This is a genomic window from Paenibacillus sp. SRL342, from assembly GCF_984798905.1.
Genome location: NZ_OZ481790.1, coordinates 3,573,951 through 3,631,621, shown reverse-complemented (window position 1 = coordinate 3,631,621; position 57,671 = coordinate 3,573,951). Strand labels below are relative to the sequence as shown.

At 44.5% G+C, this 57,671-nt stretch carries 50 protein-coding genes (1 of these 50 only partly in view); 19 read left to right on the top strand and 31 right to left on the bottom strand.

All coding sequences use genetic code 11. The annotated features are described in order from the left end of the window. A protein-coding gene (locus AC4E8D_RS15950) for a MarR family winged helix-turn-helix transcriptional regulator (RefSeq protein ID WP_101313823.1) crosses the window boundary here: on the top strand, window positions 1-188 show its final stretch. Its footprint begins 256 nt before the window's first position; the window shows 188 of its 444 coding nt (coding positions 257-444); its start codon lies off the left edge, out of view; it ends in the stop codon at window positions 186-188. A gap of 294 nt (window positions 189-482) precedes the next feature. Here AC4E8D_RS15950 and AC4E8D_RS15945 read toward each other — a convergent pair whose 3' ends face one another. The 4 genes from AC4E8D_RS15945 to AC4E8D_RS15930 form a co-directional block, all read right to left on the bottom strand. Next, window positions 483-761: a hypothetical protein gene (locus AC4E8D_RS15945; RefSeq protein WP_221821175.1), complete on the bottom strand. Its 279-nt coding sequence runs from the start codon at window positions 759-761 to the stop codon at window positions 483-485. 250 nt (window positions 762-1,011) lie between these two features. Continuing rightward, window positions 1,012-2,250, bottom strand: a complete 1,239-nt coding sequence (locus tag AC4E8D_RS15940; RefSeq protein WP_490204922.1) for a DUF418 domain-containing protein — start codon at window positions 2,248-2,250, stop codon at window positions 1,012-1,014. A gap of 169 nt (window positions 2,251-2,419) precedes the next feature. Continuing rightward, window positions 2,420-3,160, bottom strand: coding sequence for a type I methionyl aminopeptidase (map, locus tag AC4E8D_RS15935; RefSeq protein ID WP_490204921.1), 741 nt, complete (start codon window positions 3,158-3,160; stop codon window positions 2,420-2,422). Between the two features lie 159 nt (window positions 3,161-3,319). Further along, entirely contained in the window at window positions 3,320-4,282 is a 963-nt protein-coding gene (locus AC4E8D_RS15930) for a helix-turn-helix transcriptional regulator (RefSeq protein ID WP_221821172.1), read from the bottom strand. 129 nt (window positions 4,283-4,411) lie between these two features. On the opposite strand from AC4E8D_RS15930, the gene AC4E8D_RS15925 reads away from it, so the two are divergent. Beyond that, entirely contained in the window at window positions 4,412-5,470 is a 1,059-nt protein-coding gene (locus AC4E8D_RS15925) for a GerAB/ArcD/ProY family transporter (RefSeq protein ID WP_490204920.1), read from the top strand. A gap of 170 nt (window positions 5,471-5,640) precedes the next feature. On the opposite strand, the gene AC4E8D_RS15920 is transcribed toward AC4E8D_RS15925, so the two are convergent. After that, entirely contained in the window at window positions 5,641-6,540 is a 900-nt protein-coding gene (locus tag AC4E8D_RS15920) for a sugar-binding transcriptional regulator (protein ID WP_490204919.1), read from the bottom strand. A gap of 257 nt (window positions 6,541-6,797) precedes the next feature. Between AC4E8D_RS15920 and AC4E8D_RS15915 the strand changes: the two genes are divergently transcribed. The 6 genes from AC4E8D_RS15915 to AC4E8D_RS15890 are packed head-to-tail and all read left to right on the top strand — an operon-like array spanning window position 6,798 to window position 13,102. Next, window positions 6,798-7,532, top strand: a complete 735-nt coding sequence (locus AC4E8D_RS15915; protein WP_076210898.1) for an MBL fold metallo-hydrolase — start codon at window positions 6,798-6,800, stop codon at window positions 7,530-7,532. Between the two features lie 27 nt (window positions 7,533-7,559). Next, a complete protein-coding gene (locus tag AC4E8D_RS15910) occupies window positions 7,560-8,426 on the top strand; it encodes a Cof-type HAD-IIB family hydrolase (RefSeq protein WP_490204918.1) in 867 nt (288 codons plus the stop codon). 33 nt (window positions 8,427-8,459) lie between these two features. Next, complete coding sequence (locus tag AC4E8D_RS15905; RefSeq protein WP_490204917.1) at window positions 8,460-9,500, top strand: ABC transporter substrate-binding protein; 1,041 nt, start codon at window positions 8,460-8,462, stop codon at window positions 9,498-9,500. A gap of 17 nt (window positions 9,501-9,517) precedes the next feature. Then, window positions 9,518-11,272, top strand: a complete 1,755-nt coding sequence (locus tag AC4E8D_RS15900) for an ABC transporter permease (RefSeq protein ID WP_490204916.1) — start codon at window positions 9,518-9,520, stop codon at window positions 11,270-11,272. Continuing rightward, entirely contained in the window at window positions 11,269-12,318 is a 1,050-nt protein-coding gene (locus AC4E8D_RS15895) for an ABC transporter ATP-binding protein (RefSeq protein ID WP_221821167.1), read from the top strand. The genes AC4E8D_RS15900 and AC4E8D_RS15895 overlap by 4 nt, the downstream gene beginning before the upstream one ends. Window positions 12,319-12,322: 4 nt before the next feature. Beyond that, complete coding sequence (locus AC4E8D_RS15890; protein ID WP_490204915.1) at window positions 12,323-13,102, top strand: Cof-type HAD-IIB family hydrolase; 780 nt, start codon at window positions 12,323-12,325, stop codon at window positions 13,100-13,102. A 210-nt stretch (window positions 13,103-13,312) separates the two neighbouring features. Here the strand turns inward: AC4E8D_RS15890 and AC4E8D_RS15885 are convergent, their stop codons facing one another. After that, the gene (locus AC4E8D_RS15885; protein WP_490204914.1) at window positions 13,313-14,581 is read right to left on the bottom strand and encodes a cytosine deaminase; all 1,269 of its coding nucleotides are present in this window, start codon (window positions 14,579-14,581) and stop codon (window positions 13,313-13,315) included. Beyond that, window positions 14,550-15,827, bottom strand: coding sequence for a cytosine permease (codB, locus tag AC4E8D_RS15880; protein WP_490204913.1), 1,278 nt, complete (start codon window positions 15,825-15,827; stop codon window positions 14,550-14,552). The genes AC4E8D_RS15885 and codB overlap by 32 nt, the downstream gene beginning before the upstream one ends. A 609-nt stretch (window positions 15,828-16,436) precedes the next feature. Here codB and AC4E8D_RS15875 point away from each other — a divergent pair. Next, window positions 16,437-17,279 (top strand): ABC transporter substrate-binding protein, encoded by an 843-nt coding sequence (locus AC4E8D_RS15875; protein ID WP_490204912.1) that lies wholly within the window; start codon window positions 16,437-16,439, stop codon window positions 17,277-17,279. Window positions 17,280-17,451: 172 nt separating this feature from the next. After that, window positions 17,452-19,176 carry a helix-turn-helix domain-containing protein gene (locus tag AC4E8D_RS15870; protein WP_490204911.1) on the top strand — a complete coding sequence of 575 codons (1,725 nt, stop codon included), beginning with the start codon at window positions 17,452-17,454 and terminating at the stop codon, window positions 19,174-19,176. A gap of 35 nt (window positions 19,177-19,211) precedes the next feature. On the opposite strand, the gene AC4E8D_RS15865 is transcribed toward AC4E8D_RS15870, so the two are convergent. The 3 genes from AC4E8D_RS15865 to AC4E8D_RS15855 all read right to left on the bottom strand — a co-directional run bounded on the left by AC4E8D_RS15865 (window position 19,212) and on the right by AC4E8D_RS15855 (window position 21,848). Continuing rightward, the gene (locus tag AC4E8D_RS15865) at window positions 19,212-19,862 is read right to left on the bottom strand and encodes a hypothetical protein (RefSeq protein ID WP_490204910.1); all 651 of its coding nucleotides are present in this window, start codon (window positions 19,860-19,862) and stop codon (window positions 19,212-19,214) included. A 194-nt stretch (window positions 19,863-20,056) separates the two neighbouring features. Then, window positions 20,057-21,088, bottom strand: a complete 1,032-nt coding sequence (locus AC4E8D_RS15860) for a ketopantoate reductase family protein (RefSeq protein ID WP_490206455.1) — start codon at window positions 21,086-21,088, stop codon at window positions 20,057-20,059. Between the two features lie 13 nt (window positions 21,089-21,101). Beyond that, entirely contained in the window at window positions 21,102-21,848 is a 747-nt protein-coding gene (locus AC4E8D_RS15855; protein WP_221821159.1) for an acetoacetate decarboxylase, read from the bottom strand. A gap of 151 nt (window positions 21,849-21,999) precedes the next feature. On the opposite strand from AC4E8D_RS15855, the gene AC4E8D_RS15850 reads away from it, so the two are divergent. Beyond that, window positions 22,000-22,887 (top strand): LysR family transcriptional regulator, encoded by an 888-nt coding sequence (locus tag AC4E8D_RS15850; RefSeq protein WP_221821158.1) that lies wholly within the window; start codon window positions 22,000-22,002, stop codon window positions 22,885-22,887. Between the two features lie 87 nt (window positions 22,888-22,974). On the opposite strand, the gene AC4E8D_RS15845 is transcribed toward AC4E8D_RS15850, so the two are convergent. Then, window positions 22,975-24,381 (bottom strand): family 4 glycosyl hydrolase, encoded by a 1,407-nt coding sequence (locus tag AC4E8D_RS15845; RefSeq protein WP_221821157.1) that lies wholly within the window; start codon window positions 24,379-24,381, stop codon window positions 22,975-22,977. Window positions 24,382-24,557: 176 nt separating this feature from the next. On the opposite strand from AC4E8D_RS15845, the gene AC4E8D_RS15840 reads away from it, so the two are divergent. Then, window positions 24,558-25,409 carry an AraC family transcriptional regulator gene (locus tag AC4E8D_RS15840; protein ID WP_221821156.1) on the top strand — a complete coding sequence of 284 codons (852 nt, stop codon included), beginning with the start codon at window positions 24,558-24,560 and terminating at the stop codon, window positions 25,407-25,409. A 98-nt stretch (window positions 25,410-25,507) separates the two neighbouring features. Here the strand turns inward: AC4E8D_RS15840 and AC4E8D_RS15835 are convergent, their stop codons facing one another. The 5 genes from AC4E8D_RS15835 to AC4E8D_RS15815 all read right to left on the bottom strand — a co-directional run bounded on the left by AC4E8D_RS15835 (window position 25,508) and on the right by AC4E8D_RS15815 (window position 32,424). Next, entirely contained in the window at window positions 25,508-26,632 is a 1,125-nt protein-coding gene (locus tag AC4E8D_RS15835) for a phosphotransferase enzyme family protein (protein WP_490206454.1), read from the bottom strand. A gap of 173 nt (window positions 26,633-26,805) precedes the next feature. Beyond that, window positions 26,806-28,272, bottom strand: a complete 1,467-nt coding sequence (locus tag AC4E8D_RS15830) for a glycoside hydrolase family 1 protein (RefSeq protein WP_307412689.1) — start codon at window positions 28,270-28,272, stop codon at window positions 26,806-26,808. A gap of 42 nt (window positions 28,273-28,314) precedes the next feature. Continuing rightward, window positions 28,315-30,252, bottom strand: coding sequence for a beta-glucoside-specific PTS transporter subunit IIABC (locus tag AC4E8D_RS15825; RefSeq protein ID WP_339308520.1), 1,938 nt, complete (start codon window positions 30,250-30,252; stop codon window positions 28,315-28,317). A gap of 158 nt (window positions 30,253-30,410) precedes the next feature. Then, window positions 30,411-31,259, bottom strand: coding sequence for a BglG family transcription antiterminator LicT (gene licT, locus AC4E8D_RS15820; RefSeq protein ID WP_237175330.1), 849 nt, complete (start codon window positions 31,257-31,259; stop codon window positions 30,411-30,413). A 232-nt stretch (window positions 31,260-31,491) separates the two neighbouring features. After that, window positions 31,492-32,424 carry an ArsR/SmtB family transcription factor gene (locus AC4E8D_RS15815; protein ID WP_076210729.1) on the bottom strand — a complete coding sequence of 311 codons (933 nt, stop codon included), beginning with the start codon at window positions 32,422-32,424 and terminating at the stop codon, window positions 31,492-31,494. A 208-nt stretch (window positions 32,425-32,632) separates the two neighbouring features. On the opposite strand from AC4E8D_RS15815, the gene arfA reads away from it, so the two are divergent. Further along, complete coding sequence (gene arfA, locus AC4E8D_RS15810) at window positions 32,633-34,141, top strand: arabinosylfuranosidase ArfA (RefSeq protein WP_047843004.1); 1,509 nt, start codon at window positions 32,633-32,635, stop codon at window positions 34,139-34,141. 554 nt (window positions 34,142-34,695) lie between these two features. On the opposite strand, the gene AC4E8D_RS15805 is transcribed toward arfA, so the two are convergent. The 6 genes from AC4E8D_RS15805 to AC4E8D_RS15780 all read right to left on the bottom strand — a co-directional run bounded on the left by AC4E8D_RS15805 (window position 34,696) and on the right by AC4E8D_RS15780 (window position 39,567). After that, window positions 34,696-35,277: a hypothetical protein gene (locus AC4E8D_RS15805; RefSeq protein WP_339308516.1), complete on the bottom strand. Its 582-nt coding sequence runs from the start codon at window positions 35,275-35,277 to the stop codon at window positions 34,696-34,698. Window positions 35,278-35,414: 137 nt separating this feature from the next. Then, window positions 35,415-35,978, bottom strand: coding sequence for a GNAT family N-acetyltransferase (locus AC4E8D_RS15800; RefSeq protein WP_336757859.1), 564 nt, complete (start codon window positions 35,976-35,978; stop codon window positions 35,415-35,417). Window positions 35,979-36,051: 73 nt separating this feature from the next. Then, window positions 36,052-37,071 carry an alpha/beta hydrolase family protein gene (locus AC4E8D_RS15795; protein WP_339308513.1) on the bottom strand — a complete coding sequence of 340 codons (1,020 nt, stop codon included), beginning with the start codon at window positions 37,069-37,071 and terminating at the stop codon, window positions 36,052-36,054. Further along, on the bottom strand, window positions 37,058-37,705 hold the full coding sequence (locus AC4E8D_RS15790) for a GNAT family N-acetyltransferase (RefSeq protein ID WP_339308512.1): 648 nt from the start codon (window positions 37,703-37,705) through the stop codon (window positions 37,058-37,060). Before AC4E8D_RS15790 ends, AC4E8D_RS15795 begins: the two co-directional genes overlap by 14 nt. Next, window positions 37,702-38,493, bottom strand: coding sequence for a helix-turn-helix domain-containing protein (locus AC4E8D_RS15785; protein WP_339308697.1), 792 nt, complete (start codon window positions 38,491-38,493; stop codon window positions 37,702-37,704). The genes AC4E8D_RS15790 and AC4E8D_RS15785 overlap by 4 nt, the downstream gene beginning before the upstream one ends. A gap of 159 nt (window positions 38,494-38,652) precedes the next feature. Continuing rightward, entirely contained in the window at window positions 38,653-39,567 is a 915-nt protein-coding gene (locus tag AC4E8D_RS15780) for a DsbA family oxidoreductase (protein WP_339308510.1), read from the bottom strand. A gap of 133 nt (window positions 39,568-39,700) precedes the next feature. Between AC4E8D_RS15780 and AC4E8D_RS15775 the strand changes: the two genes are divergently transcribed. Continuing rightward, window positions 39,701-40,048, top strand: coding sequence for a winged helix-turn-helix transcriptional regulator (locus AC4E8D_RS15775; protein WP_339185171.1), 348 nt, complete (start codon window positions 39,701-39,703; stop codon window positions 40,046-40,048). Between the two features lie 162 nt (window positions 40,049-40,210). On the opposite strand, the gene AC4E8D_RS15770 is transcribed toward AC4E8D_RS15775, so the two are convergent. Both AC4E8D_RS15770 and AC4E8D_RS15765 read right to left on the bottom strand, forming a co-directional pair. Next, window positions 40,211-40,744 carry an NUDIX domain-containing protein gene (locus tag AC4E8D_RS15770; protein WP_339185169.1) on the bottom strand — a complete coding sequence of 178 codons (534 nt, stop codon included), beginning with the start codon at window positions 40,742-40,744 and terminating at the stop codon, window positions 40,211-40,213. A 42-nt stretch (window positions 40,745-40,786) separates the two neighbouring features. After that, entirely contained in the window at window positions 40,787-41,671 is an 885-nt protein-coding gene (locus AC4E8D_RS15765; protein WP_339185167.1) for a LysR family transcriptional regulator, read from the bottom strand. Window positions 41,672-41,795: 124 nt separating this feature from the next. On the opposite strand from AC4E8D_RS15765, the gene AC4E8D_RS15760 reads away from it, so the two are divergent. The 4 genes from AC4E8D_RS15760 (at window position 41,796) to AC4E8D_RS15745 (ending at window position 46,487) form a co-directional block, all read left to right on the top strand. Continuing rightward, entirely contained in the window at window positions 41,796-42,806 is a 1,011-nt protein-coding gene (locus tag AC4E8D_RS15760) for an alpha/beta fold hydrolase (protein WP_339185165.1), read from the top strand. Between the two features lie 186 nt (window positions 42,807-42,992). Further along, window positions 42,993-44,597 (top strand): type 2 periplasmic-binding domain-containing protein, encoded by a 1,605-nt coding sequence (locus AC4E8D_RS15755; protein ID WP_339185163.1) that lies wholly within the window; start codon window positions 42,993-42,995, stop codon window positions 44,595-44,597. A 90-nt stretch (window positions 44,598-44,687) separates the two neighbouring features. Beyond that, window positions 44,688-45,578: an ABC transporter permease gene (locus tag AC4E8D_RS15750; protein ID WP_221821140.1), complete on the top strand. Its 891-nt coding sequence runs from the start codon at window positions 44,688-44,690 to the stop codon at window positions 45,576-45,578. A gap of 18 nt (window positions 45,579-45,596) precedes the next feature. After that, window positions 45,597-46,487, top strand: coding sequence for a carbohydrate ABC transporter permease (locus AC4E8D_RS15745; protein ID WP_307412710.1), 891 nt, complete (start codon window positions 45,597-45,599; stop codon window positions 46,485-46,487). A gap of 105 nt (window positions 46,488-46,592) precedes the next feature. On the opposite strand, the gene AC4E8D_RS15740 is transcribed toward AC4E8D_RS15745, so the two are convergent. Further along, on the bottom strand, window positions 46,593-48,338 hold the full coding sequence (locus AC4E8D_RS15740; protein ID WP_490206453.1) for a cache domain-containing sensor histidine kinase: 1,746 nt from the start codon (window positions 48,336-48,338) through the stop codon (window positions 46,593-46,595). 28 nt (window positions 48,339-48,366) lie between these two features. Then, window positions 48,367-49,983, bottom strand: a complete 1,617-nt coding sequence (locus tag AC4E8D_RS15735) for a helix-turn-helix domain-containing protein (protein ID WP_490206452.1) — start codon at window positions 49,981-49,983, stop codon at window positions 48,367-48,369. Window positions 49,984-50,170: 187 nt separating this feature from the next. Between AC4E8D_RS15735 and AC4E8D_RS15730 the strand changes: the two genes are divergently transcribed. Next, window positions 50,171-50,446, top strand: coding sequence for a hypothetical protein (locus tag AC4E8D_RS15730; RefSeq protein WP_221821136.1), 276 nt, complete (start codon window positions 50,171-50,173; stop codon window positions 50,444-50,446). Window positions 50,447-50,666: 220 nt separating this feature from the next. Here AC4E8D_RS15730 and AC4E8D_RS15725 read toward each other — a convergent pair whose 3' ends face one another. The 5 genes from AC4E8D_RS15725 to AC4E8D_RS15705 all read right to left on the bottom strand — a co-directional run bounded on the left by AC4E8D_RS15725 (window position 50,667) and on the right by AC4E8D_RS15705 (window position 57,397). After that, window positions 50,667-51,290: a hypothetical protein gene (locus AC4E8D_RS15725; protein ID WP_221821135.1), complete on the bottom strand. Its 624-nt coding sequence runs from the start codon at window positions 51,288-51,290 to the stop codon at window positions 50,667-50,669. A 164-nt stretch (window positions 51,291-51,454) separates the two neighbouring features. Beyond that, the gene (gene cydC, locus AC4E8D_RS15720; RefSeq protein WP_490206451.1) at window positions 51,455-53,182 is read right to left on the bottom strand and encodes a thiol reductant ABC exporter subunit CydC; all 1,728 of its coding nucleotides are present in this window, start codon (window positions 53,180-53,182) and stop codon (window positions 51,455-51,457) included. Continuing rightward, window positions 53,179-55,005 (bottom strand): thiol reductant ABC exporter subunit CydD, encoded by a 1,827-nt coding sequence (gene cydD, locus AC4E8D_RS15715; protein ID WP_490206450.1) that lies wholly within the window; start codon window positions 55,003-55,005, stop codon window positions 53,179-53,181. The genes cydC and cydD overlap by 4 nt, the downstream gene beginning before the upstream one ends. 14 nt (window positions 55,006-55,019) lie before the next feature. Continuing rightward, window positions 55,020-56,033 (bottom strand): cytochrome d ubiquinol oxidase subunit II, encoded by a 1,014-nt coding sequence (locus AC4E8D_RS15710; RefSeq protein ID WP_174806461.1) that lies wholly within the window; start codon window positions 56,031-56,033, stop codon window positions 55,020-55,022. Next, window positions 56,033-57,397, bottom strand: a complete 1,365-nt coding sequence (locus tag AC4E8D_RS15705) for a cytochrome ubiquinol oxidase subunit I (protein WP_221821132.1) — start codon at window positions 57,395-57,397, stop codon at window positions 56,033-56,035. The genes AC4E8D_RS15710 and AC4E8D_RS15705 overlap by 1 nt, the downstream gene beginning before the upstream one ends. Window positions 57,398-57,671 lie beyond the last annotated feature (274 nt).

Genomic DNA, 57,671 nt, shown 5'->3' with positions numbered 1-57,671 from the left:
TGATGAAAAAACCATTAGACAACGATCGTGGAGTACAAGTCAGTATCACTTCTTCTGGAAAATCAATGTTAGATGATGCCCGTCCCTTCCTCTCCAAGGCAATACGCAAACATTTTTTTGAACAATTAACCGAACAAGATATCGAGTTGATTACTAAACTGGCGGAAAGGACAAACTCAAGCTCTTAGCGTTTTATCTAGCCGTCATCTCGACCACGTTTGTTAAAGGCGAGCTTCTAACAAACGTGGTTTCGGTTTACCGAAATGAAAAGTAACTTGCGGACAGTATGCGCTCTCCCCCACTCAAAACAAAAAAAGCCGCTACTTTAGCGACTTTGAATGATGCTTTATCAACATCAAGAATTGTACGTTGTAATGGGTCAGAAAATCTTCCCCCACTTGAATACTTTACCCACATTGCAATTGAACGGGGCTCCTCTTAGTCTGCACGAAATTTTACTCCAATTCGTAACTACTGTCCTATTACTGTCCTTTTCCTTTTCGTTTAAAAAACATCTTGCCAACCATAAGCCCCATAGCCGATGAACAGATCAGATATCCAAAGAACAAGAATAGTAAATAAACACCATGAAGATCTGGAGGAATCTGTTTCAAACCTTCAAACCAAGCAAAACGAAAAGGATAAAAGATGACTACCCAAATGATCAGCAAGAAAAGAAGAAAATTAATTATTTTTAGCACAATAATGATCCTTTCAAGCCTGAGTGGAAACAGTTGAATGTATATGCTTTCATCTTTCATTTCGCATTACCTTCCACTGTCTGCACTATAATAGTTAGCTTATGTATTAGGGTTAATAGTTGAATCTATAAATAATTACTAATTATAACAGGAAACACTAGGGAGATATCTTATTCTTCAGTCCACGTTAACGTTAAGTGTATAATTCGTGTCTTGCTTTAATTATAGGAAGATGATCGTTACGGCATAAAGAAGCCCTTTCTTTTGTTAGAACAAGCTTCTTTTTGCGGTTCACGATAACACTTTATGCTTACTGGACACCAGGCGCGTTTTCATTCGTAGTTAAGTTCGATCTTTTCTTCTTTCTTGGCTGCCCTTTCCAGGACAGATATGTCCAAATCCGTAGCAGGTACTCGACAGGCCCATTGCTAAATTTCTTAAGATATAGCGGACTGAGCCACAATTGAATGCCGTAGACTGCAAGTGCAATAATCGCTCCGATAAACACGCCAACACTTCCAAACAGTCCCAGGCCATATCCATAGAAAATTGTCGTACAGATTACGCTCTGCATCAGGTAATTCGTCAACGAGAGACGGCCGACCGCCTCGAACCTGTCCATCAGGCTGGAACGGCGGTATCCAGCATACAACAGCGCAAATGCATATATGTATCCCAGCGCAAGCAACGATCCTCCAAGCGTTCCCCCGATACCGATACCGAGCCAACCTTCCGTACCCAATTGTGGCGCCAATACGCCGTATGCTTTGAGTATCAAACCAACTGGAATCAATAACGATGCCCGGCGAAGATACATAGTCCGCATCGTTTGGGGATCGCTAAACGTGCCGATTCTGGCAGCGTGCATGCCGAGCAGGAACATTGGTACTGTCATGAGTGGGGCTAATAGCAGGATCAATAAGGCGAATGTCACCTCCATCTCTCCGCCGAATGGATCGCCGTTATTACTGAAATTCCTTATCTCCGTGTAGCTGCCGCTACCGTATACATCCTGACTTTGAATGATGTAGTTCTCCATATGAATGGATTCAATCGCCAGCGGGTTCATCGGATTAGATGCCGGGAGACCAAGTATCCCCGCTCCTATGAGTAGCAGTACAGCCCAAATGAGCAGCGTTATAGGCTTCCGATTAAGGAACATGAGCAGGAAGAAACCGAGTACGCCATAAAAAGCCAGGATATCCCCTTCCCACAGATAGATGATGTGTAGTAATCCGATTCCAAACAGTAGTAGAAAACGGCGTGCCAGATGACACTTTGGTCGTAAATCTCGTGATTTTAGGCTTTCCGAGAGCTTAACCATTCCAAAGCCAAACATAAATGCAAAAATCGGCATAAAACTGCCCACCACAGTGATCAGCAGGAATGAGAGGAAAGCCTGATCTGCTCCACCGATCCCGAATAATTGGGGTTTGCTCTGGCCATAGATTCCATATTGGAAAGCCAGCATATTTGCCAGCACAATGCCGGCCAGACTGAATCCGCGCAGTCCATCAATGACTTGAACGCGCTTTTTTGATGTGCTCAATCAATCACCTCTGTCTATAACATAAAGATCAGATCTAAATATACGTTAAATCCTTCCATAATTTCAACATAAATTAATAAGTGAACGTTTATATTTTGATTTGCTTTGACGTACCAATAAAACAAAAACAAAAAAAGTCGCTAATTTAGCGACTTTCAGTTTGAATACCTTAAAGAGTGACAATAATCGGACCATTTTTAGTAAGTATAATGGTATGTTCTATTTGAGCTACATAGCTGTTTTTAGTAACAAAGGTCCAGCCATCACCTGTTTGCTCTACTTCTTCTTCTGAAGTTGAGATAAATGGCTCGAATGCAATAACCATGCCTTCTTTTAACAATTCATCATCCGATGGATCATTATAATTATAGATGTGGTCAGGTGCTTCGTGTATTCCACGTCCAACACCATGTCCTGTAAGGTTTTTAATAACCGTTAATTCATGCTGTCTGGCAGTTTGGAATACGGCTTTTCCGATTCCGCTTTTTTTGGAGCCCGGTTTTGCTTTTTTAAGTCCTGCTTCAAATGCCAGTTTAACAACGTCGCATATTTTCGTTAATACTTCTTCACCTTCGCCTACAACAAACGAGAGTCCCGTATCTGCAAAATAACTGTTCTTGGAGCCAGACACATCAATATTGACGATGTCCCCTTCTTGAATAACCCGATCTCCCGGGATACCATGTGCCACTTCTTCATTAACACTAATACAAGTAAATCCCGGGAAATTATATTCACTTTTTGGAGCAGAAACTGCACCAGCTTTCTCAAAAAGCTCTCCTGCCAAATCATCAAGTTCTTTAGTTGTTATGCCCGGGATGGTTCTTTGAACCAATTCATCTCTAATAGAAGCTACAATTTTGCCAATTTCCTTCAAGCCATTAAAATCTTCTTCTGTTTTTGCGATCATTTTTTCTTACCTCACTATCTTTTATCATTAATTGATTACATAAGTATTTTTTTAATCGAACATTAGATAATCATATCCAAAGCAGCAAAGCTTCGCAACTTTTTTATCAAGTTCACAGATCAAAATCCGATAAGTTCAAATACTGTCAGTGAAGTTCCCTTAAAGTTGATAGTATTCCATTAACTCGGATACAACAGCAACAAGTCTGTCCTTCACACGCTGTGGTTCGATGACTTGAATGGATTTCCCATAGGATAGGAGAAAATAGGGGACGTATGTATCAATTGATTTTTCATCAAATAAAAAGATGGCTTGATTAGAAGTCCGCTCTTTCAGATAATGTCCCATAAACCAATGCAGCCCCAAGTCATCCAATGCCTCTGATCGGCCTTCGATAACCAAGGAAATTACCCCCTCTTTGCCCACTACATCAGGTAATAAATTTTGCATAAATAATTCACGAGCAGAAAAAGATTCCGAACGCTTAAAGCGGAGCGGAGTAGGGTTGATTCGCAGAATCCGATCTGCCCGAAAGCTGCGGAACTCATTTCTCAAGTGGCAAAACGCAATGGTATACCATTTATTATTCCAGTAAACCATTCCATAAGGGTCTATTACTCTATTCTTGGGTTGTTCATCACGGCTTCTGCGATAATCAATTTCGACAGAGCAATCATTAGCCACGGCTTGCTCCAATTCCGCCAAGATCGGCTGAACGGATGGATCTCCCATGCGATTGATAACGTTAAACCCTGCTAAATGACGACGAAGTGTGTTTTCCTGATCCTGATTTGAATACATTCTCAATTTGGATGTTGCATTGTCCAATGCCTCACTCAAAGGGTATCCAGCTTCTTTTGCAAACACAGCAGCTTGGAGAAGTGCCTTTTTTTCTTCAATATCAAATAACAGAGGTGCTTTGATATGCTGATTCAGCAAGCTATACCCGCCGTTGTGACCTGTATCGGAAATAATCGGTACTCCACTGGTGCATAATGCATCAATATATCGATATACGGTTCTTATATTGATTTCTAACTTTTCGGACATCTGTTTTGCAGTTACCTTGCTGCCTGAATTCAGCATCCATAGAATGGCTAACATATTATCGTTCTTTGGCATAACCTACATCCTCATCTTCAATTCATTATTGGATATCACTACATTATATCAGTACAGCATTTTTACATAAAACAACTGCGTTGGGCGATACTACCTAGAAATATATTCTCCGGTTTGGAGCGAAGTCCAATGAAGCAATCCACAACTAATATTAATACCTCCGAGGTCATTATTGTAGTTATCAATTCAATACTCGGAGCTGGAATTCTAACACTCCCTCGCACAATTAGTAAAGCAGTAGGAACACCAGATGTATGGATTGCTGTTATTTTATCAGGATTAATTGTAACCACAATCAGCATTCTCCTTGTAACCTTGTGTCGTAGATTCCCCGGTAAAACGGTGTTCGAATTTATACCCGAAATCACAGGTCAATGGATTGCTTATCTATTGGGACTTTTAATTATCGTGTATTTTGTTGTTCTTTGTTCATTCGAAGTCAGAGTCATGGCCGAAATTACAAGTATGTACATCCTTGAGCGCACGCCTAGTTGGGTTACCATCATGGTTAGTTTATGGATTGGTATCTATATGTTAACAGGTGGTCTAAAAATCATCATCCGAGTTTTTTCCATTGTGTTGCCCGTTACGCTTGTGTTGCTAGCACTGGTTTTCCTTTTAAGCAGCAAGATGTTTGAACTTAATAACCTCAGACCACTCCTGGGCGATGGATTCATGCCTGTGTTGAAGGGTCTTAAACCTTCGTGTCTCTCCTATTCTGGATATGAAGTTTTACTCATCATCACAGCTTACATGGTGGACGTGAAAGCGAGCAATAAAGCTGCTATATACAGCATACTTATTTGCACGATTATCTATTTGATCACGATTGTCACCGTTGTAGGGAATTTATCTTTGCCAGGAATTCAAACACGGATGTGGCCAACGTTCGATATGGTTCGAAGTTTTGAAATTGAGGGGTTTCTTTTTGAGCGTTATGAATCACTGTTTATTGTATTTTGGCTGATGCAGATCTTTGCAACGTATGCTTTTAAACACTATTTTGCGGCAATCGGGATCCGAGATTTGTTTCGTCTCAAAAATATTACGAGCATACAATTCGCGATGTTGCCAGTCTTATATGTAATTGCTTACTTGCCCAAAAACCTGGAGGAAACATTAGCTTTAGGTGATTTTCTTGCAATATCTCCATTTTTTTATTTGGCTTGTTACCACTGCTACTGCTGATCATTAGTTTTGTTCGTAAAAAAGGTGGGAAGCAGGCTTCTAGTGAAGCCATAAAGGTAGGCTAAATAGTGAGTTCTTCTTATAGTTGCTCAGGAGAACCTTTTGGTTCTCCTGGCTCAAAGTGCATAAAATGAGTTTCAATAGCGAAACGAAAGGATGTTTCTCGAACATCAAATTTTCGTAATATGACTTGCTGTGGCTTCATCCGTAATGAGCATATTAATATATCCACCCCGCAAAGCAGCCAGTATGCAGTCTATTTTGTGCAAACCAAAGGCCATGCCTACCACCGTTTTAGTCTTCTTTAACTGCTCCAGTCCAAGGCCAATGACTCTATGATTAATGGGATGCTCGGTGATTGTACCTTCACGAGTAATAAACACAGAATTAATATCCGCTACCGTGTGAAGTGCCTTTAATTCAGTTAACACTTGCTCATTAAGATAACCCGATCGTTCCATCGTTGACATGGAATACGGATTTCCGATCCCCACCAGCGCTAGATTGATATTCTCCCCCTCTTTAAGAACGGCCGAAATATTAGGCATGCCAACAATCTGCTCCCTTAACTCTTCTGTTTCCACAACGGCCGGAGCATATAACGTATCACAGGTTACGCCCATTTTTTTGGATAACTCATAGGCGATCTGATTAGAGTGCATTTCATTGCGCGAATTCCCTGTTCCACCCACCAGTGGAATAATTTTGACATTCTCTTTTTTCTCCAAAGGGAACTCTCGCACCATATGATAGAGCGTATTCCCCCATGAGACACCCACACGGTCACCGTTTTTAATCAATTTTTGGACAAATTGAGCGGCAGCCTTGCCTACAGCACTCGACAACAATTCTTTATTCAGATCCTTGGTTGGAACGACCAACACCTGTTTGAGGTTAAATAAGTCTTCTAGTTTTTTCTCCAACTTGGACGTTTCGTAATCATCATCATGAATGACAATCTCAATAATGCCCTCTTCCTTCGCACGTTGCAGCATCTTGGAGATGACTGGCCTGGATACACCTAACTTCTCCGCAATCTTTTCCTGTGTCCAGGATTCATAATAATACATCTTACAGACTCTTATCATATTTTTGCGTTCGTCTATATTCACATATAAGTCCGCCTTTGACGTTTAAATTTCCCTTCTTACACATTTCCCACTATAAAATGGGATTCGCGGCGGAGTCAAGCCAGGATAACTTTGCCAAAAGCAGTTTTACAAAAGATTGACTTTCGGTTGACACGAGAGAAACAAACCCTTTTTACAATTGTAACTGTACGGAACATTTGTAAAGAATGCAGATTAAGACAGACAGAGGTGCAAAGATGAATGTGAAGATATTAGGTTACTGGGGTGGTTATCCCGCCGCTGGCGGAGCAACTGCGGGATACCTTGTAACCACAGATGAAGGGCAGATTTTGTTGGACTGTGGCAGTGGCGTTATGAGTAAGCTCCCCACCGAGACATGCGTGGAAGATCTATCAGGTGTTATTTTGTCTCACTTGCACCATGATCATATCGCCGATCTGGGAGTCCTTCAATATGCTGCAGCGGGTGCGATCCGCAATGGTCGCATGTTGAATAAACTGAAGCTGTATGCACCGGATAATCCAGTGGATATTCTGAATGGTCTATATGGTGAACATACCGAGGTCATCTCGATTGATCCTTCATCCAAAATTCAGCTTGCTGGTGCAGAAATCGAATTTGTTCAGGTGCAGCATACCATTACCTGTTACGCCGTTAAGATCACATATCAAGGCAAGGTGCTGGTGTATTCCGGTGATACCTCGTACTGTGATTCTCTTATCGAACTTGCTCGTGATGCAGACATCTTTCTATGTGAGGCTACCATCTGTGAAGGCAGCGTACACACAACTGGCCAAGGACATATGAATGCACTTCAGGCAGGCATGATTGCTGGTCAGGCTAACGTCAAGCAGCTCGTCCTTGTCCATCTTCCCGGAGATGGCGATCTGGAGTTCATGCGGGATGAAGCAAGTCGCTCTTTCCAAGGGCCTGTGGATATACCCGAACCACTTCGTATGTATGTTGTGTAAGTTAATCGATCCGGGAGGAATATGTTCATGTACAGATTGTTAGCCCTTGATCTGGACGGTACGATGCTCAATCCAGATAAAATAATAACACCTTTGACACGAAGTTCCATCCAACAATTAATCTCAGCGGAAGTGAAGGTCACGATTGCATCTGGACGATTTCCCGCTTCCGTATGGTCACACGCTAGGGAAGTCTCCATGAATTTTCCACTGGTAGCACTAAACGGTGCCGTGACGGTAGATCCCTTGACTGGACAACTGCTTGATGGCGTTGCATTGAAAATAGAAGATATGCTGTTCATGTTGGATGTCATCCAGCAAGAAGAAGCCTACATCCATTTCTATGGATACAATGTACTCTATGTTCAAGAGATTAATGATATCAATAGGAACTGGGCCATCAACAATAGGGTCAACAGACCGGAATTGGATTCTTTCGAAAAACGTGATGAACTTGATGCTATAGAGGCTGATCTTATTCGCTTCGTTGAAGTCGGAAAAGATTTCAGAACCTTTGTAAACCAGATGCCAGGCATGCTGTTCAAAGCAGCCGTGATCTGTACAGACCACGACTCACGCGAAAACCTGTTTCGTACCCTTGAAGAATCAGGGTTATTCCAATGTACACGAACGGGAAGTTTGCGGTTTGATGTTAATTCAGCCGAAGTCAGTAAACGAGGCGCACTGGAACGTTTATGTCATGAACATCAAATCGAACGCGAGCAGGTAGCTGCAGCCGGAGACTATGATAATGATCTGGACATGCTGCAATGGGCAGGATTAGGAATCGCCATGGGAAATGCAGAGCTTCATGTGAAGGAAATCGCTAATGTTGTCACTGGCAGCAACACTGAAGATGGTGTTGCGCAGGCAATCCATACGTTCTTACTCTAATCTATCAGCTAGACACCAAAGGAGAGATTATCTGTGATTCCATTCAAAAAGTCGTTACTACTGCCCCTTTTGGCAGGCATGATTGTATTCAGCGGTTGTTCTGCACAGGGACAAGCCACGACAGATCAAGATAGTTCAGGCGCAGCTTCGAGCACAGTCTCAGGTAAGCTTTCATTCTATACATCCCAACCAGAAGAAGATGCAGGCAAACTGGTAAAGGCGTTTAACGATAAATATCCTGATGTTCAAGTCAGCATCTTCCGTTCCGGAACCGAAGAAGTCACTGCCAAGCTTCAGGCAGAGCGTCAAGCGGGTAAAACTCAGGCGGATGTACTCCTGCTGGCCGATGCAGTTACCTTTGAAAATCTGAAAAAAGATGACCTTCTACAATCGTACAAGTCCCCAGAGCTAAGTGAAATCCCGACAGATCTGGTTGATCCGGACGGTATGTACGCCGGTACGAAGGTTATGGCAACGGTACTCGCTACCAACACCCAAAAAGTCACTACTCAACCGACATCTTGGCAAGTGCTGACCCTGCCGGACAGTAAGGACGCAAGTATTATGCCGAGTCCCTTATATTCTGGTGCAGCAGCATACAACATCGGTGTGTTTAGTCGAACAGATGGGTTTGGATGGGATTTTCTACAGGAAACCAAGATGAATGGCATGGCCGTGATTAAAGGAAATGGTGCCGTGATGAAAGCTGTTGCCAGCGGTGAAAAATCATATGGCGTCGTTGTGGATTACCTCGTAGCGCGCGAAAAAGCGAAAGGTTCTCCAGTTGAACTGATCTATCCAGAAGAAGGTGTTCCCATCATTACAGAACCGATCGGGATTATGAAAGAAGCTGCCAACGTACCGGCTTCTCAAGCCTTTGTAGATTTCATTCTCTCTGAAGAGGGCCAGAAGTTGTCTGCCGAGATCGGTTACTCCCCTATTCGTGAAGGGATTGCCCCACCTGAAGGATTGAAAAGTGTATCAGAAATGAAGATTTTGCCTGGCGATGCGGCCAAACTTGCAGTGGATCGTGAAACAGATAAACAGCAATTCATTAATGTGTTTGGCGAGTAAGGATTGGAGCTGTCTGAATGGAGAAATTGAAGAGAAACATGATCATTCTTAGGGGACAAGATAACGAGCGCAAGTCCGGTTTCTCCCTCCCCAGCCTGTTTCGTTGGAATCGATTGATCGCCCTGGTGGGTGCTATAGCTGTTCTATTATTCTTTGTGTACCCCATCCTGAAGCTGGTTCTTCTCAGCTTTCAGGGTGAGCAAGGGTTAACGTTATCACATTATAACGAATTGCTTCAGCAGGAGCGTTTCTGGTCCACATTACGCAATACTGTATATATCGTCATCGGTTCAACTGTGTTCTCACTCGTGATTGGAACTGCATTGGCCTGGGTCGTCGCCTATACGGATATACGACACAAATCAGCCCTTCATATGGGAATCATGCTTTGTTTTATTCTTCCCTCTTATGTTCTCACGTTGTCCTGGTCTTCATTTACCGGGTCACAGAGCTGGCTCGCACATCTGCTGCAATGGATTCATCCCGATCTGGCTCCTTGGAGCATGTACAGTATGGGCGGCATCGTGTTTGTGATGGGTATTCATCATTTTCCGTTGGTGTATATGTTCACTTTGGATGTACTCCGCAAAATCCCGCGTGATCTGGAGTGGGCGGCCAGAGCTGGTGGTGCCAGCAGGATCGAGGTCTTCCGTCGTATTACACTGCCTCTTGCTCTTCCGGGTCTCACGGCGGGCGGATTGCTGGTTTTTCTGGCTTCGCTGGACAATTTCGGAATACCTGCCTTCCTGGGCACACCTGTGAATATTTCCGTTCTCAGTACACTTATATATGAAGAGATTATTGGATTCGGCCCTTCGGCATTTGCCCGTGGTGCATCGTTATCTGTACTACTCGGTGCTGCTGCGGTAATCGGCAGTCTGTTGCAGTGGATTCTTTTACGTAAAAGTCATGCTTCGGATACGATGCAACCTGATCTTACCCCAAGGTATAATTTGGGTCGCATGCGCAAGCCGCTGACCTTCTCCATATGGGCAGGTCTCGCACTGATTACAATTATTCCGTTGTCTTCAATGATCTCGATGTCTTTAAAAAGAGCGTATGGTCTCGGGCTGACTCGTGCCAATATGACCCTGGACAATTATAGATATATTCTCTTCGAGAATGAGCGTGTATGGCAGGCGATCCAGAACAGCCTTGTCCTCTCTCTAGTCACGATGCTGGCTTGTCTGATTATTGGTTCAGGATTTGCTTATATACGAGTTCGGAAGCCTAATCAATTCAATAAAATGGCCGAACTGGCCACTGCTGTTCCCTATACACTACCCGGCATTGTGTTCGCACTGTCCATGATTCTGGTATGGATGGAGCCGGTTCCCGGCTGGAACCCTGGCATCTATGGCACCATGACCATTTTGTTTATTGCCTACATCTGCCGATTCCTTATTCTTCAGATCCGTTCAAGTGTCACTTCATTCATGCAGTTGGATGCATCCATGGAAGAAGCCGCGCGGATATCCGGAGCCGGTTTCTGGCGTAAATGGACTGCTGTTCTGCTGCCCTTACTGCTGCCGGGTATTCTGACCGGAGGTATGTTGGTCTTCCTGACTGCCCTGACCGAGCTTACTGTATCGGCATTGTTATATTCATCAGGTTCACAGACCATTGGTGTTACCATATTTAGTTTTGAACAGGCAGGAGATACTCTCTATTCAACTGCATTGTCCAGTCTGATTGTCGCACTTATTGCGGCAGGCGGCGTAATTTTGCTCATCGCTCAACGTTGGGCAACTCGTAAGGGAGTGAAGTCATGAGTATCCAGATTCAACAGGTCAGCAAATCCTTCGGAAGTTACCAGGCACTTCATTCCATTGATTTAACGATTAAGGATGGCGAATTCGTCGCGATCCTTGGACCGTCAGGCTGTGGAAAAACCACATTGCTGCGCATCCTTGCCGGATTTGAGCAGCCAAGCAGTGGTAATGTACTCATGGACGGCAAGGTAGTTGCAGGTTCAGGGACATTGCTACCTCCGGAGAAACGCAGAATTGGCATGGTGTTCCAGTCCTTCGCACTTTGGCCGCATATGAATGTTTCCGAACATGTCCGTTTTCCCATTAGAACACATAAATCAACACCTCCTCATATTAAAAATAACGAGCAGAACCGCATTCAGGAAGTCCTGAATATGTCTGGACTGTCCCATCTGGCTGAACGTATGCCGCATGAGCTATCCGGAGGGCAAAAACAACGCGTCGCTATTGCACGCGCCATCGCTCCCCAGCCCTCATTGCTGCTGATGGATGAACCACTCAGCAGTCTGGATGCCATGCTTCGCATGGATATGCGGCGTGAGATTCAACAAGTACATCGGAATACGAAATCAGCCGTAGTTTATGTTACGCATGATCAGGGCGAAGCCCTTGCCATGGCTGACCGAATTATCGTGATGAAGGATGGGCGTATTGAACAGGCTGGCACGCCGCAGGAGATTTATTTACGGCCTGAGACCGAATTCGTGGCGAGGTTTGTATCGAAGTCGAATTTGGTCAAAGGTCACTGGGATGCAGATATGTTCGTCCCTGAAGGCGGTACGAATATTGCTTGGCCTGGCAAGCATGTTGCACACTATTTTAAATCCAACGGGTTGTACCCCGTTAGACCCGATGAGTTCCATTTACAACCTTCCAGTGAAGCTGGAATAATGGGCGAGATCGCCAATGTTCAGTTTCAAGGGAAAGAATTTCACTATGATATTCGTAGTGATACGAAACGTTGGGAAGTCATCTCCCCTCTTCCTTTCGCCCTGAATGAACAAGTAAGTTTGAGTCTTTCTTCCGTCGGCGGTGAAGGAGTGTGACGTTATGACTCAAAGCCCAAAACTGATTTTCTTTGACATTGATGGTACGCTGCTCGACCGCCATAATCGAATTCCCGCTTCCGCGAAACAAGCCGTTCTTGCGTTAAAGCAAGCCGGACATGTGGTCGCTTTAGCTTCAGGGCGATCTCCTTTTATGTTGGAACAGGTTCGGCTTGAACTGGAGCTGGAGTCTTATGTTAGTTTCAATGGACAATATGTGATGCATCAAGGAGAACTCATTCACAGTAATCCCATCTGTTCGGAAGCTTTGGAGCAATTGTCTTCATTCGCTGAGTTGTCGGGACATCCTCTCGTTTATCTGGATCATTCACAGATGAGCTGCAGTCAGGAATATCATCCGCATGTAGACCTTTGTCTAACTTCGCTTGGTGTCACGTATCCTGGGTTTAGCAAAAGCTTTTGTACAAATAGACTCATCTATCAGACGATGTTATTCTGCTCACCAGAAGAGGAAACGGTATACCGTGAAAGGTTTCGTGATCTCCACTTTGTACGCTGGCATCCGTTGTCCATGGACGTTCTGCCCGCCGGAGGCTCCAAAGCCGAAGGGGTTTCCCGACTCGCAGACCGCTTGGGATTCTCCCCTGAACAGGTGTATGCTTTTGGCGATAACTTCAATGATCTGGAGATGTTCCGTTATGCAGGCTGCAGCATTGCCATGGGCAACTCCCCGCATTCTCTACAACAACTGGCGTCTCATGTTACAGCAAGTGCGGAGCAGGACGGGATCTGGCATGGTCTGAAATGGGCTGGATTGTTGTAAAGAAAAAACAAGTAGCAGACCTCTTCTCCTTGTAGCAAAAATATGAGTACGCAAAGACCTCCTCTATTAACATAGGGAGGTTTTTCAATTTGTCTGTTGATACCTTTCATGTTCCTTATAAAATACATCGTATAGGTCAGGCAGTATAACAGGTGAAAAAGCAAAAAAGCCGCTTAAATAGCGACTTTTAATGGGATTCGTTCTTCTTCATTATTTATTGAAATTAACCTTCTCTGTACCGCCCTCAAAAATGATGGATGTGTCCCGCGGCTTCGATTCCGCAATTTTACGACCGCCTCTGTAGGAATAAAGTACGCCGGCTTGTTTGCGAACAGCCTCATATTCGTTCTCTGCTTCAAGTACGATGAAGTTAGCAGGTTTACCTTCTTCAATACCGTATACATCCTCAATGTGTAACGTTCTAGCGCTGTTTTTTGTAATGAGGTCAATTGAATTCACGATCTGGTCGTAACCAAGCAACTGCGAAGCATGAATCCCCATGTGCAGTACTTGCAGCATGTTGCCTGTACCGAGCGGATACCAAGGATCGAAGATGTCATCGTGACCAAAGCACACATTCAGACCTGCTTCCTGCAGCTCTTTAACCCGCGTCAGCCCTCTTCTTTTCGGATACGTATCGAAGCGTCCTTGCAGGTGAATGTTGACCAGTGGATTAGAGACAAAGTTCAAATCAGCCATCTTCAGCAAACGGAACAACTTGTACGTATAAGCGTCATTATAGGACCCCATCGCTGTCGTGTGACTTGCCGTTGTGCGTGAACCAAGTCCGCGTTCGTAGGCTTCCTTGGCAACAACTTCAACAAAACGGGATTGCTCGTCATCGATTTCATCACAATGGATATCGATCAGACGGTCGTATTTTTCAGCCAGATCAAACGCAACTTTCATTGAATCAACGCCGTATTCCCGTGTGAATTCGAAATGTGGAATGCCGCCGACCACGTCAACGCCCATTTTCAGTGACTCTTCCAGTAATTCTGCCCCGTTTGGATAAGAGTGAATGCCTTCCTGTGGAAAAGCAACAAGCTGGATGTCCATATATGGAGCCATCTCTTCTTTTACTTCAAGCATTGCTTTAACAGCAATCAAGCTTGGATCGGTAACGTCCACATGGGTCCGTACATGCTGGATGCCCTGTGCCAATTGCCACTTGAGTGCCGTTTTGGAGCGTGTTTTGACATCCTCATGTGTTAAGAAAGCCTTACGCTCTGACCAGCGCTGGATACCTTCAAACAGCGTTCCGCTTAGATTCCATTCTGGCTCGCCTGCGGTTAACGTTGTATCGAGATGAATATGTGGCTCAATGAAAGGTGGCAGAACAAGCGATCCGTTGACATCCAGGATTTCCTCATTTTCAGTCACTTCCAACGATTGTGTGATTCGTTCAAACTTTCCGTCTTTCACAACGATATTCCATAGTCCTTCTTTACCCCGCAATTTTGCGTTCTGTATAATCATTTATTTTCCCCATTTCTTTGGTTTCTTTCGCAGGAACAATCAGCATCAAGACGATATAGGCCACTGCTGTACCAAGCAGTGCGTTCAATGGTGTTACGCCAGGAGCCAGTTGGGCGAATGCCACGCCGATGGCCCAAGCCACCATCGCTACCCAGTTTACATTTTTGAATGACATGTCAGCAAATGGCTTATAGTTTCTACGTTTCACAATGAAGTAATCTGCGATAATAATAGCCCCGATGGACGGTACCGCCGCGCCCAGAACGTTCAGGAAACTGACGAAGTTGTTGTACATCCACATGGCGAATACGGTACCCACGATGCCGTTAACGATGACGAAGAATTTCTTTGAGATTTTGGTGATGTTCGCAAAACCAAGACCCGAAGCGTACAGTGCATTATCATTCGTTGTCCAGATATTCAGGCCCAGAACGATAATTGCCGGGATCATTAACCCTTGCAGGAACATGACCTCTGAGATATCGGCCAGGTTATAGGCCATCGCACCAACTGCACCGAACAGAAACATGAGTGAGTTACCCAGGAAGAATGCAATCACTGTTGCGGTAACTGCCTGTTTCGATGTCCGGGAAAACCGCGCAAAATCGGGTGTCAGTGTTCCGCCGCTTATAAATGATCCGATACAGATCGTTAATGCTGCCGCCGTGGTAAGCGACTGAGTCGGCGTGTATTCAAGCAACCCTTGCAGACCACCCAGCGAACCTGCCCCTTCGAACATGGAGTAACCACCGAGAATGGCAATCGCAGGAACCGCGATATATCCGAGAATGACAAGTGACTTCATACCGAAGATGGCTGATGCTGTCATGGCAAGTCCGAACACGATGATGAGCAGGTACACGTTCCAGTCCATGGCTGTGGCAACCGGGATTGCGAACATGGCTACACCAACACCGAACCATCCAACCTGAGTGAAGCCTAACAGGAACGAGGGCAGATACGACCCTTTTGCACCGAACGCATATTTAGCGAGCAAATGTGTGGACAGGCCCGTTTTGGCAGCGATATGTGCCAGTGCCCCTGTGTAGATACCGAGCACCAGATTGCCTGCAAGTACGATGCCAATGAACTCCATGAACGTCAAGCTAACGCCCAATGTCCCTCCTGCCAGCATGCTTGCTGAGAAAAATGTAAAACCGAGCATGACGGATAACGTCTTCCAAAATTGGTTTCTTTGTGCGTTCGGCACAGCTTGCCATGAAAATTCTTGATCTTGTTTGCTCATCAGAATACCCCCAACATAAAGTGTATCTGATACCAAAAAAAGCAGAAAAAAGAGGCTACTCGTCAAGTTATACACTGACAAGTAGCCTCTTTTTGCATCATAACCCGCGCGAAGACACAGAGCATCCCATGACGGGATAAGCCCTGATTCTCGCGTGATTATGAAATCCGCTGCCCTTGCCAGCCTCTCTGGACTGAATTAAAGGTACCAGTATTCAATTACATACTATTATTTTGGAAAAACCTGCAGTTGTCAATGTCATTATTATCCAAAGGTTATTAATTCCTTATACAGCAAGCTGTTTTTGATCACGCATACTCCGATGACAACACACCTGCGGATTGAAAATAAAGCAACGAACAAATAGATGCACGCATTGACATTTGTACAAATAAATTCACTGCGTTTTTTTCATTGTAAGCCGCTGAAAAGGCACCTATAATTACGTTGTAATTGATAATAGTTATCAATGAGAAAAAGAGAACTCAGGGGGAAACAATGATGAACAGTACAATTAAGAAACACCTATTCATATGGGGAGCATGCTTCCTTCTTCTATCCGTCCTTGCAGCATGCAGCCGTTCGGAAAGCGCTCCTTCACAAGAAGCTGTGAAGACCAACGAACAAACGACAAAAAGCTATACAACCCAAACAGGCGAAGTGATTGAAATACCCACTCAGCCGCAACGGGTGATCTATCTTGGTTCAACACTTGGAGATCTCCTCGCCATGGATATTCCCGTCGTTGGAGCCAATCTGATTCATGCTTCCGAAAGCTATATTGTAGACCGATTAGAAGGTATTGAGGATGTCGGAAATCCTGGTGATTTGGAGGCAATAACAGCCTTGCAGCCTGACTTGATTTTGAATGGTTATAACCAAGATGCTGACCGAAACACCGCTTTTTCGAAGATTGCGCCTACCATTCCGTTCAACTCGGCGTTACCATTTACGGAACGTGTCCGCGAACTTGGCAACATTTTTGGCAAACAGGATGAGGCAGAGCAATGGATCAGCAGATTTGATACAAAAGCGGAAGCGATGTGGGACAAGATGAATGTGGCAGAGGGCGAGACAGCGACCATCTTCTTGCAGTTGGGTAAACAGCTCTATGTGATGGGCAATCGTTCATTGGGTGTAGTCTTGTATCAAGAGCACGGATTTGCAATTCCACCAGCAATCCAGCAAAACATTATCGACAAGGAGCTAACATTCGTCGAACTTTCGGAAGAACTAATGCCGGACTATGCAGGAGATCATCTCTTTGTCCTAACGCTGGATAATGACGAAAGTCGAGCTGAATCTGATCGGTTGTTACAGAGCACACTATGGAAAACATTGCCGGCCGTTCAGCAAGGACACGTTTACACAGCATCAGCCGATTGGAATACCGACAACCTGCTGGCACTGGAGCAATTGCTTGATGAACTACCGAAATGGATGAATCAATAATATCGCATAGATAACGTCAAAAATCCTCCAACCCCTTTGGGTTATGGAGGATTTTTGGATTTTGTAAACTTTTACTGCGTGTAATAAGGTCTGTAACGAAACATTCTCTAACGTGTAAAATGTGGTAAACTAGTAATTGAGAATTATTATCACTAGATCGGAGTGCTCCAGAATGCAAATGGCTTCCCTTTACATCCAACTGCAGCAGCATGATCTGCTTCAGCTCACACCACTGCAGGAAACCAATCATCATAATCCATCAACCAAGAGCAAGGCTGCCAATGAATATACATTGCTTATTGCTCTGGATCATGGAATTCGGCTGTTAACAAACAACATCTCCCAAGATCTGAGCCAAGGCAGTTGTATTCTGCTCCCTACTCAGCAATCATACATTGTCAAAACGATAAAAGAGCAAGCGCATATAGCTCGGTTTACCTTTCTTGCTTTTCAAGTGGATCAGTTGACTCTGCTTCCGGCTTGCCCTCCTCTTATTCTGGGCTTTCCTTACAGGCTGTCTCTTTCTACTATAAAATTGGCGTTGACAGGAGAGGACTGGATCTCTCCGCTGCCTTTGCAATCAAACAAGCAAAATCGGTTGCAGGAGAAGAAATTTACGCCTACGCATCATTCAAAATCAGCAGTTACTCAGGTCCGGCTGCAACTGATACTTAGCCTGATGGCTCAGCTAGAAAGCGCTGCTCCGCCAGTGCAAAATGATCAAGCGGTACAGCGTACACTCAGCTATATGGAGCAGCACTTCAACGAAGATCTTACCGTAGAGCTTTTGGCCGAAATGGCCGGCATGGTACGATGGCAATATAGCAAATTGTTTAAGGTGATGACTGGCAAGAAGCCGACGGACTACCTGACAGAGATTAGGGTCCAGCACGCTAAAAGACTACTGTCCCGTTCTACCGAGACCTTACGTGAAATATCCCGACAAGTCGGTTTTAAGGATGAGTATTATTTCAGTCGACGCTTTCATCAGCTCACAGGACACCCTCCCCGGGAATACGCCAATATACTAAGACGTACCAGGCAAAGAACGATAACCGATTCCCTCGGCAGGCAGATTTCCCTCCCAGATGCGGCTATACGAATCGTGGCCACAGGTACCAATACCCTTGGTGAGTTGCTTGCTATCGGTATCCGTCCAGTCGGCGCGGGTATAACTACAATGAAATCACAAGTCATATATCGAAACAAACTGCATCAGATCCCGGATATTGGGCTGCAAGGCGTACCGGAACAAGTCTCCCTACTGAACCCTGATCTTATACTGTTAGGCAACTATAGTGAGCAGCAGTTACCTCGACTGGATGCCATTGCCCCTACCATCGTTTATCACGAATCAACCAGCACTTTTGAGCGTCTTCGTTATATTGCGGATCTTTTCGGTCGAATCAGAACGGCTGAACAGTGGATCGACCGCTATGAGGAGAGTGTCAGGAGGATACGGCGACAATTGGCGGATGATTATATTGCAGGAGAACGAGCAACTGTTTATCTGGTGCTGGGCAGAAACATATATGTTATGGGACAGACGGGATTTGCTGCTACCGTGTATGAATCACTTGGCTTTCGACCCACTGAATCCGTAAATAAACTGATCATTAATGGCAGACCTTGGATACAAATCGATCACAATAAAATCACACAATACGCTGGAGACCGAAACTTCGTGATGATACCTCAGGAGGAGATGCATTTAAATATTCCTTCTCCACTCCAAAGTTTGGTTGGCATGTTGGCACCCGGTAATGTACATGTAGTAGAAGCTGGCTGGAATTACGATGATCCTCTTACGCGTGAGAGGTTACTGACGGTTCTCCCCTCTATTTTTGCTAAGGAAGGACTGGCACCTGTACTAGCAAATGGAAAAAATAAACCGTGAAGCACGGTTTATTTTTTCAAAACATTTTCACCATCTTACGATATGTGTTCAACAACCTCTGGTAATACTCTTTCGTATTCCTTATATAAAACATACCGATTAACACCTCTAGAAGAGTTAAGTGCTTCATGCGCGTGCTGAATAGCGATATCACGGTTTTCTGCTTTGAGTTCAATACCCGCGAGCAATGTTGATCGCATCCACTGTTTTTTAATGGATTGAAGTCTTTCACGCGCATCTTCACTTTTCCCGTCTTCCAAGAGTAGAATGGTTTCGTAATATGTACGGTAGTCCGATAAGCCGATATGAGGTACAGCTTGTCGGATGGCAAACATATCCTTGCAATATAATCCGTAAGCTGCCTTGAACTGTGCTTGTGTTGTTCTTCGCTTATATTTCTGCATAATCTGCTCCATAACTAGTTCTACCTCATCATCAAGTCTGTTTGCAAGGACATAAATAATGTATGTCCCAGGTGTATTTTGCTGCTTGGATAAAAAGGACTCTAAACGATCTATACGCTTATCAAATACTAAAGGATAAAAAACATGCTTAATAAATGCGATAAGAATGGTAACGACTACACCCCCTAATGTCCAAAATAGTGAATAGTCATTCCAGCTCATAAACAAAACAAAGACAAACACCGCCAAATAAAAAACGAATTCCCCCCAAGATTTCCTCATATGTATCTCCTTCGAATAGAAAAATAACCAGCAAGTCTATATTATATCAAATTTAATTCCCCTTTTTGTATAATATTAGGAAACAAAAACCGCGAAAAATATTCTATCTGTCGCAAAATCAAGCCTGACTAGATATACTGATACAACAAAAAAGCCGCTATATTAGCGACTTTCAGTTGAAATAATTGAATTTATTATTGTGCACTTAATAGTTCTTCAAAAGCTTTTATGTTCGTGTCAAAATGAGGAACGGTTTGCGTTTCTTCAGCAGATTTGACCAGTTGTACAACTAAATCATTATAAGGTGTCGCAATTCCAGTACCTTCTGCCCTGCTGGAAACAACCCCGTTAATATAATCAATCTCTGTTTTGCGGTTCTTCTCCAGATCTTGAAGCATGCTTGCTTTGAGCAATCTGGAGGGCTCCATCACGTAACGTAATGTTTTCACCCGTTCAGGAATATCTTCTTTGCTGTTCAGTTCGAGTGAAGCGATGTCGAATCCATTCATTTTAACCAAGGTAACCCCATTGGAGCGAGCAACTTTAATCGTCTCGTCCGCAATATGAGCTGCACTCACAATGCCGGCTTCATGATCGATAATGTCTCCGTATTCCCCATTCAATGCAGCGGACAAACCACTGAATGCATTGTTAATCAACAATTTGGACCATTTGGTTCCAACCAGGTTATCGGAAATATGTGTTCCACCCACAAGATCCAACACCGATTTCACGCGCTGAATTCGTTCGGTGATTTCACCATTTAATTCGCCAATCTGAAAAGCGTACTGCTTAAATTGAGTGTACTCGGTAGTCAGACTTGATACACCTGGTTCAATGAACGTAGCGCCAAATTCAACGGAGCCTGCAATGACACGTTTTTCACCCACGATGGACGCCACTTTTTCTTCCGGAATCCCGTTCTGCAAGGAACACACCATACTGTCTTCTTTCAAAAATGGAAGTAATTCCTGAAGAATTGAATCGTTATAAAGTTGTTTGGTTAATAGTAAAACGAGGTCATACTGTCCTGATTTTTGATCAGGAGTAATTGCGTTTACTTTGGCCTGAAACTCTGTAGTACCTGTTACTCTAGCACCTGTCTGATTTAAAGCATTTACATGTTCCTGATATGCATCAATTAACTCAACGTCCAGTCCCCCATCCGCAAGGTATGCCCCGACGATGGTTCCCAAAGATCCTGCGCCTACAATTGCAATTCTCATTTTAATTTCCTCCTTATTTTTCTTCCAGATAGTTATATACAGGTTGTGCTGCGTTTAAGGTTAGGTTGGTAAGGATATGAGAAGCGGACACCACTTCCAACACAGGCAGATCTGCAAGAGGTGCAAGCGCATGTTCGAACAGTTGAAGTCGGGCAGGTCCTGTCCAAGCTTCCTTCACTTCGATGTCCGTAATTTGAGTACGGATCAGATCACATATTCTTAAATTCCCGGTATAGTCCGTAGCAATCTTAATCATAAAATTAGGTCGGCATATTTCACGTTTGGCGAACTCCTTATCCATCTCCACATGTTTATAGCCCATCGTTGCCGTGGCTACACGCAGCGTCCCATAATCTAGTGTGCCAACAAGTGTATCTGAATCGGTATACAACTTGGGCGCACCCAGCTTTTTCGGATAGGCGGTGAGCTCTCGACCACTTGCAATCGCGGGGAAATTATCTACATACATCGAATGTACATAATCGCCTTCCTCCCCATTGAATTGTACAGGGATAACTTGTCCAGCTTCTGTATAAGCACCCAGTCCAGAAACATCTGGCATCCACATCACTTCGAATTTAACCAGTGGTTCCGTAATTTCGAGAGGTTCTGGTACGGCTGCCCACAACGCTTTTTCATCAGTTCGGTAAATAATATTCAAGTATTCACGATTCACGAATTTGTACGGTGGCATCGGGTATGCCGGAGCCGTTAGGGGTGTATTCAGATTTTTAGCTATGTTATTCACATCGATTTTCATCAAAGACACCTACCTTATAAATTTAGTTGAATTTTGTTAGTTAAAATTTGATCTGTATCTCATAAAAAAATTCTACATCAATATTTAAATTTAATATAATACATAATAAGTACTATATATATTTATCAGAATAAATAAGGAGTGCAGATAAATGGAATTGCTTCAGCTCAAATACTTTCAGATCGTTGCCTATACTGAGCATATCTCCAAGGCAGCTGCGCAATTGAATATTGCTCAACCTTCCCTAAGCTTGACGATTAAAAGACTTGAGGATGAACTGGGTACCCCTCTATTTCATAGGAGAGGACGAAACATTCAATTGAATCCCTCAGGTGAAATTTTATTGAAACATGTGAACAGGATTTTTATTGAAATTGAAAATGCAGAGATGGAGATTAAAGCGGAGGAACAGCAAATATCCAATACAATCCGGATCTCAATTACGAATACTCGGTTCCTCACAGGTCTCATTAGTGACTATATCAACGGTTCCCCCGAAACCAAGCTTCATCAGGGTATTGGGACCCGCAGTGAAATTATTACAGGTTTGAAGAAAGGTGACATGCATCTGGGGATTACGGGGCATCCGATTCAGGATGAGGAGATTGAGAGTGTTGTCCTGGTTGAGGAGGATATTGTTCTGGTTGTGCCCACGGATCATGCATACGGCGGAGAGACAAGAATTTCATTAAATGTTGTTGCAAATGAGCCCTTTATTGCCCTTGCCGATAATAAGGAGTACAGCCGATTTACCACCATGCTCTGTGAAAAAGCAGGTTTCCTGCCCAATCATGCATTTGAGGTCGATTCTCATACCCTGCTTGAAATTATCAGGCTTAATCAGGGTGTTGCATTACTTCCGATCTCCGTATGTAGAGCACTGGGGTTACGTTATGTAAAAATTGCTGATGATTCCGCTATATATCCAATTAGCCTCTCCTGGGTCAAACAAAAATGGTTATCTCCTGCTGTAAGAGAATTTCGTAATTTTATTACTTCGTACTATGAAGACCATGCTGGATTGTTTAAAGTGGAGTAGGATTTCTTGATACATGACAAACGATAAAAACAAAGACCACGTAGTCCCTTGGAAGGAACCGACGTGGTCTTTGATCGTTATCTACTCTTAGCTATACTGCAGTCTATCCTTGTACCAAACGTCAGGAATCATCTTACGCTCCAATTCCAACAATTCATGGATGATCTTGTCCGCGTCACTGATGGAATTCACGAGCGGGTCGGTGAGCATCGCCCTTCTCAGCTTCTCGTAGCTCTGTTCCAGAACAGCTTCAACCGTAAGCTCATGCGTATCCAGTACAAGTTCTTGCATCCCTCTAATTCCGCGCGGCATTTCGCCTACATGGAGTGGCTTCACTCCATCCATATCTACATCGCACAGGAGTTCCAGGAACGAATCGTTATTCATATTGGTTACGGCGCCTTGATTGAGCGTATTGATAAAGAACTTTTTGCCCAAGTTCCCCACCATATTCTCAATGATGTCGGTCGCATGATCCGGTCCAAAGGTGCTCATATAATCGGCAATCGGGATGTTCCCTGCAAGAAAGTCATCCACCTGACGCCACATTTCGTCATGACGCTCATACCTGTCCTCTGTCTCCCAGATCGATAATGGAGGAATGGTGTCCGCAGTTTTGCCGAGACCCTGCCAATACCGCACGTATTCCTTCGTATGCGCCGTACAAGTGGGAATGATTCCGAAAATATCATATAGTTCATAGGTAATCGCATCGTTAAAAAGAGCTTTTGCGCCGCGATCACCGCCGTTATTCTCATCACCTGCCAGCTTGCGCATGGCTTCTGCAATTGTGGGCATCACATTTTTTCCTTCATACTCGGCTTTGAGCAGCCAAGTGAAATGATTAACACCCGCGATACGAAAATCGAATTTCTGGTTGATCTCTTCGGTGAACTGGCTTGTATTTTCAATGATTCCGGCTCGTACAGCATAATAGGCTTTTTTATGCGGCATATGATGACTATCGCACAGCGCAAATGATTTGAGACTGGGTGCATATCGATGTAATGCGATGCCATGAACGGTAGACGGGTTAATATAATTGATCACCCAAGCATCCGGACACAACTCCTCAATGTCTTTAGCACATTCCATAATAACCGGCAGTTCCCGCATCGCGCGAAAGATTCCACCAGGGCCAATTGTATCGCCGGAACACATACGAATTCCATACTTTAGAGAAACCTGGCAGTCAATGCCCCGATATTTCACCGATTCTTCCGCAAAGCTGAGCACAACGAAGTCGGCTCCCGGTAGTACCTCTCTTCGGTCCACTGAACCCTCAATCTTTAGGGATACGTTGTTCTCCTTGGCGACCATCTCCGCTAGTTTTACCATTTTCGAAAGCCGTTCCTCGTCCGTATCCACCAAAGCCAGCGTTCCCTGATTCAAATATGGGGAGTGTACCATCTGCCAGATGGACTGCCGACCAAAAAACAGGCTGCCCGCCCCAATAACAACTACCTTTGGATGTTGTGTACTTGTAGCATTCATCAATAACCCCTCCTCTTAACGATATAAGTTCATTATAGGTGAGTGAGCTGGAATCGGAATGTGTGATAGTTTTCAAAACATGTCATATCGTACGATAGTTAACAAGAGATAAATCCTTTGTTATGATAGTGAAATATAAAGGATGTCATAAAGTCGAGAGGATTAGGTTGGATTAGATGCACACAGGAACTGTAAATATGAGTATAATCGACGAACTTTCGGAGTATATCACACTTCGCATGAGCTCTTATTTGGAACAAACGCATGACGGCAATTGGACGGAGCACAAGTCTCATTCCGATTATGATCTGTGGTTCATTACAGCAGGCTCCCTCAAGATTACCATCGATGGAATCGAGCATATGGCGAACCCGGGTGACGTCGTGTTTTTTTATCCGGATATGCCCTACACGGCTTCCACGACTGGAGAGTTGTGCCGATTCGTATACATGCACTTTGATTTCAGCATCGCTGAGCAGAAACGAATTCTCAGCGAGTTTCAACTCCCAGGCATCGTACCTGGCAATCTGATTCAAGAGGAATCAACGCTGTTCACCTCGTCCTATCGAAGATTCAAGCAGAGTAGCGGCGCTTCCGCCAGTCCACTTTACTTGAAAGCCTCTCTGCTTCTCGTCATCGCCAAAATTTTGGAATTACACGGGCAAGGCCTGTATCACGGTGAGTTTCTGAAAGACCGAAAACCGAGGAAGATCGAAGGAAGTCTGGAGGTTCTGCAGAATGTCTTTCCATACGTGGATGCAAATCTGCATCGTGCCATCCGAGTTAACGAACTTGCAGATATTGCCGGCGTCTCTGAGAAATATTTTATTTCTTTGTTCAAAAAAATTCTCGGTATTACACCGGGGCAGTATATCAATCAGATCAAAATGAACCGGGCGAGAGACTATCTGTACGAGAAAAAATATACGATCCAGCAAATTGCCGGATTTCTAGGTTATCCCGACCCCTTTACGTTCTCCAAAGCATTCAAAAAATTCTACAACGTGCCCCCTTCCAAATTCGAATAACATGCCGCAGACAAACAAAGAGGCAACCGGTCAATCCGGCTGCCTCCCCACTTGATGAATCCTTGGTTATTCAGGGTTTAGTTTACGTACAGCTCCCTTCAGCGTTCCTCATACTCAAAAGGAGCTTCAGTGGAATACATCTCATGGAAAAATCCTTTATACGGTATAGCCTCTTCCAGACATTTAATGAGATACAACAGTTCTTCGTTAGCTTCTGGTTCTTCGCCAGCACGCTGCATTTCCTCAAATTGACCTAGAATATTCTCCAAGAGAGTGACTTGAATAAATAAAGGCAGCTTCTCCAGCATCGAATCTTCGATCTTGGTTTCGGAAGTATATCCAGCGAGGGCGGTTTGGAAATAGTCATCCATGAACTGTTTGCGTTTATCCGCATCCGGCTCAAACTGAATCCAGCCGACGCCGTGCGTCCATAGATCTGCCAGATCATACATATACCAACCGAAGCATGAATTATCAAAATCATACACGGTGATCTGACCGGTATCAAAATCGATCGAGTAATTCCCGTCATTATAATCAAAATGGATCATGCCGAATGTCTCTTGGTTTGTATCCAAACCTTGTAAGGTATTCAGGAGCTCAACCATCTTCTCCTTAAGCAGAGGGAATGATTCAGGTACCAGATTATCGATATATTCACCGCTGTAATTGTCAATCAAATGATGCCGGCGATGGACGGGAGTGTACCCTTTCGATAGTTGATGCATCCTGCCCAGAACTTTTCCGCTATTATAATAGTATTCGCTAATTGGGACCCCTTCACGGTACTGATAATGGTTTTCTACCAGCAACTTCCCCTTGGCTTTTACAAACATACAGATAAAGAACGTATGCTCATTATAAGTGATCTCTTCTAACAGATGACCCTTTTTCGAGCTAACTACATTCGAGACACTTGCACCGTGCTCAAACAGATACCGGACATACTCCAGTTCGGCAATGTAATCTTCCCGCTTTCTGTCAGGCAAAAAAGACACCCGTAGAATTAGCGATTCACGCCCCTCTTGCTCGCAAGTGTAAACGACATTACGTCCACCCTCATGAGGCGGAATAAGCTGAATATTGTAACCCTCCAGATGAAACAGCTGGGGTACCAGCGTCAGTACATGCGTATTGCTGATGTTAACAGCTTCGTTAAAATTAATAATAATCTCCTCCAGTAAACATTGTTTGGACGGTTTCCCGCACTGCAATGTCCACAAAAGGAATCCCTGTAACGCAAATATCCTTCTGTGAACCTAAAGCAAAATCACCTTGTTAGACATTGAATTCACTCCTCTTGTTTGAATATCACAAGTTTACATAATTATCCCTGATTTTACTAGTGTAAAATAAAGAACCGCCCATACGGGCGGCGTGTAAGAATTTTGTATAATTACAGGATTTCTCCGTTCGTTTCAATAACTTGTTTGTACCAGTAGAAGGAATCCTTGCGGGTTCTTTCCAATGAACCATTGCCGGCATTGTCTTGATCTACATAAATGAAACCATAACGTTTGCCCATTTCAGAAGTCGAGCAGCTAATGATATCGATAGGTCCCCAGCTAGTGAAACCCATCAATTCAACGCCGTCAGCGACAGCTTCTTTCATCTGTTCAATGTGGCTGCGCAAGTAATTGATGCGATAAGGGTCATGCACTGCCCCGTCCTCTTCCGGTGTGTCGATAGCACCCAGCCCGTTCTCAACGATGAAGAGCGGCATCCGGTAACGATCATACAATCGGTTCAGCGCGACGCGAAGACCAATTGGATCGATAGGCCATCCCCATTCGGTAGCTTTCAGATGCGGGTTTTTGATCTGACTGACCAGCATACCAGAGTTGCTGTTGTCATTGGGATCATATTTTCCGATATACGTCATGTAATAACTGAAAGCAATAAAGTCCACGGTATTGTCCCGGATAATGGCATCGTCCTCAGGAGCTTTAACCAGTTCAATGCCGTTTTCCTCAAAATATCTTTGCATATAGGATGGGTATTCGCCTCGTGCCTGCACCTCTGGGTAGAACAGGTTCATCTGATCTTCCTTCAGCGTCTGCAGAACGTCCTCCGGTTTACTAGAAGCAGCATACGTTTCCAGACGGCAGATCATACAGCCGATTTGTGCATTCGGCATTTTCTCTTTTCCGCTTTTGACAGCCAGCGCACTAGCTACAAACTGATGATGCGTTGCCTGATAAGCCACTTGCTCCGGGTTCCCCTTGATTTTATCTTCCAGAATGCCGCCGCCAGTATACAGACTTGTCAGCATCATGTTCATTTCATTGAAGGTGATCCAGTATTTCACTTTGTCTTTGTAACGGTCAAACAGCGTATTGGCAAATTTCAGATACAGATCGATCATCTCGCGGCTTTCCCAGCCGTTGTATTTGCGGGTTAACTCAACGGGCATCTCGTAGTGAGAGATCGTTACGAGCGGCTCAATGCCGTATTTCAAAAGTTCGTCGAGCACGTTATCATAGAAGGCAAGTCCAGCTTCATTGGGAACTGCTTCTTCTCCTGTTGGGAAGATCCGTGTCCACGCGATCGAAAGACGAAACACTTTGAAACCCATCTCTGCAAACAAGGCAATGTCTTCTTTGTAGCGATGATAGAAATCCACGCCGTTCCGTTTCGGGAAATATACGTCTGTGTTACCGCTCAGATATTCTTCCAATTGAACAGAATCCACGTCGAAGGTAAAATCCTTGCCATTGCGCTCCTCATGTGGAACGAATGGAGCCATGTCTGAGGTAGATAGTCCTTTGCCGTCTGCGTCATATGCACCTTCGAGCTGATTGGCAGCGGTAGCTCCGCCCCATAAAAATCCTTCAGGAAATGAGTGTTTAATTGTTTTTGTCATGTTATTTCTCTCCTTTTTTTGTATGTGGTATGCATGAAGCTGTCAACGAACGGTGAGGAGAAGCAATTCATTCATTGGAATCACCCCCTTCACCTGAACAGGTACTACATCGAGGTAATCCGGCGTATTGGTTACAATGACTGGTGTCACAAGATCAATACCCGCACCCTGGATGCCATCCATATCAAATTCCAGAAGCAAATCACCCTTCTTCACTTCTTGTCCAGCAACAACCTTCACGTCAAAATATTTCCCTTTGAGCGACACACTGTTTAGTCCAACATGAATGAGAATGTCGATTCCACTGGATGATGTCAGCATTATCGCATGTTTACTTTTGGCAACCAACGTGACGGTTCCGTCAAAAGGAGCTGTAACACGTCCATCCTGCGGACGAATGGCAATACCTTTCCCGGTCATTTCCTCGGCAAACGTTTGATCGGGAAGCTCTGCGAGCGGCACCAATTCACCAATGAGCGGGCTGAAAACCTCTCCTTTCTTTTCCTCAATGGAATGTACTGTTACAGATGTCACCATTTCTTGAGAGAAGGCAGTGGTTGTCTCCTGTTCCTGTTCGGTTAATTTTTTTGCTGAGTCGGACATGGCAGAATCGCGTGTATTTGGCTCATCCCACTTGAGCAGTAAAGTCACCACGAAGGAAACGCTAAAGCTGATGCCTATTCCGATTAATGCATACCAGAAATTGGACATGCCACCATTCGGCCCAATGTATAACGGAAGTGAAAGCAATCCTGGTACAGCAAAACCGAAGCATTTCAGACCCACTGCAGTAATAAAGCCACCCCCTGCTGCTCCACCGATGAGTGAAGCGTAAAATGGTTTTTTCAGCTTCAAGGTGACACCGTACAGTGCGGGTTCAGTAATGCCAAGCAAGGCGGATATGCCACTGGATAAAGCAATGGATTTCATTCTTTTATCTTTGGTCTTGAGGAAAACAGCCGTGACTGCACCAGCCTGGCTCATATTGGTTATCAGGTTGATCGGCAGCAAAAGCACGTCATATCCGAGTTTGCTCAGATTCTGCAAGGTGCCTGGGAAGAACGCATAATGCATTCCCGTCATAACAATCAGAGGCATGAAGCCGCCAAGAATAATGCCGGTTAACGGACCCGAATGGGCAAAGAGCCAAGAAGTGCCCATTTCCAGATAGATACCCATGTAATTCCCTAGGGGGCCAATCGCAATTAATAGAATCGGCACCGTGATGACTAGTACAATCATCGAGGTAAAGATGACTTTGACCGGACCGGGAATAAAACGATCCACCCAGCGATGTACATAACTCAGAAGCCACACGCCCAGAATAATGGGAATAACGGACTGGGTGTAATTCACAATGGACACGGGTAGCGAGAGAAAACGGATCGGTTCAAGCTGGTTTGCCAGATACGCATCCAGCATCGTAGGATACAATAACGTTCCTGCAAGCGTCAGGGCGATATATTCATTCACTTTGAACTTGCGGGCAGATGATAGAGCCAGAAGAAAAGGCAAGAAATAAAAGGCCGCGTTTGCGATGGAAGACAGAACTTGATACTCACCGCTTTTCTCCTGTATCGCTCCAAGTGTAACGAGCAATGCCAGAATCCCCTTTAACATCCCTGTACCTACGATGGCAGGCAGAATCGGAGTGAAAATGCCGGAGATCGTATCCAAAACAGCATTAATCCCTTTAGAGCGTGGCGCGTCTGTTTCGGGCTTCGATATGCCACTCTGCTTCATCTGATCCTCGATTTGCTCATATACGGCTGCAACCTGGTTGCCAATGACCACCTGAAACTGATCGTTTTGAAACTGTGCGCCGAGCACACCATCGAGTGCTTTGATCTGTTCCAATTGAACTTTGTTTTGCTCTCGAACGTTAAAACGAAGCCGTGTGATGCAATGCCAGGCTTGGGTAATATTCTCTTGCCCTCCTGTTAACTGGATAATTTCTTTGGACAACTCCCGATGATTCATGCTGCTTCCTCCTTTTTTGGCGAAAAAAAAACCAAATGTAATACCGGCCCGCTGCAGATGCGGAGTCGGAAACATTTGGTGGTGCCTGATCGAATCAGTAACACTCCATATTCAATTCATATTGATGATGGTATAACTTCAAACAGGTTGTATGGAGATCAATCCGTATCGGTACGGGATGTCACTCTCTCGATGTGGATCATGAGATATACCATCTCATCGGGAGTAATCACGAATCCGCGTTGCTGCTCCATCGCATCCTTTATTTTGAGTGCGCATTGGAAGCTGACAGGATATCGCTCCGACAATACATCATATAGAAATTGCTGATCTTTAAACGAGAGCACTTCCCGGTTCAACTGACGAACAATGAAGTATCTCAGATGGGTGATGAACCTGGAAAAATCAGCAGATTCCTGATTCAGTGCCATTCCAAAATGTTCTGTCATGATACCTAAAATGTCATTAATCATCTGTGTAATTTTAATCGTTTGGTTCATACTGCCCGAGTCGAATTGTGAGTTCACGAAATGAAGGGCAATAGAGCTTGATTCACCAGATGGCAATGAGACTTGAAAAGCATCATTGATTTTTCGAACTGCCCATTCTCCGGCACGGTATTCGGCAGGATATAGATGGCGAATGTCCCAATGAAGCGGATTTTGCACATCCACGCCTTTTTTGAAACGATCCAGCGCAAAATGAATATGGTCCGCAAGTGTTAACAGGATCGAGTCATTCAGCTTTTTTCCGATTATCGTCTTGCCTTCTTCAATAATCTGATCCGTAATATCGATGACTTGCAGTGGGATATCACTGAGAAATTGTTCAACTCGCTGATATTTATCATTCGAGCCAATTCGGAACATTTTCTGGATCTGGCTCTGCTCAATCGGCTGTCCTTTTACTTTTTTGAAGCCAACACCCGTTCCGATGACAATGACTTCGCAGCCTTCGGCGTCTTCCGCCAGTGCGATGTTGTTATTTAACGATTTTTTAAACCTCATGATGCAATCACCCCCAGTATGCAAAAAGCACCACCAATGTCCAATTCACAAGTAATAAACAAACTTGTGGAATCCAGACTTTGGTGGTGCCTGATCGAATCAGTGACACTCCTTATATAGCTGTATCTTATATCAGCTATGTAATCGTTGTCAATACCATTACTCTGGAATTGTTCTGCAGGTGGTTCATCGTGGAACTTTCCCTCTATAAACTGACATCAAAACGAAAATCCTATTCGTCTGGAGTTTTATTTTCCTGAGCATCATAATAGTATCGAATCAGAATATCCTGATCATAGTTGCCAAAACCTTTGCCAAACAGGGTAAGCCCGCCTCGGCCATCTACTCCCTCTTCTGGCTTCAATCCAAAGGTCCAATAGGTGGATGCACCCAGATTCAGGTCTTGAACGCGCACGTCCGAGATGCGCTGACCATCCATAAACGTGCCTTCCCCGTTAATACGCAGCATTTTCAATACACCATACTGATTGACATCCAGCTTCCACCATTGTGGCGTATGTTTACCTTTCCGATCCCCGAAATCGCCAGGGCTTGTCCAAGTACCGAGATCACTGCCGTTAAGGGTAAAGCGAATATCAGACGGCCAGTTTTCGTTCACCTTTGGCGCTTCCGAGCTTAGTTCAAGGGAAATTTCAATCTCTCGAAGATGCTGATCATTATACAGATAATTGGGAATCTTATACTCAAGAAAACCTCGTGCCATCCAAAGGATTCCCGCGTTCACCCGATCCGGGTCCATAAAGCAGGCCGGTGTGTCGTACTGTCCAATCATCTGCGTAGTTGTCGCAATCCCGCAGGTCGGCCACGCTTCATAATCTGTATACTGACCTACCGGTATGGATATTTCATGGTAAGGAGCATCAACAGGCTCTGGTGACAGGTTAATAGTCATGAACTCTCGTACGATAAAACAGTACTTATAGGTTCCGCCGTTCTCCCGTTTCATTCGGCTACCGACAATTCCGGCTTTTTGCAGCTTGCTGACATGTGTACTTACAATAGCTTTGCTCAGAAAAAGCTCTTGGGCAAGCGCATTGATATGCATTTCTCTGTTTTGTAGCAGCAGGCGCACAATGTTTAATCGGGCTTCACTTGCCAGTGCCTCGTAAATTAGCAATGAAGCTGCATCTGTCCCAAGCATCATGATGTTCACTTCCTTTTTGAGTAAAATCGATCTATTTCAATCACAGGATTCGTTATTTAGCGAACTCATCAAAATGAACTTGCTCAATATATAAGCACTATGATACATATTAGATAACAAATCAAGGAATTGATTTTGCTTTTAAGCGAATTCAATATCACTGTTACTTCTTTCAAGAATATGAATTCATCCAATGGAGGTACATACCATGCTTACATCCAAAATGCTTATCGATAAAGACTTTCAGATTGCTGAAGTAGATCCGCGTGTCTATGGTTCATTTATAGAACATCTGGGACGGGCCGTATACGGCGGTATTTATGATCCAGGTCACCCTACGGCAGATGCTCAAGGTTTCCGTCAGGATGCCATTGAAGCGATTAAAGCTTTGAATGTGCCAATTGTTCGTTATCCGGGCGGCAATTTCGTATCCGGTTACAATTGGGAGGACGGCGTTGGTCCGGTAGCGGAACGTAAACGCAGACTTGAACTCGCTTGGTGGACGATTGAAACGAATGCAGTTGGAACAAACGAATTTGCAGATTGGGCCAAACTCGTTGGAACCGAAGTGATGATGGCTGTAAATCTGGGTACTCGCGGCATTGATGCGGCCAGAAACCTGATCGAATACTGCAACCACCCATCTGGCACATACTGGAGTGATCTGCGTATCTCTCACGGTTACAAGGACCCGCATAAATTCAAAACCTGGTGTCTAGGCAACGAAATGGACGGCCCTTGGCAGATTGGTGCAATGACTGCATATGAATATGGGCGTATTGCCAATGAGACCGCTAAAGCGATGAAATGGGTAGACCCGGATATCGAGCTTGTGGCTTGCGGCAGTTCCAGCCGTGACATGAGTACATTTGCAGATTGGGAAGCAACCGTGCTTGATCTCACCTATGAAAATGTGGACTACTTGTCCCTGCATCAGTACTACAACAACAACAAAGACAACACGTATGACTTCCTGGCGACATCGCTGGATCTGGATCAATTTATTGATAGTGTGGCTTCAATCTGTGATTTTGTACAAGCCAAGAAACGCAGCAAAAAGAAATTAATGCTGTCTCTGGATGAATGGAATGTATGGAAATCCATCGGCACAAGCCGTATGGAAGAACGTTGGCAGATTGCGCCTCCAGAGTTTGAAGATGTGTATACACATGAAGATGCACTGGCTGTGGGGTGTTATCTGATTACCATACTCAAGCACGCCGACCGTGTAAAAATGGCTTGCCTTGCCCAGTTGATTAACACCATTGCACCAATCATGACGGAAAATAACGGAGCAATCTGGTTCCAGACGACGTATTTCCCATTCATGCACGCATCCAACTTCGGTCGTGGTACGGTGTTGCGATCCATCACAACTTCACCTAAATATGATTCCAAAGACTTTACAGATGTGCCTTATCTCGAAGCAATCAGTGTGCATGATGAAGAAAACGGCACGATCACGATCTTTGCGGTGAACAGACATCTGGATGAGAAGTTGGAACTGAATGTGGATCTGCGCTCCTTCGGAGAAACGACATTTGTGGAACATATCGTATTGGAGAACAACGACTTGAAAGCCACCAATACCAAAGAAAACCCACGTAACGTTGTTCCTCACAACGGCGGATATACAACGGTTGACCAGGGTAAAGTGCAAGCAGTCTTGAACAAAGCATCATGGAACGTCATTCGTCTGAAAACCAAACAGGCTTAAAGGCTTAATAACAGCGGAATAGAATCGGTTTCCACTCTGCAACAACAGCAATGCTTTTCGCACCGCGTGCAGCTCCCAGCGCGCGGTGCTTTTTGCTGTATGACAGTGGTCGGTCGAACTACATGGTATCAAATTTAGATGTTAGACGAGTATTTGAAACCTCAGTTTTCATTCCTCGCAACGAAGGAATTTAACGAACACAGGAGAAGTTATGATGCAGAATCAGCCCCTTTTCACCTACATTTTGCAGCAAATAGGGTGTGTCTTGTTCGTTAGAATTTTAACGGCTTGATATTGACCCGAATAAGGTTTCTGAAGTTCGTTAGCGCTGAGCAAGCATACTATATTGAGCTAGTTCGAACCTCATATACAGCATAAGCAAATAAGCCACCCTCCGTTTGGCTTACGGAGAGCAGCTTGCAGTTAAGCATCTAGCGGAGAAGATAAGGAACAGACCAGATCAGAAAGAAATCAGATCACCCAACATACTAGCAATGCTTCTTTCCCAAATGCAACGCAGGTTGTGTTCTATTTCACGATTTTCATTTCAAGTATTATCCTTGTTGTGCTTCCTCTTCACCTTCGGCTTCAGCCTGAGCTGCTTGGCTTGCTGGAGTCATCAGCCCTTGAACTGCCCCCATAAATGGCTGAATCTGCTTAATCATGCCATACCCCATTTTGACCACAGGTGTAAACCGCTGGATCATGCCAAACAACCGCATACCACCGCCTAACATACCTCCAATTGAGCCTGCACCACCAGCTCCGCCGAAGCCACCTAACAACGAGCCTAGCATAGGCATGAAAGAGGATACCTGAGCTGGCCGAGACGTTGAACGAGACATCGACCGGGATCGCACCTGCGACTTACAAGTACTGTTCACCCGTTTACGGTTCCGAGAGGAGGCTGTTTTTCTCTTCACCCCTGCTTTAGGTTTGGTTTTGCGAGCACTGCCTTCAGATGAGGTTGCTGTGATTGCAGCCTGAGTAAGCTTTCCGCCCCCGGTAAGCACTACGCCTTCGTTGTTAACGCCAGAGATGTACCCGACATACGTTTCGCCATTATGAAGAGTCACGCAGACTGGGCGATCCTTGAGCCGTTTCACCCGGACGTGTATTTCATTGGTTTTAGCCATGGAATTCACCTCACTTGACTTGATCTACTTCAGTCTACGCAATGGGTGGACGACTTGCCTGTGCGATAGTACATCCGTGTGCCGAAATTGAAAAATGACCAGCGCTTTATTGGATAAAGTAAAATCGTTTGAGGGGTCTAACTCTTCCGGTAAGCAACCTTGTGAAAAGCATTGATATAACGAAACAGTGCCTCACCATCATCAGGCACATGCGTACTTCTATCCAATGGCAGCATCATTGCCTGATATGGTTCTGGCACCATTCTATATTGATGGACATAGGAGGTCAGGATGAACCCGTTGCTTTGCCAGAACTGAATGCGTTCCTGATGAGCCCCCGTTGTCCCGGACTCCGCCTCGATAAGGATCCCTCTGATCTCATGTTCCCTTAGCGCCCAAGCTCTGAGCTGCTCCAGCATCCAGGTCCCTATGCCCAACCCGCGCAGCTTCTGATCAACTGCGAGGTAGTCAATGATCAGAATGCGGTCCACAGCCTTCCCCTCCAGTCCAGTAACAGCCATCGCAACCACTTTTCCCTGATGCACGCCCGTGTGTAAATAACCAACCCCTCGGTCCAGCATACTGCGCAGAATCACTTTTGTCTTCGCACCGCTTTGAAAGGCCTCATGATAGATCCGCTCCATCCGTGCCCACATTGCTTCATCCCACTCCTCTATAGTAGTAAACTCTAATTCCAGCATCTCGTTCACCTCCAGAGCTTTATTATACCTTCTAATACGAATCGATATAAAATCGGTGCTCAACCTGTTCTCTTTATAACGCCAATTTGGTCAGGAATTGTTCAATCTCGTCCATATACTCAGCGGTGGTAATACTTCTTGGAGCAAACAGGAATCTCAGCCCCATTCTCCATTCCGAGCCTGCAATGGATGTAGGAAGCATCGAATGCTCTGTGTTTTGGAAAATCTTCTCGTGAAGCAAATACGACGGCTTGACTTCCTGACGATATGCACGCTCGGTATCCTTGATATCAACATTGACGTCATCTTCTCCAAGCAATAGCAGGACTGGTGTTTTGAAATTGTGCAAATCCTCCGTTGCATCCACTGTGAAGTTTTTACTCACAAAGTTCCAACGATCCTTGATCATTTGCTCCTCACCTTGACGTGCAAGCCTAATGTATTCCTCATAAGAACCATGACGTTTCAACACATCATTGATCTTGTTATTGTAATCCACCTGTGCTTGTATCTCAGTGGCCGAAAATCCATCCTTGGCCATTTGACTCCTTGTGTTGTATTCTCCCTGTCTCAGCCAATTGATCGCTGGAGAAACGAGAATACTAAATGCGAGATTTTCCTTGCCTGCAAGCTTGGGAATGACCCACCCTGCCTGACTCGCTCCCCATACACCAATTTTGGAACCATCAATCATCGGCTGCTCTTTCGCCCAAGCGATAGCTTGCTCGGCTTCAACTACGCGATCATCGATGCTTTGATTCAGCCAGTTGCCTTCGGAACCATCTACGCCGCGTTTGTCCAGCGACAACGAAGCGTATCCTATGGAAGCAAGGCGCTCCCACAATGGCTTATATCCATCACTATGTGTCGAATCAATCGGACCATTACCATGGATGAAAAGCACGAGTCCCAGCTTGCCTGATTCGTTCTCAGGCAGAGACAGTGTACCTGTCAGTTTGCCTTGTGGGGTTTGAATTTCAATGTGTTGTTCGACCATACTGTAGTCCTGTTGCACGATAATGTACGTTCCTGTACCAACAATTAATAAAATGAAGACGAGTAGTGAAATCCAGATTCCTTTACGTTGAAGCATGATATTCTCCATTGTGAGTCATATAATTCCATTGTTGTTCACCGAGAAGCATACCAGTCATCCAGCTTTTTGTACTGTTTTGTGTGTGAAACTGCAGACGTTCGTACATCTGAATGGCTTTCAGGTTGTGACTTGCCACATGCAGACTGAGATACGACATCTGCGGGGATTGCAGCATGTATTGCTGCGCCCAGGCGAGTAATTGTCTGCCGATTCCCTTGCGCTGATGTTGTGGATACACAACGATATCCTCGATGTAACATTCCTGCGTCACAGGTTCGTGTTTCAGCAAATGAATTCCCGTTAACAGCAGAAGGCGTCTCCAAGCGCCGATGTGATTGCAAGCGTCCCATACCTGGGAACCCTTCACCTTTCCAGAGATCTGTTCATGAGAGCCTGGTTTCCACTTCAACGACATCGTGCCCACAATGACATCGTCTTCTCGTGCGACCATGCGCAGATTACCAGTATCTTGGGGAACATGATGCAGCATCTGCTCAAAGGCTGTAGCCAGATCTGACAAGGACATTGCAGTGGATCTCTGGAATTTATGTCCAAATCCATAAGCCATCAGTTCGCTGGCTATTTTGTAACGATCAGGCTGGAGGTGTTCAATCTGAACGAGATGTGTCATAAGGAAACCTCCTGTTCTGTTATAATCTGTGACAGTAATTCATAATGAAGCTTGTCGGGTGTGAACAACGATAAATACGATTTTTCCACCATGAGAAGCGGCCCCTGACAGACATACCCCACCTCTTCGGCGTTAGCATAAAAATGCTGAATATGAGCAGTCAGTTGTTCTTCATTTTCCACAAATAGATGACAGGACAGGTACGTACCCGCTGGCAGCATCAGATGATGCATTCCTTCCTGAGTGGGAGTGTACATGCCTACGATGCCGGACGAATCGTAGACATAATGGAGATCTGCTTCAAACAGATTGGTGATCTTGCCTTTGTGCTGTACAAGTGTCTGCGCATTCAGAGTGGCAGTAGCTTCCATCTCAAACCATAGCGATAGCGGTGTGGCTTCGCGCTGAATGATGTTATATGCTGCCTCCATCAGATCGGCAAGATGTGCTTTTTCCTCCAATAACTTCTCCATAAAATGCTTGGTCTCCTGAAGTTTCTTAATCTCGGCTTCGGTATCGGTCAGTGCCTGATGAAAGAGTCGTGTGATCTCTTCGGGAGTCAGACGTGTAAGACATTCTTTGATCACTTGAACGGACAGCCCCATCTTACGCAGCAATAAAATATGGGCAAGCCTGTACACTTCATCTATGCCATACATCCGGTACTGATTATCACCTGTGTAAGCCGGATGCAACACTCCCTTTTCCTCAAAATAACGAATTTGATGTACCGATACGTGCATCAGCTTGGCCAATTCGCTAATTGTAATTTCAGCATTCACTGTCATCTCCACCTTCGCTGTTCTTCCTGTACATAGCATAAACCTTAGGTCCGACCCAAGGTCAAGCCTCGTTTTCAATTCAAATCAGTTTTTTTCGCAGATGTACAAAAAAAGCAAGTCATATCGCTGACCTGCTTTGGATTTGATTTCTTGTATTTTCCTGCCTCAGATATGCTCAACATACATCTCATTCAAAATATGACCCACACGATATGTGTGCTCTGCCAATTCAGATTTCACATATGATTCAATATCACTCTTTTCGATACTGTACAAGACCTCCATTTCTTTAGAAAAAAGAAGGTGTCCTTCATTGATTTTCTGCTCCAACGAGATTATCTGTTTGGGTTTCAGATCACCACCGAGCACCTGCTGAAGTGCTTGCACATATGTTTCAAGAGAACGCGCTCCGACAATTTTTATACCCTGATTCTCTTCATTCACAATGATAATGGATGGGAAACCTCTAACTCCCAAACCAGCGACACGCTCAAAGTCTTCCTCTAATAAATCTTGTGCAGATTGCTGTGCAGCCGCCTCAACCACTTCTTTTCCATTCAAGCCCAGTTGATTGACGATATCCGTCAGCACATCATCTTCTCCAATATTTCGATTAAATACAAATACGGCTTCACGCACACGTCTTAAAAAGTCCTGCTCTTTACCAGGGTGTGTACTCTGAATGACCTTAAATACGCGAGATGGCGGATAAGAAGAAAGTATTGGATTATCATGCCATAAGGAACCGTCGATGGACATGCGTGAATGTTCACCCACTTCCTTCCAATGCGCTGCAACGTCCGAAGGTTTCTTAATCCCGTTAGCGCCATCCGAGAAACCATTCCAGTTAGCCAGTAGCCCACCCATTTTAATTTGCAGCGTAAAATAATGGCCGTATTCCTCAATAAACCGATGAAGCACAGGCTCAAGCGCCCAGCAGTGAGAGCAGATCGGATCTGTTGCGTAATAAAGAGTTATCCTTTTCTCAACGTGATTCAGATTGATTTCTTGCATCGCCTCTTCCTCATTCACACCACATACGCCTGTTTCCAGATCACACATCATAGATTCGTTACTCACGTTATCCCGCCTTTATATTGTCTTATGAATTGATTTTCTTGTGTTAGTTTGATTATAATGTCTACAATCTTCTGAACAAGTACGATTCTTTTTCTGACTTAGTATCAAAAAGTATACTATTGGAGGGTATTAAGTGAAATACGAGTTTAATTTTGATCAGTTATGTCCAGCGACTTATGCATTTCAGGTCATTGGAGGCAAGTGGAATCTTCCGATCCTGGCAATCCTCAGTGAAAATGACTGTATACGTTACAATAAATTAAAAAGAAGACTGCCTGGCATTACCGGAACGATGTTAACGAACTGTTTGAAGGATTTGATTCATTCCGGCATCGTGCATCGGGAGCAATATAACGAGGTGCCACCGAGAGTGGAGTATTCGCTCACAGAATCAGGCAAGGAATTGGTTCCTTTAATTGAATCCATGGTAATGTGGGGTCAGAAAAATATGACAGCAGGCGTGAAGCAACAAGATATATAACTCCTGGCCTAATGTAACCCCTTATCATAGATGTTCATTATCTAATCGCTCTGCACAATTTGTTCAACGGCAAAAAGACTATTTCACTGGACCATCATGTCCTTTGAAATAGTCTTTCCTTTATAAATACAAGACGGCCGCTTGTTTACGACGTGTACACATCTAACTATTCAGGTCGTCATCTTCCTCATTTCCTAAATACATAACCGTTTTTTCTCCCTCAACCAATCTAATGATCTGCTTTCGTAATTTTGAAGGAAATAAAGGTAGTTCGTTTATATTTTTAATTTCGAGCCATTCATATTCCACTTGATTTTCGTCAATTGGCAGAATAGAACTATCTTGGTCTATCAATCCTATGTACTCGCATAAAAAAACAAAATCTACACGATGAAGAGCTTCACCGTATACCCCTTCAATGACAAATTCCAGTGATAACGGTTCTACATCTATTCCGATTTCTTCCGCAACTTCACGCTTCACAGCATCCGTCAAGGTTTCACCTGCATTCTGGCTCCCACCAGGCAGGATGTAGATGACTTCATCATTATCATCCTGCTTCATTGCAAGCATTCTCCCGTCTTTAATGATCAATGCTTTTGCAGAATTTCTAATCTTTCTCTCCATTGCTAATCCCCCATATATATCTGTATCATGTTGCTGAAGGTTGATTCCATTTAACATCACGATCTCCATGAAGAATATCTTAACACATACATCTAAACAAATTCTGAACAATCAAATCAACTCACTCTTGGCGACCTCCATGAAAGCAGCCATGGACGGAGAGATCCATTTTTCCCGATGCCAGAGCATTTGCGCAGAAAAGGATACATCTGATAAATCCCACGGCAGAGCAACCACTTCCCCTTCGCTCAACTCTTTCTTCAAAGCCATTTCAGGTAATAAAGCGATCCCTAGGCCAGCCACAACACATTGTTTAATGGCTTCTACACTATGAAACTCCAGCTCTGTCAGAGCATCCACACCTTTCTTTGTTATGGATTGATCAAAATGAGTGCGATACGAACAGTTCTTTTCGGTCAGCAAAAAATGCTGTTTGTGGAAGTCATCAATGACCAACTCGGAACGCGATGCTAACATATGATCGGGAGAAACCACCATTTGAAAGGTCTCATCCTTTAAAAACTCTGATTGAAGGTCTTTGGAATTAATAGGCTCATCCAATACAAAAACGACATCGGCATGCCCTTCTCTCAGACTCGATTTAAGCTCTTGCCCAGACAAGGGGCGGAACAATAACCGCACACCAGGATAGTCTGCTCGAAAGCGTTTGAACAAGGCTGGAAGAAGATATGCACACAGCACTTCGTCTGCTCCGATCACAACCGTTCCCGCCAATTCTCCGTGCTGACTGGATATGCACTTTGCTTCCTCTACATCGTTTAAAATCTTAGTGGCGTAAGGCAGAAACTGTTGGCCAGCATCCGTTAACACGACCTTTTTGCCTAATCGATCCAGCAATTTTACACCAAGCTCTTCTTCCAGCGATTTGATTTGCATGGTTATGGTAGAGGGTACATAGCTCAATAATTCAGCAGTTTGACTAAAGCTGCAGGTCGATGCAAGTGTCCAAAAGGTTTTTAGCTGGCGTATTTCCATGAGTCACGTACCTCCCAAGTTCAAAAAAAATGAATGATATGTTCGATAACGTTTCGTTGAATTGATAATAGACGTATTGTAGAGTGAAATCAAGTTATTACTATTTTATAAGGAGAATCAATCTATGAACGATTATGAAACATATAACCTTGGAGATACATTACTTCGATCGGGACAACAGCTCCCTCAAGCCTTTATCGCTTACAAGACCTATGGAAACTTAAACGCGGCAAAGGACAATGTTATTGTTGTCCCAACATGGTTTGCTGGAATTCACACAGATAATGAATGGTTAATTGGAACGGACAAGGCACTGGACCCCAGTCGTTATTTTATCGTTGTGCCCAATATGTTGGGTAACGGGTTATCGTCTTCTCCTAGTAATACCCCTGCCCCATATGATAAGAACAACTTCCCTCTCATCTCCATGTATGACAATGTACGTGCCCAACATCAACTCATCACTCAAAAATTCGGTATCTCCAAAATCAAACTTGTTGTGGGCTGGTCTCTGGGAGCCATGCAGGTTTATCAATGGGGAACCAGTTATCCTGAGATGGTCGAGCGTATTGCCCCCTTTGGCGGAACGGCAAAGAGCAGACCCCATACACAGTTGGTATTCGAAGCAATGATCGCGGCGTTACAGGCAGATTCGAATTATAAAAATGGTAGATATGAACGCCCTCCGGTTGCTGGTCTCGCAGCGATGGGAAGAGCTTATGCTCCATGGGGGTTTTCGCAGGCGTACTATTTGGAGAAATTGTATCAATCTGAGGGTTACGACTCCTTGCAATCTTATGTAGAAGATTACTGGGATCAGGTATTTCTTCCCTTCGATGCTAACGACTTGATTACCATGCTGCGTACAGGAATCTATGGAGACATTAGCGATAATCCCGTAGATGACGGCAACTTCGAACAGGCGTTAAGCAAGATCACCTCTCCTGCACTCGTTATGCCAGGATCAAGTGACTTGTTCTTCACGCCAGAAGACAGTGCGTATGATGCTCAGCATATGCCAAACGCGGTGTATCAACCTATACAGTCCAAGTGGGGACACTGCTTTGGAATCGGAGCAAACGAAGAGGATTCACTCGTTATCGATCGTCATCTAAAGCAATTTTTGGAGACATGAGTAAAAAAAGAAGGAGTACAAAGTAAAAAAAGTGCACAAAGCTCATTATTCTTTTCTCCGCTACAACTCAAAAGTAAAAAAAGATACCAGTTCTCGTCAATAACCTTTATATCCCGTTCCCCCTTTCTCGTTTAGAATATTTTCAAGAAAGCGTTATTGAAATATGACTGATAAGGGGGAAAAGAAATGAACAAGAAAACGAAAGCCTTAGTCTTGTCTGTGTGCATGTCAACCTTATTACTCGCAGCCTGTAGCAATGGAAACGGTGCTGATAAAGGTTCAACGACGGACACGGATTCCAACGAGGCTGGAACGACAACCATTCATACCGTAACATCAGAATACTCCTCTGCAAAATATCCAAAGGGCGACGATATCACCAACAATGTTTGGATTAAGCGATACAAAGAGAAGTTTAATATTGATGTCAAAACAGACTGGGTTAGCGATGAGTACGATACAAAACTCAATTTGGCTATCGCATCGAACGATCTTCCTGACGTATTCAGAGTTAATCCATCACAACTGAGACAGTTAGTCGAAGCAGATATGGTCATGGACCTTACCGAGGTATTTGATCAACACGCTTCAGATCGTCTCAAAGGTTACATGGAAGCAGATGCGGACAGTTACGAGTCTGGAAAGAAAGACGGTAAGCTATACGGGATACCACAGATGCACTGGGGATTAATTGAACAACCAGACTTCATCTGGATCCGGAACGACTGGAAAGAAGAATTGGGAGTCCCAGATCCAAAATCTGTGGAAGACATCAAAAATATTGCACTAAAATTCATGGAAAAGCACAGTGGTTATGGTATAGCGGTAGACCAATCGTTGGATTACCTCAACCTGCTTGCCATTGCATGGAATGCGCATCCGGATATGTGGATGGAGGATAGCACTGGAAAACTCGTGTACGGCTCCGTGCAGCCTGAGATGAAAAATGCGCTGGCTGAGTGGTCAGAATGGTACAAGCGAGGCATCATTGATCCGGAATTTGCAATCAAAGACTTTAATGCGATGAACGCGGATATCGTAGCCGGCAAAGTGGGAATGCAGCCTTATTACCAATGGTGGGGTTATAATCCGGGTGTCGATACGGTATCCAATCTGGGTAAGGACGCCATCTTCTACCCTTATATCATCCCTACCGTTGATGGGAAAGAAGCCAAACAATCCATCTTTTTCGCTAACAACAATTATATCGTCATGAAAAAGGGATTTAAAAGTCCTGAAGAAGTGATCAAAATTTTGAACGACTATGCTTATATTGTGGATGAAGGCAATGGCAAGGAATCCACAGAAACGTTATCCGCCTTGCTGGACAACGATATTGCCCATGTTGTTGGAGCGTTCCGTGTACTTAATCCGAATTCCGATTACGAGCAATTTGAGGCGGTCTCCGCTGCCCTTCAATCCAAGGATACCAGTGGACTCACGACTTCGGGTATGTGGCAAAAATATAACAACAGTGTGGAATTCATAGAGAATGCAACCCCAGGAGCAGTTGGTGATTATTTGCAACAAGGGGCTCCAAAGAACGCGTATGGTCTTGCCAAGAAAGTACTGGACAGCGAGAACTATACAAAGACGGCCTTATGGGGTGTTACGCCAGAAATACTTTCAAGCTACGGCACAACCTTGGATGATATCCTGACCGAAGGTTTCACCAAGATCATTATGGGTAGCGAAAGTATCGATTATTTCGATGTTATTGTCCAAAATTGGCGTGCAGCTGGGGGCGATGACGCAACTCAGGCAGTTAATGAAGCCTACGGGAAGAAATAATCTCGTTTGTCACAAAGAGGGGATGAGGGTGATCTCTCCCCTTTATTTGATAGCGATTACATTTGGCGTACAAGGAACGGAGGAATATGTATGTTGAGAAAATGGAAGCAGCAGAGTCCTTACCATCTCATGTTGATCCCAAGCCTGGTCTTGGTCTTCATCTTTTGTTACATCCCTTTCTACGGACTTATTATTGCGTTTCAGAAGTACAATCCGGGTCTCGGCTTCAACTCGCCATGGGTAGGGTGGGATAATTTTACCCACATATTTAATCAGCCGAACTTCGTAAGAACGATCTGGAATACATTGTACATGTCTGTCTTTAAGATTATCGGTGGTATAATCGTACCCGTAATTTTCGCATTATTGCTTAACGAGGTACTACACAGTGGAATTAAACGTACATTTCAAACACTTGTCTACATTCCGAACTTCCTCTCATGGGTCATTATGGCTGGCATCATGCTGGATATCCTTAGCTCCGACGGTATTATCAATACATTTCTAAGTGTATTTGGGATTGCACCGATCTCCTTCCTTGGCACACCCTCTATTTTTCCTTGGACGATGATTGTGAGTGACATATGGAAAGGCTTCGGATTTGGCACGGTTGTTTATTTGGCAGCTCTGACCAGTATTGATCCGGGACTTTATGAGGCCGCAGTGATCGACGGAGCGAAACGGTGGAAGCAGACCGTCTACATCACGTTGCCTCTCCTCATGCCAACCATTGTTTTAATGACCGTACTTTCACTTGGGAACGTACTCAATGCTGGCTTTGACCAAATCTATAATCTCTACTCCCCTGTTGTTTATCAGACCGGTGATATTATTGATACCTATGTCTACCGTTTAGGAATTCAACAAGCACAGTATTCAATTGGTACCGCTGTCGGGTTATTCAAATCGATCATTTCCAGTGTTCTCGTTGCTGTATCGTACATCCTGGCTTACAGAGTGGCTGGCTATCGTATCTTCTAAGAAGGAGGAACTTACATTATGATCTATGATAAAAGTATGAGCAGACGTGTATTTCTTATCATAAACTACACCATATTGCTTCTAATCTCTCTCCTATGTATCCTGCCGTTTATCAACCTGCTGGCTGTTTCATTCAGCAGCAGCGCGGCTGTATCTGCGGGGAGTGTTACGTTCTGGCCTGTGGAATTTACGACAAAAGCCTATGAATTTGCATTAACTGGAGGATCATTTTTCTCCTCTCTCTGGGTAGCCATTCAACGAACCGTTATCGGAACGTTGGTGAATCTGGTTCTGATCGTACTCACGGCTTATCCCCTCTCCAAATCAAAACAAAAATTGATGGGGCGTAATATCTATATGGGATTTTTCATCGTAACCATGTTATTCAGTGGAGGTCTAATTCCAACCTATCTGGTAGTCGTCAAAATGGGACTGATCGATTCCATATGGTCTCTGATCCTGCCTGGGGCCCTCCCCGTATTCAGTATGATTATCCTCATGAATTTCATTCGGGGGCTGCCCGAGGAGATTGAAGAATCAGCCATTATCGATGGTGCTGGGCCTGTACAGGTATTGCTTCGTATTCTACTCCCACTTCTCAAGCCCGCTCTGGCTACGGTTGGTTTGTTCAGTATCGTTGCTCACTGGAATTCGTGGTTCGATGGCATTATCTATATGAACAATCCAGACAATTATCCATTACAAAGTTACCTCCAGACCCTTCTGCAAAGTTTTGAGCAAATCATGCTGAAATCTGGGTCAGATTATACGCAGCTGTTGTCCATGATGAACGCCAGGACGGGGCGCGCCGCTCAGATGTTCCTGGGTGCCATTCCGATTTTGCTTGTGTATCCATTCTTACAGAAATATTTCACCAAAGGTTTGGTGTTAGGTAGCGTCAAAGGGTGAACAAAAGGGCTTGCAGTTCATACTGCGAGCCCTTTGTTTATATCTAAACTTATTTTTATGATCGCTGTACTGCATTATGAGATGCATAAATGAAAGCATGAATGACTATTTGGCTTCTAGGATGGCAGGCAGCAGAATGGAGAAAATGGTACCTTCACCCATTTTACTCTCCACCTGTATTCCATAGGGTTTCCCAAAATGAAGTTGAATTCGCCGCTGCACATTATGCAATCCAATCCCATTCGTTCCCGTACGTGCACCGGACTTCTCTTCCAATAGATTCTGCATCGTTTGATGATCCATCCCCACGCCATTATCACAGATTTCGATCACAACTTCATCCAGCTGTGATTGAATCCGAATAGTGATGATTCCGTCTTCTTCCAGTTCGGCCAGACCATGAAAAATCGCATTCTCCACAATCGGCTGCAGGATCATTTTGGGCATGCGATAATTCAGCAGTCTATCCTCAACCTCATATCTCATCTGAATACAACCATAGTACCTGACATTCTGAATCGTTACGTAATTCGCTATATTATCGAGTTCTTCACAAATGGTTACGAGAGTTCCATCAGATTTTGTTGCATAGCGGAGCATCGAGATTAGTGCATCGGTCATTTCCACGATTTTATCAGCCTGCTGCATCGAGGCAATCCATTTCACCGACCCAAGGGTGTTATACAGAAAATGAGGCTTGATCTGGTCATGGAGCGCACGCATCTCGGCCTTGGCTTTATCTATCTCTTCCTGCTGCATCCGTTCGACCAACCGTTTCAATTCGTGTGACATTCTGTTGAACCGAATGGATAAATGGCCAATCTCATCTCTGGAGCCAATAGGTACAACTTGTTCGAACTGACCTTTCTCCACTAGAGCAATATTCCGCAGCAATTTTTTAATGGGAGTTGTGATCACGTGAGATAAAAAGATGGATATGACGGCAGCAAAAAGAACAATAACGATGGCAAGCGTCACCAGATTACGGCCCAATATTTTGCCATCAGCAGTCAGTTCATCCAAAGGCATATATAAGTAAGTTGTCCATTTTTGCTGACTAAGGGGACTGGTCACCACGACATTTAGTGATTCAGGCGGACGAACGTTGTCACGGAACAGTGTCCCGATTAATCGTTCGTTCACGTTATATACGATCTTGTCATCCTCATCAACAATCATGAACCTGGAGCGCAACCCTTCCTGCAAGTTTCGATTGACGATTTCGATGAATTTGATATCAATGCTGACAACAATCACGCCAAGCAGTTTTCCACTAGTCACATCATGAATTTTGCGAGCGTGTGACACTGCCAGTATTTTATTCTCCAATTGCTCGTCGATTCGTGTTGTGAGGGTAATGGTTCGATCCTTATCATGCATGAACTTTTTAAACCACAATTCGTTTGCTACTTTGAAGTTTGGATCAATGGGTTGATGTGGACTGACAAAAAGATCTTGCCCCCCATTCATATTGTAGAGGTAGATGGAGAATACGCGATCTTTCATCATGATATAATTCATCAGAATATTGTATGCGGCAATCTCATGTTGTTCATCACCCTCTCGCAGGAAATCCTGGATCGGAAAACTCCCTTCATGAGTCGCAGACAGATTGTCACTAAGCCCATTGCTGGCTAGCAACGAAATTTTCTCAATCTCCTTGAGGAACTCATCAATGCGAATATTCGTCTGTTTGGCCAGATCGTTTAGCAACGTTGTATAGTTCTGTGCCAATAACCGCTCTGAGGAGTAATACGAATTGATTGTCATCACCAATACCGGAAGGATAATGACCGTCATACAGATCACCATAATTTTGTACTTGATTCGGAAGGGCCGAACATGCTTCATATGCTGCACCTCTATTCACCGATTACATTCATCCCTGCTGTAATTCTCGATATTCCTCAGGAGTGACCCCTACCGATTTTTTGAAAATCTTACTGAAGTACGTGTAATTATGGTAGCCCACCTTTTCTGCGATTTCATACACTCTCATTCCTCTGCTCAATAGATACGCCTTGGCATGTTCAATTCGAACTCGGGTCAAGTACGTGATAAAGTTCTCTCCTCGTTCCTGTTTGAACACACGGCTGAGATACGACGGATTCACACTGATTTGGCTAGCGATACTTTGTAGTGAGATATCTTCCGCATAATACTTGTCGATCAATTCAGTGGCGAGATCGGTGTACGTGCTTTCCTGTTTGATTTGGGAATCGGTTTGGAAGTAATATGCAATATGAGCAAGCATATCTTGGTGGATATCCTCCCAATACTCCCCCTTTAGAACGATTTCATAGGGTGATTTTTCTGTTAAAGAAGGAGCACCTCTTTCCGTAGCGCGGGATAAATGGGAATGTATCGTTTCCATTACCATGATATATTGCTTGCGAATGCTATTCTCATCCGCTCGTAGCTGTTCCAGGTTGGATCGGATTCCTTCAAGGAACTCTTCCGCCATTTTGTTGTCTTTGCTTACCCATAACTTCAACAAATCTCGTTCTTGTTGCGGGCTTAAAGCCCCCTTAACTTCATGTCGATCTGGGGATTGAACCATATCATCGTAATGCAACACCTGGTTGCTTCCTGTGAAGAAACTCTGTTGGAGAGCCGTTTCTGCCTCTTGGCAGGCCTTCCTGATGTGAAGAAAACCGGAAGTCATTCTACTCACCCCAGCCGTGAGCGATAGATTCATAAAATCCTTGATTGAAGACAGCAATTTATTACATAGTTTATTCAAGTCGGCATGTACAGATTGGCTCTCAGGAAGTACATTGACGATCACCCAATATTCAGAGGAACTTTCAACAAAAATCTCTTTCTCCCACTTCGAAGGAATAATCTCTTCCATAATATTAAGAATCGAAAATCGGAGCAGCTTTTCCCCCTTCTCTACATATTTCCGCTTTGCATCCTCGTAATAATTCACGATGAACTTTATAACGACCAACTGGTCTGAACGTATACGAAAATGCAGTTCTTCCGCTTTGGTGACGATATCCTCCTCATTAATGAATCCGCTTACAATATCTTGGAAGAAACTATCCTTCAGATATCTTAGGCTCTTGGAATAGTCCTGTGTCATAGAGGGTGTGTTGGTTGGGTGAACATGTTCACTTTGCAGTTTCTGTCCAACAGTGCTCAGGAGGTCAATAAGGGAGGATTCGGTGATCTCACTTTTAATCAAGTAATCTGAAGCGCCAAGTTTTAGCGCCTCTTTCACATAATGAAATTCGTCAAAATTACTCAGGATGACATACTTACAGGTTTTCAGTATGCAGGAGGCCTCTTGTATAAGCTGTAGCCCATCCATAATCGGCATTTTAATATCTGTAATAATTAGATCAGGCATCACTTCAAGCGCAAGGCTTAATGCCTCTTTTCCATTTCCCGCCTCACCAACAACATAGAAATTGTACTCTTCCCAATTCAGCATGGAACGAATTCCAACCCGCATGAGCAATTCATCATCTACGATCATCAGTTTATACATGCGTATCCCCCAACATGAACCATTTTTAGATATTTTACCATTAAACGGACTGTTGCAAAGATGTCTAGCGAACCTTATTACATTGCGGGTATCATAAATAACACTTTTACAGAACGTATGTTCCTGTTATAATCAGATTATCGTATTTGGTGTAGCATAACATGCCCGTCTGGAAAGGATACATATCATGAATTTATACAAGTTTGAATTAACAGTGAACGGATATCTATTACGCGTGCATTTCAGTGCATCTGAAGAAAGTGGATTGAAATGGTGCAAACGAGTTGCTTCTGAATTCCAGAATAACGTTGCCAATCTGGAGATCAAGGTTGATATACATAAAAAGCAGAAACAACAGCATGCACGGGATTATCACGGAAAGCCATATTTGTATGATAGGACACTAAGGAAAAAGCCGCTTACCAAGAAAATTAAAACGGCTGAATCATCTGCTATTATGTAAAGGTTACTAAAAGACGCTAAGATTCTCATCATATAGGCTAATTGGTTGGAGAGCATTTTAATTCGGGTGTTCCCCACTATGCCGAACAGTTTAGCGCCTCTGTATACTCTTGTCCTTCCTGTCCTTCCTTTAAGACAAAAGATAAAAGCCTGCTCCTATATGGAACAAGCTTTTGTCCGTGTCAGTTGTACTATATGCCAAGGAAGATTTTTGTTCACCCTTAGTATCTCTCTGATTCCTTAAATATCATATAACGATGGACACCTCTGACAGCATGCATTGCTTCTTGTATTAGCTGAATCGCAGTTTCGCGTTGTCCCGCTTTTAGTTCAATCGCTGCAAGAAGCGAAGATCTCATCCAGACCTTGTTAATGGATTTCAAGTGTTCCCTCGCCTGCTCACTTCTTCCTTCTTCCATAAGTAAATACGTTTCATAATATGTACGATAATCCGATCTACGCATATTCTGCACCGCAGTACGAACAGCTACCAAGTCGTTGTGATAGGAGCCGTAAGCTGCATTATATACTGCTTGTGTCCTTTTATTGGTGTCCTCATTTCTGATGCGCTCTATTGTGTGTTCCAATTCATCATCAAGTCTGTTTGCAAGAGCGTAATAGATATAAAGCTTTGGGGTATTCTCCTGTCTGCGTAGAAATGCCTCGACGCGGTCCATCCGTGTTTCCCAACCCAGAGGATAAAAAATACGAATGGTAAACATGATCAGAGTAGCGGTGAGAACAACTCCAAGTATCCAAAACAGAGATTGGTCATTCATCTTCATGTACACAACAAATAAAAATACGGCCAAATAAAAAACAATATCCCACTTATATTTTCCCATCTTCCATCTCCTTTATAGACATAAAAAACTATTATATCAAAACAAACCCCAAGGAGTATATGCACCGCATCCTTTGGGGTTTAGTTAAATTTATAAAATTGATTTATTGAAGTTTTCTTCATTAACGACAATCGACCGTATTGTCTACTCAATAGACTAGATTCTTACGCCCCGACGTCTCCAATCATTTGTCGTTCAATTTGTTTCATCTCATAGAAATAACCTTTTTGCTCCATCAGCTCGGAGAAAGAACCTGATTCCACAATCTTGCCTTGGTCCATGACCACAATCCGATCCATCTCTTCCAATCCCGTCAACCGATGGCAGATCAGGAGAAGTGTATCTTCGGATGCCTGTGCCAGAAGATGCTGCAATACACGTTTCTCTGTGACGTAATCCAGCGAAGAAGTCGGTTCGTCTAGAAGCCACAACCGTCCTTTGCGCAGCATGGCCCGTGCGAGAGCCAGCCGCTGCTTCTCACCATCCGACAGGTTCTCCCCTTTTTCATATACCATGTCGGTCAACAACTTATTCGGCAGTTGGACTTTATCCAGCACAGCCGACAGTTGTTCATCCGAATGTTCTTCTCCATTCAGCAGCAGATTATCCCTAACGGTTCCCCGGAAGAAATGACTTTGCTGCAACACGACATTCGCCCTTTGCCAGATGCTCTCCTCATTCAGTTCCTTTACCGGAACATCGTTTAACCGTATATCTCCAGACGTTGGTGTACGCAGCTTAAGTAGCAAATCGATAATCGTTGACTTGCCTGATCCGCTTGGCCCGACAATCGCTGTTTTGGAGCCTGCTGCAAGTTGCAGGGAGAGCTCTCTCAGCGCCGGTCTCCATTCCCCTTCATATTGGAAGTTAACACCGGATAGTTCAATCGAAACCGCCTGATTGGCTGACACTTCGCCGCTTGGCTGTACAGATTGCACATCAGAGGTCTGCACCGTTTCCGCCAGTCGCTGAGCAGCGTGTTCACTATCCTGCTTATACAGAGGTAATATAGCCATTGCGGCAGCTTCTTCGAATACGGTCTGCGTGGCCAGGATCAGCATGGCGAGGAATACACCGGCAAACGCTCCATTCACAATTAAGAAGGCACTGAGTGCCAGCACACCCCATGTAACAAGATACGTCACAAAAACGTGCATGGATTGCCCGCGCAGCAGGTGCGAAGCGGCTTGTTTCTGTTCCGTTGCCAATGCAGCGGAAACCTGCTGAAGCTGTTGCTCACGCTGTTCCAATTGGCCGTATACTTTCAAATCTCGGAAGCCATACAACACTTCGGTTACTTCCGTGGACAGCAAGGCCCGTTGCTGGCGGACACGTCCATGTATTTTTCGCTGACCTAACAAGACAATCCCTGGTACAACAAATGCCGTGATCAGCATGCCTAGTACTAACAAACACGCAATCCAGATTGAAAAGGCTGTAGTGAACAGCATGGTAGCCAAAAACACCATAACAACCATGATGGGTGGATACGCGACCCGCAAAAAGTAATTTTGCAAGCTTTCCACATCACCTACAATCCGTGCAAGCAAATCCCCGCTTCGGTTTTTGTTCAATATACCTGGCGTTACCGGGATCAGTTTGGAAAAAAAGGACGTCCGCAAGCGGCTCAGCATGGAGAATGTCGCCCTGTGGGAATACAAGCGTTCTCCGTAACGACTTGCCGCTCGAAGGAAACCGAGCAGTTTGACCATGGAAGTGAGTACAATTAAGGTGTACAGCGGTGGCGCAAATACCGTTTGCGATATCATATACCCACTCGCGGAAAAAAGAGCTACCCCTGCTATGCCGGCGATAAATCCGCCCAATATCGAAAGCAAGATATCCTTGCGCTCATGAATCATCGCTTTTGACAGAATCGTCAGCTCATTCATGCTAACCCTCCTTTCCGTTGCATATCCACCATCTCCGCATATTGAGGCAGGCGCGCCAGAAGCGCTTCATGATGTCCTGAATCCACCAACACCCCATTGTCCATAAACAAAATGTTGTCCGCATGTTGAATTGTATATAAACGGTGTGCCACCGTAATCATCGTTGCCGTTTTGGCTAATGCCGCAATGGATTGTTGCATTACCCGCTCGGTGTGCAAATCCAATCCTACGGTGGGTTCATCGAACAAAATGACAGCTGGTCGCTTCAGAAAAGCACGTGCCAAAGCAAGTCTTTGCTTTTCCCCGCCAGACAGCCCCCGGCCACCTTCACCAACAAACGTATCCAAGCCCTGCTCCAATTGTGCAACAACGCCAGCAAGCCCTGCTTCTTCTGCCGCCTGCTCAATTTCAGCTCTGGAGACATTCCGACCCGCGCCAATCGCGATATTTTCGGCAAATGTACCTGCAAAAATATACGGATGCTGTGTAATGTAGCTAACACGTTCAAACCATGCAGCCTCATCATGTTGTGAAATCTCGCTTCCGTTAACCAGAACCGCTCCCGAATCTGGTTTCAGTAAACCGGCAATGAGATGAAGCAGCGTGGTTTTACCTGAGCCACTTTTACCTACAATAGCGATCTGTTCTCCCGGTCCAATCAAGATTTGTCCTGTCTCTAGTCCAAAGGAATCAGGAGCGTACTGGAACCGGACATCGTTCAGTTCAATGGTTGGTGGCATTGTTATGAACTCGGCGCGAGGGGCGTGTACCCCAGTCTGCTGCACGATCTGACCATTAGTATCACTGGTATGTGTGGCCTTCTCAACATTCTCAGGCTTCGTTTGTGTGCTCTTGATACTTGTTTCCTCAAGCATTTGTTCCACCTTACGAATGGCCCCCATACTGGTTCGACCGCTGTGAAAAGCCGTTCCCGTATTCTTCAACAGACTGTAAAACTCAGGGACGAGTAACAACACGAGAAAGGCTGTGTGGAAGCTCATCGATTTGAAAACCAGTAACTGAATAGCCAGTTCAAGCGCGACAATACCAATGCTTAACATCACGATTGATTCCAGCATAAACGTATTTGTAAATGCAATCTTCAAAATTCCCATGGTGGCATCACGATACCCCAGACTGCTGCGTTCAATTTCCTGCTGCTGACGTTTAGCCCGTCCGAATATTTTTAACGTAACCAGCCCTTGAAGCGAATCCAGAAACGTACCGGAAAACTCGGCCAGTTGGGCGTATTTTTCTTCTGATTTGTTCTTCGTCTGGAGCCCCACCAAAATCATGAACAGTGGGATAAACGGTGCCGTGAATAGCATAATCCAGCCTGTGTTGGCGTGCTGCGTAAACGTAACAACCAGAATCAGAATCGGGATCATCGCGGCTTCCATCATTCGAGGCATATATTGACTGAAATAACTGTCAGCCTCATCCACAGCATCCAAAGCAACACTGACCTTTCCTCCCGTCTGTCCACTCAGGGTTGAAGGCATGGAAGCGCGGGTCAGGTTCTGCAACACAGATGCTCGCATATTCGTCTTGGCGCGTGCTGCCATATGCAAGCCCACTTTCCCATTACCATACGACAACAGTGAGCGTACAGCCATGACAGCCAGCAATAGGCCAAGCAACAGCATCACGGATGAAAAGGAAGCTTTCTCTACAAAGATTCGCTGGACTGCTTCAGCTACCAAGGTGGCCTGGCTTACAATAGCTACACCAAGGGCCAGCGAAATGATCGCAAGGAGAAGTCTGTTTTTTCGTTGTAAAGACATTTGCTGCGAGATCAGATTGGATTTGCCTCTCCTTTTCATTGAACGCTCCTCCTTTATTTTTTCCCTTTCACATAATCCGCATCAAACAGGAACAGTTTGAAGACCAGGATTAGAGAAGGAATTAACAGGCACAGACCACCGATAAACACAACGACGAGTGCAAAGCCCATTGCAGGTGGTGTGGCGCTGCTCTGAATGGTGATGAATGGATCAAGAATGTAAGGATATTGCCCAATCCCGTAAGCAAAAAAGGCTGTGAGAAATTGCAGCATGATGCATATAAAAGCTAAACCGTAACGGCGTCCGTTATATAACAGCCACATGGCAATCATGAAAAACGCAACGGAAAGCGCCAGTAGCCACCATAGATCCATCATATTTTGAAAATGACGCTCATTGTGTTGACCCAAATATATAAATGCAGTCAGCGCGAGAATAATGGTCGGTGTGCTCCAGAACAAAGCATAGTTACGCATTAGCTTCAATGCCGAATGATCCTCTGCCCGAGAAGCATAAAATGTTAGAAATGACCCGCTAATGAACAATACGGATACGATTGCCAGTCCAACGATGCTCCATGATAACGGATTGGTAAATAACGCCCAGTAATCCAGGGAAACGGTATCTCCCTGCTTCAAAATAAAGCCACCTTCAGACAGGGTCAGTGCCACTGACAATGACGCTGGAATAAGTAGACCCGTAGCTCCATATAAGAACAAATACACGATACTTTTTTTAGAACCATAATTTTCGAAAGCATAGAATGAACCACGAATGGCAAGTAAAATGACGGCAATACTTCCCGGAACAAGCAGCGCGGAGCCATAATAGTAAGCAGTATCCGGAAAGAATCCAACGATGCCAATATAGAAAAAGACAAAAAATACATTGGTGATCTCCCAGACCGGTGATAGATAACGGGAGATCAGACGATTAATCAGGTGATCCTGCTTCGTCAGGCGTGCATAAAAGGCGAAGAAACCTGCTCCAAAATCAATGGAAGCTACAATAAGATAGCCGTACAAGAACAGCCAGAGTACCGAAATACCAATTAATTCATAACTCATTATGCCTGACCCCCTTTCTCGGCTGATTGATCATGCTTCTCCTTCAACCATTTCTCCATCTCGAGTTCAGCAGGATTATTATTGAACAACCGTCTCAGTACAACGACACACATAACGCCTAGCAGGATGTAGAGAAGCAAGAAGACGAAAAATAAAATTCTCACACTCGGTGAAGAAGTAGCGGCCTCTTCCACTCGCATATAACCTCGGATGATCCATGGCTGCCGCCCAATCTCTGCATAGAACCAACCCATCTCAACGGCCAGAAAAGCGAGCGGTGCACTGAGTGCAACCATACGAAGCATCCACTTGTTAAACTGATTACGTTTCTTCCAGAATACAAACAGGAAGTACAGACTTGAGATCGCAAGCAGAGCAAATCCGATTCCAGCCATTAGATCAAACAAATAATGCACAAGTAAAGGTGGATGCTCATCTGGTGGAAATTCGTTCAGCCCGGTTACCTCGGCATCAAAGTCTCCAAAGGCAAGGAAACTGAGCACCTTCGGCAAATGTAGTGCGCCTATAATTTCATGTTCAGCATTCAGCCATCCCAATAAAATCAAATCCGCTCCGCTTTCCGTCTCGAAATGCCACTCGGCAGCTGCGAGCTTCTCCGGCTGATGCTCAGCCAAAAACTTGGCAGATACATCTCCAGCTAAGGAATTTAATAAACTGAATACCAGTACAACGGCCATCATGAGATTCAAGCCTTTTTTGTGGTAGGCGGACACTCCCTTTCTCAGCATCGCAAAGGCTGCTATTCCTGCTAACAGGGCAGCTCCTGTCAGATAAGCCGAGCTTAATACATGGAACACTTTGGAGAACGTCGCCGTATTCAGCATCGCTTGCACGGGGTTCACTGCCATGAATTGGCCTGCTTCCATCACAAAGCCTTCAGGCTGGTTCATGAATCCGTTCACTGTAGTAATAAAAACAGCAGACATACCTGCCCCGGCGACAATTGGAATGGTCAGCAACCAGTGGATATACGGATTTTTGAACCGATCCCACGTGTACAGGTAAATGCCCAGGAAGATGGCTTCAAAAAAGAACGCGAATACTTCCATAAATAGTGGCAGTGCAATGACATTCCCGGCCAGTTTCATAAAATTCGGCCATACCAGAGCCAATTGCAGCGATATCGCTGTGCCTGTCACGACACCAACCGCGACAGAAATGACAAACCCTCGTGACCACCTCTTCGCCATAAGTATGTAATGGTGATCCTTCTTCCGAATGCCGATGAACTCTGCAATAGCGATCATCAGAGGCACACCGACACCAAGTGTTGCAAAAATAACGTGGAACCCGAGCGTCAAACCAGTCACCAGCCTGCTCCATAACACCGTATCAATAGCCATTCGTTATACTGCCTCCCTTCAAACTCTGTTCAATTTTGAAACAATCAATATCAGCTTCGGCCAAGCTCAATGCATAGTTGCGAAATATTTCACAAAGGTAGGTACGACGATATCTTGCCACACCTTTAATGCGTTTACTCCTGTTGGCTCCCGATTATAACAAGCGCTGGATGCCTATGAAAATCTGATATTGATGCACTTCAAGTACTGACCAAGCCTATTAATCAAAATTATTATATCTTTATTTTTACCTAATTCAATCAAAGACACGTCT

What these genes read in the sequence shown, in the direction of transcription:
- AC4E8D_RS15760 (WP_339185165.1), top strand. Translation starts at nt 41,796, where the DNA reads ATGAACGATTATGAAACATATAACCTTGGAGATACATTACTTCGATCG.
- AC4E8D_RS15870 (WP_490204911.1), top strand. Translation starts at nt 17,452, where the DNA reads ATGCAAATGGCTTCCCTTTACATCCAACTGCAGCAGCATGATCTGCTT.
- AC4E8D_RS15890 (WP_490204915.1), top strand. Translation starts at nt 12,323, where the DNA reads ATGACTCAAAGCCCAAAACTGATTTTCTTTGACATTGATGGTACGCTG.
- AC4E8D_RS15845 (WP_221821157.1), bottom strand. Translation starts at nt 24,381, where the DNA reads ATGAATGCTACAAGTACACAACATCCAAAGGTAGTTGTTATTGGGGCG.
- AC4E8D_RS15830 (WP_307412689.1), bottom strand. Translation starts at nt 28,272, where the DNA reads ATGACAAAAACAATTAAACACTCATTTCCTGAAGGATTTTTATGGGGC.
- AC4E8D_RS15805 (WP_339308516.1), bottom strand. Translation starts at nt 35,277, where the DNA reads ATGGCTAAAACCAATGAAATACACGTCCGGGTGAAACGGCTCAAGGAT.
- AC4E8D_RS15860 (WP_490206455.1), bottom strand. Translation starts at nt 21,088, where the DNA reads ATGAGAATTGCAATTGTAGGCGCAGGATCTTTGGGAACCATCGTCGGG.
- AC4E8D_RS15800 (WP_336757859.1), bottom strand. Translation starts at nt 35,978, where the DNA reads ATGCTGGAATTAGAGTTTACTACTATAGAGGAGTGGGATGAAGCAATG.
- AC4E8D_RS15725 (WP_221821135.1), bottom strand. Translation starts at nt 51,290, where the DNA reads ATGGGAAAATATAAGTGGGATATTGTTTTTTATTTGGCCGTATTTTTA.
- arfA (WP_047843004.1), top strand. Translation starts at nt 32,633, where the DNA reads ATGCTTACATCCAAAATGCTTATCGATAAAGACTTTCAGATTGCTGAA.
- AC4E8D_RS15745 (WP_307412710.1), top strand. Translation starts at nt 45,597, where the DNA reads ATGATCTATGATAAAAGTATGAGCAGACGTGTATTTCTTATCATAAAC.
- AC4E8D_RS15765 (WP_339185167.1), bottom strand. Translation starts at nt 41,671, where the DNA reads ATGGAAATACGCCAGCTAAAAACCTTTTGGACACTTGCATCGACCTGC.
- AC4E8D_RS15730 (WP_221821136.1), top strand. Translation starts at nt 50,171, where the DNA reads ATGAATTTATACAAGTTTGAATTAACAGTGAACGGATATCTATTACGC.
- AC4E8D_RS15840 (WP_221821156.1), top strand. Translation starts at nt 24,558, where the DNA reads ATGCACACAGGAACTGTAAATATGAGTATAATCGACGAACTTTCGGAG.
- AC4E8D_RS15825 (WP_339308520.1), bottom strand. Translation starts at nt 30,252, where the DNA reads ATGAATCATCGGGAGTTGTCCAAAGAAATTATCCAGTTAACAGGAGGG.
- AC4E8D_RS15750 (WP_221821140.1), top strand. Translation starts at nt 44,688, where the DNA reads ATGTTGAGAAAATGGAAGCAGCAGAGTCCTTACCATCTCATGTTGATC.
- AC4E8D_RS15740 (WP_490206453.1), bottom strand. Translation starts at nt 48,338, where the DNA reads ATGAAGCATGTTCGGCCCTTCCGAATCAAGTACAAAATTATGGTGATC.
- cydD (WP_490206450.1), bottom strand. Translation starts at nt 55,005, where the DNA reads ATGAAAAGGAGAGGCAAATCCAATCTGATCTCGCAGCAAATGTCTTTA.
- AC4E8D_RS15790 (WP_339308512.1), bottom strand. Translation starts at nt 37,705, where the DNA reads ATGACACATCTCGTTCAGATTGAACACCTCCAGCCTGATCGTTACAAA.
- AC4E8D_RS15850 (WP_221821158.1), top strand. Translation starts at nt 22,000, where the DNA reads ATGGAATTGCTTCAGCTCAAATACTTTCAGATCGTTGCCTATACTGAG.
- AC4E8D_RS15895 (WP_221821167.1), top strand. Translation starts at nt 11,269, where the DNA reads ATGAGTATCCAGATTCAACAGGTCAGCAAATCCTTCGGAAGTTACCAG.
- AC4E8D_RS15855 (WP_221821159.1), bottom strand. Translation starts at nt 21,848, where the DNA reads ATGAAAATCGATGTGAATAACATAGCTAAAAATCTGAATACACCCCTA.
- map (WP_490204921.1), bottom strand. Translation starts at nt 3,160, where the DNA reads ATGATCGCAAAAACAGAAGAAGATTTTAATGGCTTGAAGGAAATTGGC.
- AC4E8D_RS15900 (WP_490204916.1), top strand. Translation starts at nt 9,518, where the DNA reads ATGGAGAAATTGAAGAGAAACATGATCATTCTTAGGGGACAAGATAAC.
- AC4E8D_RS15920 (WP_490204919.1), bottom strand. Translation starts at nt 6,540, where the DNA reads ATGTATTATTATGAATCCTGGACACAGGAAAAGATTGCGGAGAAGTTA.
- AC4E8D_RS15930 (WP_221821172.1), bottom strand. Translation starts at nt 4,282, where the DNA reads ATGCCAAAGAACGATAATATGTTAGCCATTCTATGGATGCTGAATTCA.
- AC4E8D_RS15885 (WP_490204914.1), bottom strand. Translation starts at nt 14,581, where the DNA reads ATGATTATACAGAACGCAAAATTGCGGGGTAAAGAAGGACTATGGAAT.
- AC4E8D_RS15755 (WP_339185163.1), top strand. Translation starts at nt 42,993, where the DNA reads ATGAACAAGAAAACGAAAGCCTTAGTCTTGTCTGTGTGCATGTCAACC.
- AC4E8D_RS15945 (WP_221821175.1), bottom strand. Translation starts at nt 761, where the DNA reads ATGAAAGATGAAAGCATATACATTCAACTGTTTCCACTCAGGCTTGAA.
- AC4E8D_RS15705 (WP_221821132.1), bottom strand. Translation starts at nt 57,397, where the DNA reads ATGGCTATTGATACGGTGTTATGGAGCAGGCTGGTGACTGGTTTGACG.
- AC4E8D_RS15785 (WP_339308697.1), bottom strand. Translation starts at nt 38,493, where the DNA reads ATGACAGTGAATGCTGAAATTACAATTAGCGAATTGGCCAAGCTGATG.
- licT (WP_237175330.1), bottom strand. Translation starts at nt 31,259, where the DNA reads ATGAGGTTTAAAAAATCGTTAAATAACAACATCGCACTGGCGGAAGAC.
- AC4E8D_RS15710 (WP_174806461.1), bottom strand. Translation starts at nt 56,033, where the DNA reads ATGAGTTATGAATTAATTGGTATTTCGGTACTCTGGCTGTTCTTGTAC.
- codB (WP_490204913.1), bottom strand. Translation starts at nt 15,827, where the DNA reads ATGAGCAAACAAGATCAAGAATTTTCATGGCAAGCTGTGCCGAACGCA.
- AC4E8D_RS15910 (WP_490204918.1), top strand. Translation starts at nt 7,560, where the DNA reads ATGTACAGATTGTTAGCCCTTGATCTGGACGGTACGATGCTCAATCCA.
- cydC (WP_490206451.1), bottom strand. Translation starts at nt 53,182, where the DNA reads ATGAATGAGCTGACGATTCTGTCAAAAGCGATGATTCATGAGCGCAAG.
- AC4E8D_RS15795 (WP_339308513.1), bottom strand. Translation starts at nt 37,071, where the DNA reads ATGCTTCAACGTAAAGGAATCTGGATTTCACTACTCGTCTTCATTTTA.
- AC4E8D_RS15815 (WP_076210729.1), bottom strand. Translation starts at nt 32,424, where the DNA reads ATGATGCTTGGGACAGATGCAGCTTCATTGCTAATTTACGAGGCACTG.
- AC4E8D_RS15915 (WP_076210898.1), top strand. Translation starts at nt 6,798, where the DNA reads ATGAATGTGAAGATATTAGGTTACTGGGGTGGTTATCCCGCCGCTGGC.
- AC4E8D_RS15770 (WP_339185169.1), bottom strand. Translation starts at nt 40,744, where the DNA reads ATGGAGATCGTGATGTTAAATGGAATCAACCTTCAGCAACATGATACA.
- AC4E8D_RS15865 (WP_490204910.1), bottom strand. Translation starts at nt 19,862, where the DNA reads ATGAGGAAATCTTGGGGGGAATTCGTTTTTTATTTGGCGGTGTTTGTC.
- AC4E8D_RS15735 (WP_490206452.1), bottom strand. Translation starts at nt 49,983, where the DNA reads ATGTATAAACTGATGATCGTAGATGATGAATTGCTCATGCGGGTTGGA.
- AC4E8D_RS15925 (WP_490204920.1), top strand. Translation starts at nt 4,412, where the DNA reads ATGAAGCAATCCACAACTAATATTAATACCTCCGAGGTCATTATTGTA.